We start from the raw sequence: 56,702 nt of genomic DNA, 5'->3' as shown, positions 1-56,702 counted from the left end.
GAATGTGTCCAAAGACGTCCAGAAAATTGCAGTTCGGGCCCTGAATCAGGTTCCTCTAGCGCGGAATGACGACGACAGCGGGAAGGAAACCCCTGTTCGTGGGCGTCCGAAGGTGTCCGAATGGTTTGCTCGCCGCGCAAAGGACGATACAGTAGCTGCGCGTGACAATCGGCTAGTGACCGGGGTCACGTAAACGCTGAGTACGTTCGTTGGCACGGCCGAACTCAGGGAGATCGGGCTCTGTTGACGCGGATCTCGATCACTGGCTCGGGACGGTACTGCCCGGTCCGAGCCAGAACCGACTTCCTCGACAGCTCCATCTTGGAACGGTTGGGGGAGGAGCTGATGGACCTGGTCGTTCTGACCAGGTCCATCAGCGTTTGCGCGCGAGCTGCGAGCCGCCAACGCCATGCCGGGACTGCGTGCTGACGCTCAAGCAAGAAAGCGATCAACTCGGCAAGTTGCTGCTTCGCGTTCCGGCGCAGGAGGTCTGTTGCTTCGCGTAAGGATTTCCTCCGCCCCCGAACTGGGCCAATTGCTCGATCGGCGACCACGGCGGCTGGACAGGTCTGACTGTCGCAATCCACACCGGCCCTGGAGGCACTCCGCTGCCCCAAGATCATCTGGCGATGTGTCCCTACGTTCACAACCACCTGAGACAGAACACCTAGGCTCATCCGCGTGGACCTCACGGCTGATCTCGATCTTGCGCTCCGCCTCGCCGACGCCGCCGACGCCATCACCTCGCGGCGCTTCCTCGCCAGGGACCTCAAGGTCGACCGCAAACCCGACCGCACCCCCGTCACCGACGCCGACCTGGCCGTCGAGGACGCCGTCCGCGAACTGCTCGCCGACGCCCGGCCCGGGGACGCGGTCGCGGGCGAGGAGCGCGGCGGCACGGCGGGGGCGGGCCGCGCGTGGGTGCTCGACCCCATCGACGGCACGAAGAACTTCCTGCGCGGAGTACCCGCTTGGGCGACGCTGATCGCCCTGGTCGTCGACGGCACCCCGGAGCTGGGCGTGGTGAGCGCCCCTGCTCTCGGCCGCCGGTGGTGGGCGGCGCGGGGCACGGGCGCGTGGACGACCGATCCCGACGGGTCCGAACGCCGGATCTCGGTGTCCGGGGTCGACGATATGGCCGACGCCTACCTGTCGACCACGCACCTCGGCTCCTGGGTGGAGTTCCACTCGCGCGAGGCCTACCTGCGTCTGGCCGACGCGTGCTGGGAGACCCGCGCGTTCGGCGACTTCTGGCAGCACTGCCTGGTCGCGGAGGGCGCGCTCGACCTGGCCGCCGAAGCGATCGTGAACCCGTGGGACGTCGCCTCGGTCCAGGTCCTGGTCGAGGAGGCCGGCGGGCGGTTCAGCGCGCTGGACGGCTCCGCCGACTACACCGCGGGGAGCGTGCTGACCTCGAACGCGCGCCTGCACGACCGCGCACTGGAGCTGCTGTCCCGGGCGGAGTGAAAAGAATTCGACTAAAACTCACTCGTGTCACTTTTTGCAGCGACACGTGAACCGCGTCACAACATCTCAACACGTGCGCATCCAGGCGAAGCATCGACTTTCCGGCAGACCTCAAGAAAAGACAAAGTCTTGCCGCCCCACTTCGTCACTCCTACATTTCCCGCCACGCCACGAATCACCGGGACATGAGGGGCGAACATGAAGAAGCGTATTTCGGCGGCGTTGGCCGCCGTTGCAACCCTTGCAACGCTCGGCACGGCCAACACGGCTTCAGCCAGTGCGAACGAGACGCAGCGCGGAGATTTCCCCTGTGGCTACTACTCCGACTGGGCAGGTTTCGCCTTCTACGGGCACTGCGGTTCTGGATGGGTCCAAATCAGGGTCGAGAAACTGATCCTGCCGAACGAGGTTCATTGCGTCGGCCCTGGCACCACAAGAATCGGATACGTCCCGCAGACGCGGTACGCCGTGTACCTCGGGAAGAGCTGCAAGAAGCCCGGGTCCTGAGTCCGATGCGAGCGGTCGCGGCGCCCGCCGCCACTCCGGTGGCGGCGGGCGGTGACACGGCTCAGACGGGGGTGACCCCGTGGCGGCGACGGGAGAAGTGGCGGTCCTTGCTGGCCGCGGCCCGGTAACGCCGGATCAGCTCCGCGCGCAGGTCCTCGGGCTGGGTGATGGTGTCGATCACCAGCTCGCTCGCCAGCCGCAGGATGTCGATGTCCTGCTCGTACTCGGCGCGCTTGGCCTGGACGAAGGCCGCGCGCTCCGCCTCGTCCTCGATGGCCGCGATCTTGTTGGCGTAGACCGCGTTCACCGCGGCCTCCGCGCCCATCACCGCGATCTTGGCGGTGGGCAGCGCGATCGTGGCGTCCGGCTCGAAGCCCGGCCCGGCCATCGCGTACAGACCGGCGCCGTAGGCCTTGCGCACCACCACGCACATCTTCGGCACGGTGGCCTCGGAGACGGCAGTGATCATCTTCGCGCCGTGCCGGATGATGCCCTGCTTCTCCACGGCGGTGCCGACCATGAAGCCCGGCACGTCGGAGAGGAACAGCAGCGGCACGTTGAAGGCGTCGCAGAGCTGGATGAACCGGCTGGCCTTGTCCGCGGAGTCGACGAAGAGCACGCCGCCCTTGAACATCGAGTTGTTCGCGACGATCCCGACGACGCGGCCGTCGAGCCTGCCGAAGCCGACCGTCAGCTCCTTCGCCCACAGCGCGTGGATCTCGAAGAACGAACCGTCGTCCAGCAGCGCCTTGACGTAGCGGCGCATGTCGAATGCCTGCCGCTCGCTCTCCGGGACGAGCTTGCGCAGGTCGCCCTTGCCCGGTCCCTCGGGCTCGGCCACCGGCGGCTCGCCCTGCCAGTTCGACGGCAGGTAGGACAGGTAGGAGCGCACCGTCCCCAGCGCCTCGTCCTCGGTCTTGGCCAGGAAGTGCCCGACGCCCGAGGTGGTGCAGTGCACGGCGGCGCCGCCCATCTCCTCCAGGGTGGTCTTCTCACCGGTGACCATCTCGACCATCCGGTCCGAGCCCAGGTACATCGAGGCGTTGCCCTCGACCATGATCACCACGTCGCAGAACGCGGGGATGTAGGCGCCGCCCGCCGCGCTCGGCCCGAACAGCGCGCAGACCTGCGGGATCGAGCCCGATGCGCGGACCTGGTTGTGGAAGATCTTGCCGGCGCCGCGGCGGCCCGGGAACAGGTCCACCTGGTCGGTGATCCGCGCTCCGGCCGAGTCCACCAGGTAGACCATGGGCACGCTGGTGGAGTACGCGACCTCGATGATCCGGATGATCTTCTCGACGGTGCGCGCGCCCCACGACCCCGCCTTGACCGTGGAGTCGTTGGCCATCAGGCAGACCGGCCGCCCGTCGATGGTCGCCGTCCCGGTGATCACGCCGTCCGCCGGGAGCCCGTCGGCCAGCGCGTTCGCGTACAGCCCGTCCTCGACGAAGCTGCCCTTGTCGACCAGGCGCTCGACCCGCTCGCGCGCGAAGAGCTTGCCCTTGGCGGCGTTGGCCTTGTGGTACTTCTCCGCCCCACCCGCGGCAACGCGGTCGTGCACCTCGGCGAGGTGGTCGACGGGAAGATCGGCCCCAGCGTCATTGATGGTCTGGCTCACATCCCGCAGATTAACGGCCTCGCTCAGACCACGGCGTATGACGCCCCTCACCATCCAGCGCGAGAAGGTGTAACACCACGTGCGTTTGCCTGCACGGTGCGCCGTACGCGCGGGCAACCGACGCTCGCTGCCTGCCGATGAACACCGGAGACGCACGTTCTCCGGGAGGCTGACCGCGTCTCAGGGGGAGATCGGCGACCGCGTCCGAGCAGCGGCCGCTGTCGTCCAGGCAGCTCGCTGACGCGTGCTCGACGCGTGCGAGCACGCCGCTGACGCGCGCGACGGCTTGGCGGTCGCGATGGGCGGCAGCAACCACGCGGAGGTGGTCGGCGAGCTGTCCGGCATCACGACCGCGATCGGCGCTGCCGCTGAGTTCGCCGGGACGCTCAGCGCGGCGCTGCACGACTTCGCCGACCGGATGGGGAGCGCGGCGCCCACACCCACGGTCATGCCCGCGGTCACGACGACGGCCGTGCCGCCGGGTCGCTGGAAGGGCAAGACCGCGAAGGAACACGTGCTCAACGGCGGCGAGGACATCGGCCGTGCGCCGAAGGGGAGAAAGCGGATGCCGATCCGGCTCGTGGACTCGGTGGAGGAGCTGTACGCCGGGTTCGCCGCGCTCAAGGTGGGAGCTGTGTCGCGGTCCGCCACTCAGTACGGCGGCGACTTCTACGAGTTCCCGGACGGGACCACGATCGCGTTCCGCACGCACAGCCGCAGTGGCGGGGAGAATGACCCGACGATGGACCTCGCGGTCCCGGGCGAGCAGACCACGACGTACAAGGCCAGGAAGACATTGCTCAAGATCCATCTGGACCACGAGGGACAGGACGGCCGATCGTGAACTACGACGACCTCAAGGAGTACGTCGCCGCGTCGTTCGAGTACGACTGGATGACTCTGCTCGACATCGTCGGGTACTTCCGGGAGAACGCCGAGGACGGCATCGACATCAACGATCTGCTCGTGCGGGCCGCCGCCGCTGCCGCGCAGTTGGTCCGCGACGGCGCGATGATCCCCGGCGGCATGCGGGACGGATTCCAGCCGTGGACCAGCACGCCGGAGGAGTCGGCCGCGCGGATCGAGGCCGAAGCCGCTGACATGGCCGCGCGAAACCATCGGCTCAACATCGGTGAGATCGCGTGGTTCACCGCGCCCGAGGACTTCCCCGAGCTGGTTCAGGGGCCGGTCCAGGGCTCGTAGCGCGGGAACTTCACGCGCAGGCCCTCCGCGATCGACGCGTGGACGGCGCGCGCCATCGCGGAGCCGATCCGCGAGCGCGGGCCGCCGTACTGCTCCGCGACGCCGTCGGTGGGGCACAGCAGCACGACCGCGTCGGTGACGGTTCCGGTGCCGGGAACATCGGCTTCGCGCAGCGCTTGGGCTTTGGCCTCCGCGACTGTGGCGACGGCGTTCACCAACGCCGCCTCGGACATCCGGGCGGGAAGCCAGCACACGACGTTGATGGTCCCCGGCGAAACGTCCACCGAAGACCCGCTCGCGGGGTCGAGCATTGACCCAGCGGAGGATTTCGCAGCGGCCCACGTGGGGTGCAGGCCGATGCCGGTGGTCACGGAAGCGACGACGCCGCTGTCGGAGTTCGTGACGGCGAGGCGGACGTCGACGGCGGTCAGCAAACCCGTGCCAGCGCCGGAAAGTCCTGACGCCGCAGCGAGTTCGGCGACGTGCGCGCCCGGGTCGGGGCGGTCGTAGTTCGTTCCGACGGTCGCGTTGACGACCCAGGAACGCTCACCGACACCTCCGCCGTGCACGCCGGAGGAGATCGCCAACCACGGACGATCGCCCTGCCACGTCAGCACCGGGTAGGACTCCACCCAGTGCAGCACCGGGAGCGGCGCGACCCACGGGTTCATCCCGTGAGCGCCTGGACCACCCGCGACGGGCTCGGGCGGCCGAGCTGCTGCGCCATCCACGCGCTGGTCCTGGCGAGCGCGTCGAGGTCGACGCCGTGCTCCACGCCCATGCCGTCCAGCGCCCACACCAGGTCCTCGGTGGCGAGGTTGCCGGTCGCCGACTCCGCGTAGGGGCAGCCGCCGAGCCCGCCGGCCGAGGAGTCCACTGTGGACACTCCGCAGCGCAGCGCGGTCAGCGTGTTGGCCAGCGCCTGGCCGTAGGTGTCGTGGAAGTGCACGGCGAGCCGGTCGATCTCGTCGAAGCCCGCGATCACGTCCTCGACCAGCCCGGGCGTCGCGACGCCGATGGTGTCGCCGAGGGAGATCTGCCAGCAGCCCATGTTCAGCAGCCGCTCGCCGACCCGGTGCACCTGCTCCGGCTCGACGTCGCCCTCCCACTGGTCGCCGAAGCACATCGAGATGTAGCCGCGCACGCGCAGTCCCTCGGCCAGCGCCCTGGTGACGACCGGCTCGAACATCTCGAACTGCTCGTCGAGGGTGCGGTTGAGATTGCGCTTGGCGAAGCTCTCGGTGGCGCTGGCGAAGATCGCGATGTGCCCGACACCCGAGTCGAGCGCGCGCTCAAGACCGCGCTCGTTGGGCACCAGCACCGGATAGTCGACGCCGGGGCGGCGGTCGAGGCCCGCGAGCAGCTCCTCGGCGTCGGCCAGCTGCGGCACCCACTTGGGGTGCACGAAACTGGTCGCCTCCAAGGTGGTCAGCCCGGCGTCGGCCAGGCGCCCCAGGAACTCCAGCTTGGTCGCGACCGGGACGATCGACTTCTCGTTCTGCAGCCCGTCTCGCGCGCCGACCTCCCAGATCGTCACGCGCTGCGGGTAGTAGGACTCCAGCGGAACGGACCTGGTCGGCAGGCCGACCTCACGCGCGCCCACTCAGCGGCCCTGCTTGCGCACGTAGTCGTCGTTCGGATCGTCGTTGGTCTCGCGGTAGAGCATCGTGCGGACGTACTCGACCCTGGGGATGTCGTCGAACTCCAGCGGCTCGTCGGATGCGGACTCGACGATCAGGGTGCCGCAGCCCAGCAGCCGGTCGGTCAGCCCGCGCACCGAGCGCACGCTGTTGATGCGCGACATCGGGATGTCGATCCCGGTCCGCTTCAGGACGCCCTCCTGGACCATCAGCCGGTGCGTGGTCACGACGAAGTGCGTGGTGCGCCAGCGCACGAACGGGGCGAGCACCAGCCAGATGAGCAGGATGCCGCCGACGACCGCGATCGCGATCTGGCCGATCATCGCCCACTCCGTCTGCTGCACGAGCGTGGCGAGGTAGATGCCCCCGCCGACGACGACGAGCAGGACGAACACCGGGAAGATCAGCATCTTCCAGTGCGGGTGCTTGTGCACCACGACCTGCTCGTCATCGGAAAGCAGATCGTCCGGGTAGGCCACGGGCTCCTCCTGGGGTGTGCGACGGCCACACGGTACCGGCCCGGGTGGCTCACTCGGGATGGGTGCCCGGGCGCAAATGGATGACGTCACCGGCGGAGATCGGTTGCGTCGAGCCGTCGGCCGCGCGCACGACCAGCCTGCCGTCGTCGTCGACGTCCTCGGCGACGCCGTGCAGGAAGCGGGTGCCGCCACCGCTGCCCGGCAGCTCGACGCGAACGCGCTGGCCCAGCGTGCCGCAGACCTGCCGGTACTCCTCGACCAGCCCGCTGCGCACCGGGTCACCGCCGTGCTCGCGCCAGCGCCGCTCCGCGATGTCCAGCTCCCGCAACAACTCCACGAGGATGCGATCGCGTTCCAGGCACTCCGCGCCCTGCAGGGCCAGCGAGGTCGGCGGGAGCCCGCCGGGGCCGACCGGAAGTTCATCCGCGCGTTGGTGGACGTTCACCCCGATGCCGAGCACCACCGCCGGTCCGCTTGCCCCGGTGACCGCCTCCGCCAGCACGCCGCAGCACTTCGCCCGATCGGGGCCGACCAGGAGGTCGTTGGGCCACTTCAGCACCGCGTCGACCCCGCAGAGGCCGCTGACCACGCGCTGGACCACGACTCCGCCGAGCACCATCAACCAGCCGAACCGGGCCACCGGCACCTCGGCCGGGCGCAGCAGCACGGACACGTGGATGCCCGCGCGCGCCGGTGAGAGCCATGACCGGGTGTTGCGGCCGCGTCCCGCCGTCTGCTCCTCGGCGATGAGCACGGTGCGGTCCGGCGCGCCCTCCCGCGCCGCCGCGGCGAGGTCGGTGTTGGTCGATCCGGTCCGCTCCAGCACCTCCAGCGAGGTGTACGGACCGTTCGGCGCCAGCAGCTCGGCGCGCAACGCGTCCGAGGGAAGGGCAGCGAGATCGGCTATCACACCTGGTCACGGTAGTCGCCGTGGTAGAGCGCCCGCGCCGGGGCCGATCGGTCCACTGTGGACACCCGTTCGGGTCAACCTTCGGCGAGCGGGTTTAACCGCCGTGGGAGACATTCTCCGGCGAGGCCCTCGCTGAGGAGAGGAATCCCGATGAGCGTCGACCAGATCGCGGGCTTGGGCGTGGACGCCGACCGCGCGTACGTCGTGGGCATGCTGTTCGCCTTCTGCCCGGCCCAGGTCGTGCACACCGTCGCCAGGCTCGGCGTCGCCGACGCGCTCGCTGACGGCGCTCGCACCACCTCGCAGCTCGCCACCGAACTCGACCTGCACGAACCATCGCTGAAGCGGCTGCTGCGCGGCGCCACCCAGGTCGGGCTCGTCAAGGAGACCGAGCCGGACGTCTACACGCTGACCGGCGCCGGGGAGGTGCTGCGCGAGGGCGTGACCGGCTCCGTGCGCAACCTCGCGCTCACCTTCGGCGGGGAGCCGACCTGGAAGTCGTGGGGCCGCATGGCCGACAGCGTGCGGACCGGGCGCTCCGGCATCGAGCTGGAGCACGGCCGCACCGCCTTCGAGTGGCTGGCCGAGAACCCCGAGGCTGAGGCCCACTTCAACGGCGCCATGGCCGAGACCACCTCGACGCAGAACCCCGCGATCGTCGCCGAGTGCGACCTCAGCGGCACGCGCACGCTCGTCGACGTCGGCGGCGGCAACGGCACCCTCATCGCGAGCCTGCTCGCCGCGAACCCGCACGTCAGCGGCACCCTCTACGACCTGCCCATGGGCTTGGCGGAGGCCGCGCCCGTGCTCGCCCCCGTCGCCGACCGCTGCCGCGCACTGCCCGGCGACTTCTTCGAGTCCGTTCCGGCTGGCCACGACACCTACGTGCTCAAGAGCGTCCTGCACGACTGGGACGACGCCAACGCCGCGCGCATCCTGCGCAGCTGCGCCAGGGCCATGCGCCCCGACAGCGAGCTGTTGATCATCGAGCAGGTCATGCCCTCCGGCACCACCGACTTCGCCGACGAGCCGTTCGTGGTGATGAGCGACCTCAACATGATGGTGTGCACCACCGGCAAGGAGCGCACCCGCGAGGAGTTCGCCGCGCTGCTCGCCGGTGCCGGGCTGCGCATCTCCTCGGTCGCCCGCTGCGCCTTCCCCATCTCGATGAGCGTGCTTCGAGCCGTGCCCGCCTGAGCGAGCTTCTGGGATGATGGGCGGTGCACGGCGGGAAGGAGGAGCCATGGACCCCGATGTCGACGTCACCGATGCCCCGCACCGCCGCGTCACCCTCGAAGAGGTCCGCGCCCACCGCGACGAGATCTACGAGATCGCCGCTCAGTTCGGCGTCAGCAACATCCGCGTCTTCGGCTCGGTCGCCAGGGGCGAGGCCGATGACGACAGCGACTTGGACCTGCTCGTGGAAATCGACGGCGGCTACTTCGCACTCACCGGCTTTGCCCTGGGAGTTGAAGAACTGCTCGGCGTGTTCACCCAGGTCGCCACTCCGAACGGGATCAAGGAGCGCATGCGCGAGCGCATCCTCAATGAGGCGGTGGCGGTGTGAAGCGCGACTCCGACGAACGCCTGCGGGACATCCTGGACGCAGCCGACGCGATCGCGCGCAACCTCCCGGGCTCACACGCGGCCTTGGAGCGCGACGAGGTTCGACAGGCCGCGCTGCTCAGGTGGATCGGTGTCATCGGCGAAGCCGCGAATCACGTGTCGACGGATGTTCATGCCGCCTATCCGGCTGTGCCGTGGCGAAGCATCGTCGGCATGCGAAACCGGACGGTGCACGCCTACTTCGAGGTTGATCTTGACGTCCTGTGGAAGGTCGCCAGCGAGGAACTTCCGCGCGTGCGGACGCAGATCGAGGCGATCCTGCGCGAGCGGCCTCAGCACTGAATCGCTCCAGATCGCGGTGATCGAAAGCTGATGGAGTGACGTGGGATACGCATCGGTAACCACCTCTGGCATCGGTGGATACGCTCACCGGTCATGAGCAGCGCCACCGAACCGATCGGCGTGGCACCGAGCGCGGAGCCGGACACGCACACCACCGCCGGCAAGCTCGCCGATCTGTACCGCCGCAACGACGAGGCCGTGCACGCCGGGTCCGCCCGCGCGGTGGAGAAGCAGCACGCCAAGGGCAAGATGACGGCCCGCGAGCGGATCGAGAAGCTTCTCGACCCCGGGTCCTTCGTCGAGCTGGACGAGCTGGCGCGGCACCGCTCGATCAACTTCGGCCAGGAGCGCAACCGGCCCTACGGCGACGGCGTCGTCACCGGCTACGGCACGGTGGACGGGCGCCCGGTGTGCGTGTTCAGCCAGGACGTGACGATCTTCGGCGGCTCGCTCGGCGAGGTGTACGGCGAGAAGATCGTCAAGGTGATGGACCTGGCGCTCAAGACCGGCAGGCCGATCGTGGGCATCAACGAAGGCGGTGGCGCGCGCATCCAGGAGGGCGTGGTCTCCCTCGGCCTCTACGGCGAGATCTTCCGCCGCAACACCCAGGCCTCCGGCGTGATCCCGCAGATCTCGCTGATCATGGGGCCGTGCGCGGGCGGGCACGTGTACTCCCCCGCGCTGACCGACTTCACCGTGATGGTCGACAAGACCTCGCACATGTTCATCACCGGCCCCGACGTGATCAAGACCGTCACCGGTGAGGACGTCGGCTTCGAGGACCTGGGCGGCGCGCGGACGCACAACACCAAGTCCGGCAACGCGCACTACATGGGCGCCGACGAGGACGACGCGATCGGCTACGTCAAGGCGCTGCTGAGCTACCTGCCGTCGAACAACCTCGCCGAGCCGCCGGTCTACGACGTGCCCGGCCTGACGGAGACCTCGATCGCGGAGGCGCTGACCGACGACGACCGGGAGCTGGACACGCTCATCCCGGACTCGGCGAACCAGCCCTACGACATGCACGAGGTCATCACCCGCGTGCTCGACGACGGCGAGTTCCTCGAGGTGCAGCCGTTGTTCGCGCCGAACATCCTGATCGGCTTCGGCCGCGTGGACGGGCAGAGCGTCGGTGTCGTGGCCAACCAGCCGACCCAGTTCGCGGGCTGTCTGGACATCGACGCCAGCGAGAAGGCCGCGCGCTTCGTGCGCACTTGCGACGCCTTCAACATCCCGGTGCTGACCTTCGTGGACGTGCCGGGCTTCCTCCCCGGCACCGACCAGGAGTGGAACGGCATCATCCGGCGCGGCGCGAAGCTGATCTACGCCTACGCCGAGGCCACGGTCCCGCTGGTCACGGTGATCACCCGCAAGGCCTACGGCGGCGCCTACGACGTGATGGGCTCCAAGCACCTCGGCGCGGACGTGAACCTCGCGTGGCCGACGGCGCAGATCGCGGTGATGGGCGCTTCTGGTGCGGCGAACATCGTGCACCGCAAGACGCTCGCGCATGCGGCGGAGCGCGGCGAGGACGTGGACGCCTTGCGCGCCAAGCTCCAGCAGGAGTACGAGGACACCCTGTGCAACCCGTACGTGGCCGCTGAGCGCGGGTACGTGGACTCGGTGATCCCGCCGTCCTACACGCGCGGATACGTCGCTCGCGCGCTGAACCTGTTGAAGGAGAAGCGCGAAACGCTTCCGCCCAAGAAGCACGGGAACATCCCGCTGTGACCGCCGGAGAACCGCTGCTGCGCGTGGTCCGGGGCGAGCCGACTGACGAGGAGCTGGCCGCCCTCGCGGCGGTCATCACCGCGGTGGCGAGCCAGTCCGCGCCCGAAACCGCGCCGAAACCGCGCTCGTTGTGGGCGGAACGGGGGTCGGTGCTGCGGCGCCCGCACCACCCCGGCCCCGGCGCGTGGCGGGCTTCAGGGCACCGTTTTTGAGCCGTCAGCGAGCTGTGAATAGCTGACGACGATCGGCCCCTGCCGCGTCACACTACGCATGAATAGCGTTGTGCCCGTTCATCATGCGGAGGTGCCTGTGCTCAACCGGATCGGCGTAGTGGTCGGACTGCTCGCCGTCATAGCCTCGACATTGGCGTCGCCTGCGACGGCGCGCCCCGTCGTCGGCGACGCGGCGCTCAGCCAACCCTTGCACGCACTCGCGGACGCGGTGCGCGAGACGGTGTGGGTGGACATCGGCCTGGACGGGGATCGGGACGGCGTACGCGACCGCGTCGCCGCGGACATCGTGCGCCCGCAGACCGCGACCAAGGTCCCGGTGATCATGGACGCGAGCCCGTACTACTCCTGTTGCGGGCGCGGCAACGAGTCCGAGCTCAAGACCTACGACCCCAGCGGCCGCCCCGTCGGCTTCCCGCTGTTCTACGACAACTACTTCGTGCCGCGCGGGTACTCGGTCGTGCTCGTTGACGTCGCCGGTACCAACAGGTCCGAGGGCTGCGTCGACGTCGGCGGCAAGTCGGACGTCACGTCGGCCAAGGCGGTCGTTGACTGGCTCAACGGCCGAGGAACGGGCTACGACAGCAAAACCGGTGGCAAGGCCGTCTCAGCGACGTGGTCGACGGGCGCGGTCGGCATGATCGGCAAGTCCTACGACGGCACGATCGCCAACGGCGTCGCGGCCACGGGCGTCGACGGTCTGCGGACCATCGTGCCGATCGGTGCGATCAGCTCCTGGTACGACTACTACCGCGGCGACGGCGTGCCTCTGCGGCGCGGCGGCCCCTCCGGGCTCGCGCGCACCGTGGAGAGCGGTGGGCGCCCCGACTGCGGGCACGCGAAGACCGCGCTGGACCAGGGCACCAAGGCCAACGGCGACTACACCCCGATGTGGGCCGAGCGCGACCACGTCAAGGACGCGAGCAAGGTGAGGGCGAGCGTCTTCGTCGTGCACGGACTCGGCGACATGAACGTCATGACCCTCCACTTCGGACAGTGGTGGGACGCGCTGGCGAAGGCCGGGGTGAAGCGCAAGATCTGGCTCAGCCAGACCGGGCACGTCGACCCCTTCGACTTCCGCAGGGCGGAGTGGGTGCGCACGCTGCACCGCTGGTTCGACCACACGCTCCTGGGCGCTGCCAACGGGATCGACACCGAGCCGATGGCCGATGTCGAGCGCGCACCGGACACCTGGAGCACCGACAAGGTCTGGCCGCCCACGAGCAAGCTCACCGCGGTTCGGCCGCAGTCCGGAACCACGGCGGGGCTCGGCAAGCTGGCCACAACCCCTGCCGCTGAAGGGAAAACCGAGCAGCTGACCGACAACGGCCGGACCGACGAGTACTCGTGGGCTTTGCAGCCCAACGCTTCCTCGCCTTCGCGCGTGCTGTTCACCACCGGCGCGCTGAGCAAGGAAGTGCGGCTCTCCGGCACCGGCTCGATCACCGTCACGGCCAGCTCTTCGACGCCGACCGCGCACCTGACCGCAGCGCTGGTCCACTACGGCCCCAACACGATCCGCGACTACCGGGGCACCGAAGAGGGCATCAGGACGCTCAGCACCGAGTCGTGCTGGGGCGAGAACCGCGACGGCGACAACGCTTGCTACAAGGACACCGAGACCGCGACGAAGCAGGTCGACCACGAGGTCCTCGCGCGGGGCTGGGCCGACCTCAGCAACCACTCCTCGCTCAGCAGCAGTGCGCCGTTGCAGCCGGGGAAGCGCTACACGATGACGTTCCGGCTCTCCGCGCTGGACCACGTGATCCCGGCGGGCCACCAGCTCGCGGTGATCATCGGCGGCACCGACAGCTCCTACATCACGGCTCCGGCGCAATTGCCCAAGATCACCGTCGACCTCAGCCGGACCGCCTTCAACCTCCCGCTCGTCGGCGGACTGCCCTCGGCGAACGAGAGCGCGAAGCTCGAAGCCCGATCCGGCCTGCCCGCCCCGACCGCGCTGCCCAACGGGGAGCGCTGAGCAGGTTCGTAGCGGTTGAAGACCGCTGGAGCGGGGCACGGCACGGCGGAGCGAGGCGGGGTGTGCGGACGGGGCGACTACGCTCGCGGGTCGTGCGATTCGTGCTTGCCTCAGCCTCTCCCGCCCGCCGTGCCGTTCTCGGCGCCGCCGGGATCGACCCGATCGTCCGCGTCTCCGGAGTGGACGAGGACGCCGTCACCGCGGCACTCGGCGACGCCACCCCGACCGACCTGGTGGTGGCGCTCGCCGAAGCCAAGGCGGACGCCGTCCTCGGCGCCGTCGCGGCGGAGTTCCCGGACAGCGTGGTCGTCGCCTGCGACTCGATGCTGCTGATGGACTTCGGCGACGGCCCGAAGGTGGTCGGCAAGCCGGGCTCCGTCGAGGTGGCGCGCGAGCGCTGGAAGCACATGGCGGGCGGCTCCGGCGACCTGCTGACCGGGCACGCGGTCGCGCTGTTCCGCGACGGCGAGCTGGTGGCGCGCGCCAAGGGCTCGGCGTCCACGACGGTCCGCTTCGCCGACATCACCGACGACGAGCTGGAGGCCTACCTGGCCACGCAGGAGCCGCTGGCGGTCGCGGGCGGCTTCACCCTGGACGGGCTCGGCGGCTGGTTCGTGGAGGGCGTGGACGGCGACCCGTCCAGCGTCATCGGCATCAGCCTTCCCCTCACCCGGAAGCTCCTTGCGCAGGTCGGAGTGGGTGTGGTCACACTTTGGCGGGACTAGGAAGCGCCGGGCGTCACTGATGGTTGGTTGAGGGCGCGATGAAGATTCCTCGGCTTCTCCTCACCAGGCGCCTGCACGTCGATCTGCGACGGCAGGCGAGTTCGCTCTGTCCGGGCTGACCCGCCCCGACACCCGAACCCACTCCCCTTGAGAAGCCGAGGAACCCCGCCGTGCTCAAGAAAATCCCCTTCTGGGTCCAGATCGTCGCCGGGCTCGTGCTCGGCATCGCGCTGGGCGTGCTCGCCAGGGTCGGTGAGCTGCCCTGGCTCGGCACCGCGCTGAGCACGATCGGCGGCACCTTCGTGCAGCTGCTCATGCTCGCCGTGGTGCCGCTGGTGTTCACCGCGATCGTGGTGAGCATCGCCAACCTCCGCTCCATCAGCGGCGGTCCGGGCACGGTCGCCAGGCTCACCGGCAAGACCCTGCTGTGGTTCGGCATCACCTCGCTGATCGCGGTGCTCGTCGGCATCGCGACCGGGCTGATCACCAACCCCGGCCAGGGCGTCGGCCTGACCCCGGACCCCAGCTACAAGCCGAAGTCGCAGGGCAGCTGGCTGGACTTCCTCAAGGGGATCATCCCCAGCAACCCGGTGGACGCGTTCACCTCCAACGGCAAGGTCCTGCAGATCGTCTTCCTGGCCGTGGTGATCGGCATCGCCGCGTACAAGGTCGGCGAGAAGGCCGAGCCGTTCGTGGCGTTCAACCGCTCGCTGCTGGAGGTCGTGCAGAAGGCGCTGTGGTGGGTCATCCGGCTCGCCCCGATCGGCACGCTCGGCCTGATCGGCAAGGCCGCGTCGCAGTACGGCTTCGACGTGCTCCGCCCGCTCGCCACGTTCACCATCGCCGTCTACGTCGCGTGCGCCGTGGTGCTCTTCGTGGTCTACCCGGTGCTGCTGCGCACGGTCGGCAAGGTCAGCCCGGCGAAGTTCTTCGCCAACGCCTGGCCCGCGATCCAGCTGGCGTTCGTGTCGCGCTCCTCGATCGGCACGCTCCCGCTGACGCAGCGCACCACGATCGACAACCTCGGCGTGCCCAAGGAGTACGCGAGCTTCGCGGTGCCCTTCGGCGCGAGCACGAAGATGGACGGCTGCGCGGCGGTCTACCCGGCCATCGCGGCGATCTTCGTCTCGCAGGTGTTCGGCGTTCCGCTGTCGCTGTGGGACTACGTGCTGATCGCGTTCGTGTCCGTGGTCGGCTCGGCCGCGACCGCGGGGCTCACCGGCGCGACGGTGATGCTCACGCTGACCCTGTCCACCGTGGGTCTGCCGCTGGCCGGTGTCGGCCTGCTGCTCGCGATCGACCCGATCCTGGACATGATGCGCACCGCGACGAACGTGGCGGGCCAGATGGTCGTCCCGGTCCTGGTGGCGCGCAGCGAGGGCACGTTGGACGACGAGGTCTACAACGCCAAGCGCTCCGACAAGGCGCTCATCCCCGCCTGACCGGTCGTTCCCCTCAGCACTTGCGCAGCGCGGACTTCGCGGGCGCGAGCGCTGAGGGGTAACCGGGCAGCCGGTCGATCTTGGTGACCGGCGCCGTGCAGCCCATCTGCTCGGTCTCGGTCGACCAGACTTCGAGGAAGTACGAGTCGCAGTAGCTCGCCCCGCTGCCGCACGAGCTCTGCGCGGTCACCAGCTCGGCGACGCCGTTGCCGTCCACGTCGTGCAGGTTCATCAGGCCCGCCGTGGCCACGTAGGCCGACTGCGCCCGCTCCCACGCCTCAGGACCGCGCACGAACAGCTCGCCGGTGACGGTGTCCCCCGCCTCGCCGGAGACCAGGCAGACCGCGAGACGGCCCAGCACGCAGCTCAGCGACTGCGGGGTCAACCGCGCCGCGTACTGGCCGATGGTGACCTCGAAGATGCTGTGCGTGTTGTCCCTGCCGACGCGGATGCGCCCGTTGCCGCCGTTCTTGTCGGTCAGCAGCTCCACCTGGTCGCCCTCGACGCGCTGCGTGGCGAGCACCTTGCACGGGCCGGTGTTGCAGTAGAGCTGGCCCTGGGGCGCGGGCGCCGTGGTCGACGTGGGCGGGGCGCCGGACGGAGTGCCACCGTCGAGGGCGTTGGGGAGGGAGGCGACGGTGACGAGGGCGGCGACAGTGACCACCGCGCTGGCCCACATGGTCACGACGACCGACTTCGGCGCGGACGACACCTCTCGCACACCCCCTTCGTCTGAATGGTTACCGGGCGGGAACGGCAACTGCAACGACGTCTGCGCGACACGTGAGGTTGCTCTCCAGTAGCCCCCCTCACCTGGACCCTAGACTCGCCGACGCGCGAGTCTGTTGACCGACGCGTCGTCACGAGGAGGTGCGGTGTCAGTGAGCAGCGACACGCAGGGCAGGGCCATCACCAAGGTGCTCGTAGCCAACCGCGGCGAGATCGCGGTGCGGGTGATCAGGGCCTGCCGGGACGCGGGACTGGCCAGCGTGGCCGTCTACGCCGACCCCGACCGCGACGCTCCCTTCGCCAGGCTCGCCGATGAGGCGTTCGCGCTGGGCGGCAGCACCGCCGCCGAGTCCTACCTCAGCGTGGACAAGCTGCTCGACGTCGCCAAGCGCGCGGGCGCCGACGCGGTGCACCCGGGCTACGGCTTCCTCTCGGAGAACGCCGACTTCGCCCAGGCCGTGATCGACGCGGGCCTGACCTGGATCGGGCCGACCCCGCAGGCGATCCGCGACCTCGGCGACAAGGTCACCGCGCGGCACATCGCGATGCGCGCGGGTGCCCCACTGGTCCCCGGCACCAAGGAGCCGGTCAACGGCCCCGAGGAGATCACCGCCTTCGCCTCCGAGCACGGGCTGCCGATCGCGATCAAGGCGGCGTTCGGCGGCGGCGGTCGCGGCCTCAAGGTCGCCCGCACCATGGAGGAGATCCCGGAGCTGTTCGACAGCGCGGTCCGCGAGGCCGTCGCCGCTTTCGGCAGGGGCGAGTGCTTCGTCGAGCGCTACCTGGACAAGCCGCGCCACGTCGAGGCCCAGGTGCTCGCCGACCAGCACGGCACCGTGATCGTGGTGGGCACGCGCGACTGCTCGTTGCAGCGCAGGCACCAGAAGCTGGTCGAGGAGGCCCCGGCGCCGTTCCTCAGCGAGGAGCAGCACCGCAGCATCCACGAGGCCGCCCGCGCGATCTGCGCCGAGGCGGGCTACCACGGCGCGGGCACGGTGGAGTTCCTCGTCGGCCTCGACGGCACGATCTCCTTCCTGGAGGTCAACACGCGGCTCCAGGTCGAGCACCCGGTCAGCGAGGAGACCACCGGCATCGACCTCGTGCGCGAGCAGTTCCGCATCGCCGCCGGGGAGAAGCTGCGCTTCACCGAGGACCCGGCGCCGCGCGGGCACTCCATCGAGTTCCGGATCAACGGCGAGGACGCGGGCCGCAACTTCCTGCCCGCGCCCGGCACGGTCACCACGTTCGTCGCACCCGCCGGCCCCGGTGTCCGCGTCGACGCGGGCGTGGAGTCCGGCAGCGTGATCGGCGGGCAGTTCGACTCGTTGCTGGCCAAGCTGATCGTCACCGGCGAGACCCGCGAGCAGGCCATCGAGCGGGCCCGCCGCGCGCTGGAGGAGATGGTCGTCGAGGGCATGGCGACCGTGCTCCCGTTCCACCGCGCGATCCTGCGCGACGCGGCGTTCACCGAGAACTTCACCGTGCACACCAGGTGGATCGAGACGGAGTTCGACAACCAGATCGAGCCGTTCGGCGGCGCGGCCCCGGCCGAGGACGTCGACGTGCCCCGGCAGAGCGTCGTGGTCGAGGTCGGCGGCCGTCGCCTGGAGGTCACCCTGCCCGGTGACCTGGCGATCGGTGGCGGCAACGGTGGCGGTGCCGAGGTGAAGGCCGCGCCGCGCAAGCGTTCTGGCGGCAAGGCAGCGGCCGCCGCCTCCGGTGACGCGGTCGCCGCGCCGATGCAGGGCACCATCGTCAAGGTCGCCGTCGAGGACGGTCAGCACGTGGAGGCGGGCGACCTGCTCGTGGTGCTGGAGGCCATGAAGATGGAGAACCCGGTCACCGCGCACAAGGCGGGCACCGTCACGGGACTCACCGCCGCCCCCGGCGACGCCGTCGGGCAGGGTGTCGTGCTGTGCGAGGTGAAGGACTGAGCGGGCGTCCCAGCCTGCTGCTGCTCGACCTGGACGGGGTGCTGCGGGACTTCGGTCCTGCGGCGTCCGTCGAGGACGACCACGACCTGCCGAGGGACAGCCTGGCCGCCGCGGCCTTCGCGGCCGACGTGCTGGGCCCCGCGATCGAGGGCCGGATCGACGCCGAGCGGTGGTGGGCGGCCGCACGCGACCGGCTCGTCGCTGATCACTCCACTGTGGACAGTGAGCGGGCCGGTGCCGCGATGCGCGCGTTCATGCGGCCCGGCGAGGTCGTTCCCGAGGCGCTGGAGCTGGTCCGCCGGGTCCGCGCGGGCGGCTGCCGGGTGGCGCTGCTGACCAACGCGACGAGCCGCCTCGATGCCGATCTCCGGCTGCTCGGCCTGGACCGCGAGGTGGACGCGGTGGTCTCGTCGGCGCGCATCGGCAGGGCCAAGCCGGACCCCGAGGCGTTCCGCCGGGCGCTGCGCGTGCTCCAGCACTCGCCGTCGGCCACGCTGTTCTGCGACGACACGGCGGAGAACGTCGAGGCGGCCGCCGCGCTCGGCATCGACGCCGCGCACGTGCCGACGACCGCCGCGCTGCGGGAAGCGCTCAGCTCCCGCGACCTGCTCGACACCGGATCACACGAAGGGGAGTCCACAGTGGACGAAGAGTCTCCGTTGCTGGTGGTGCTGCACGAGAAGGACGAGGCGGAGGACGTCGCCGACCAGCTGCTGCGCGAGGGCTGGGCGCCGTGCACGGTGCACAAGCAGCTGCTGGCGGGCGAGGACGACGCCGAGGACGCGGACTGGGTCGTCCTGGTCGAGACCACCCCGGAGGGCCTGCCCGCGGTCTGCTCGAAGGACGCACTGGAGGACCTGGCCGACCTCCGCGACGGCTTCGTCACCGACGCGGGCTGACCACCCGGACGAGGGGCACTGGCCGATCGGCCGAGGGGCGGCGGGTCCGGTGCTGGCTAGCGTCGTGCGCATGACGCAGCCGCTGGACCCGCAGACCCGCATCGGTGACACCGAGCGGGCGGAAGCGCAACGGATGCTCGGCGAACACCTGGAGGCCGGCCGCCTGAGCTCGGAGGAGTACGGGGAGCGCGCCGCGCTCGCCGGGACCGCGAGGTTCGCCGCCGACCTGCTGCCGCTGTTCGCCGACCTCCCCGGTCACCACCGCAGCCCGGCCCCGATCTCCTTCATCCCGCCGCAGCAGCAGCCGCAGCGGATGGCGAGCGCTCAGCTCAGCCCGCCGATCCAGGCGCTGATGATCTCCGCGGTCGTGTTCATGGTCGGCTGTGTCGGCGCGTTCGGGCTGACGGTGATCTCCGGGCTGTCCTCGCGCGGGCTGTTCCAGCTCGTCGCGGTCGCCGGAGTGCTGTCCACGATGCTCTTCGTCGCGCTCGGCCTGGTGCGCATGCTGCGGCCGGGTCCCTCCCGCCCCTACGATCAGCAGGGTGGGTGACTCTTCCTCCCCGGACATCCGGATCGGCGACGTCGAGCGCGCGGACGCGCAACGGCTGCTCAACGAGCACCTGACCGCGGGCAGGCTGACCCCGGAGGAATACGGGGACCGCGCCACCCAGGCCGCGGGCGCCCGCACCCAGGGGGACCTGATCCGGCTCTTCACCGACCTGCCGGCTCCGCACCCCGCGTTCGGCGTGCCGAGGGCGGTGGACGTGCACACCCCGCCGCCCCCGCCGGCGTCCTACGCGCCGAGGATCGAGCACCCGCTGCCCGCCAAGCGCGGCCCCAGCACGTGGATGATCGCGGCGGTCACCGTGCCGATCATCGTGCTCGGCGTCGTGGTCACCATCCTCGGGACGTTCGGGTCGAGCTCGTTCCTGATCGGCCTGCTCGTGGTCGGCGTCGTGCTGATGCTGTTGTTCGGCGGAGGCTGACCGGCGGCCCGCGAGCGCGCCTACCATTCATTCTTGTGAGCGAACCCGATCCCTCCCTGCTCCGCGTCGGTGACACGGAACGGGAAGCCGCCGTCCAGGCCCTCGGCAAGCACTTCACCGCCGGGCGGCTGGACGTCGACGAGTACGGCGAGCGCACGGCGAAGGTCACCACCGCACGCACCCAGGGCGAGCTGCTGGCCGTCTTCGCCGACCTGCCGGAGCCGCACCCCGATCTCAGCGGGCTCGTCCCCCGCTCCGCCACCGCGCCCGCCGTTGTCGAGGACGCCGGTGACGAGCTGGACGTGCCGGACCAGTCGAAGGCGCAGCGGATCACCGCGGGCGTCATGGCGGTGTCCTGGGTCGCGGTCGTCCCGCTGTTCTTCCTGCTCGGTACGTGGATGGTCTTCCTGGCTCCGCTCGCGCTGTCGCTGTTCCTCGGCGCGGTGTGGGGGCCGCACTGGAACAACCCGGAGGAGCGCGCGAAGCAGCGGCGCAAGCACCTCAAGCGGCAGCTCAAGCACCGAGAGATGCACGACGAGATGCGGCGTGAGGTCCACGAGCACCACCGCGAAGTGCGCGATCTGCACAGAGAACGACGGCGCGAGCTGCGACGCTCCGACGACGAGGACTGAGCCCGTGGAGCCGATCGAGATCAACGCGGGCAACCACTACCTGCGGGCGCTGCGCGCCGATGACCGGCTGGACGACCGGCCCGCGCTGGTGAGCGCGTTCGCCGACGAGGCGATGCGCCGCTGGATCTACCACTACAGCGTGCCCGACCTCGAAGCCGCCGGGCGCTACGTCGCGCTGCGCACCAGGGAGTGGGCCGATGACGAGCGCTGCTCGTGGGCGGTCGCGGAACCGACGACGGGCGAACTGCTCGGCGAGGTCGGGCTGAAGAACCTCGACCTGGACGCGGGCACCGCCGAGGTGGCGTGCTGGACGCACCCGCGGGTCAGGGGCCGGGGCATCATGACCGAGGCGATTGGCGCCGCGACGCGCTTCGGCTTCGGGGCGCTGGAGCTCAAGGAGATCCGCTACGCCCACGCCGAGGGCAACACGGCCTCCGCCCGGGTCGCGCACAAGTGCGGCTTCACCCTGCTCGGCCAGCTCCCCGGGCAGACCGAGGTCGACGGCCAGCCCGCGCCGCTGGTGGTCTGGCGACTGCGCCTGTAGGGCGTCGCTACCGTACGCCGCATGCGCGCGCTCGGAGTTCTCATCGCGGTCCTGCTCGTCGCGGGGTGCTCGGCGGCTCCCGGCGAGGGCGCGAAGCCGAAGCGGACCCGGGTGGACGAGCCGCTGCCGACGACGGCGCCGATCTCGCTGCCGCCGCGTCCGCGCGAGGTCAAGCTCGACCGCGCCGACCCGTGCAAGCTGCTGACCGCCGCGCAGCGCAAGGACCTCGGCATGGACCGCCCGCCCCAGTCGGGCACGAACCCGAACATGGGCGATGCCAAGGTCTGCGACTTCCGCGACAGCACCCGCGCGCTCTCCGTGCGCATCGGTCTCGTGGTCATTCAGGGCGTCGAGGTGTGGCTGGACGAGACCGCGCAGGCCGACGTGACCCAGACCCAGATCGGCGAGTTCCCCGCGGTCGTGGTGCGCACCGCCGCGCAGACCGGCTTCTGCAACGTCGACGTGGACGTCGCCGCCGGGCAGTTCCTGGACGTCCAGTTCGGCAACGCGGGCAGCGCTCACCCACCGTCGCTGGAGCAAATGTGCTCCCGCGCTCAGGAGGTTGCCCAAGCCGCCATGCGCACCCTGATCAGCGCAAAGTGAGTGACACGGTGCGGTGAGCGACTAGCCCGGTCCGGCGGTCGTCACAGGAACCGTTCCACGTGATCACGGACAGTCGCTACAGTGACCCCGGCAAGACGTCCGCGCGCGCTAGGGATCGGGAGTGCACCGTGCCGTTCTCCAACGCCCCGAAGGGCGACCTGTCGCGCCAGCTGGCCGACTCCGAGGCGATCTCCGGTGGCTCCGCCGGGCAGCGGATGAAGGTCGAGAAGTCCGCCATCCCGACCATGCGCAAGGCGTTCCAGCGCGCGCTGGACCGGCTCACCCCCGAGGTCGGCCAGGCCCGCTCCGACCTGCGCATCCGCCCGTGGGCCGGTGACCCCGTCAGCGCCGAGGCCGCCGAGCGGTTCAACGACCGCTCAGTGGACAGCGGTGAGGCCGCGCTGGGCGCGCTGGAGGGCTACCAGCAGCAGCTGAACAACGCCGTCAGCGCGCTGGAGCAGATCGAACGCGGCTACCGGCGCATGGAGAGCGGCAACCGGGACCTGATGGACGGCAAGCAGTCCGGCTGCTGACCCCGACTTCCGCGCTCGCAGGAGGCGAAGAGATGAACGCCGACCACCGCTGGCTGGGCTACTCGCACGAGGAGCTGTACTCGCAGCTGCACAGCGGGCCGGGCCCCGCCGCGTCGGCGACCTCGATCCGGCGCTGGTCGGAGATGTCGAAGGCGCTCGACGACATCGATTCCGACATCAAGACCGCGCTCGCCAGGGGCGGCTCGTCCTGGGAGGGCAAGGCCGCCGACGCCGCGCAGGGCAGGCTCAACCCGCTCGTGCAGTGGGCGCGCGATGCCAAGGCGGGCGCCGAGGTCATGCGCCTGTCCGCCGAGCGGCAGGCCGAGCACATCGGCAAGGCGCGCGCCGACATGCCGCAGCCGGTCAAGGTCAGCGCCGAGGAGCCCGGCGCGCTCATCACCGGGCTGGTGCACCTCTTCGGCGGGCAGACCGACTACGAGGTCCAGGAGGCCGCGCGCTCGGCCGCGCACAACCAGGCCGTCGAGGTCATGTCCGCCTACCAGACCAAGACGACCAGCAACGTCAGCACGCTCGGGCAGTTCACCCAGCCGCCGCAGCTGACCGTCGAGCCGATGAACCCGCGCGTCGAGGGCGCTCCCGTGCACGGGCACGGTCGACCGGTCACGCAGCCGAAGGGCGGCACGCTGCCCACCCAGCGCACTCCGGGCAGCCGTGGCGGCACCGCCCAGCCCACGCGTCCGGTCACCGGCTCACAGGCCGCGAAGCAGATCACGCCCGGCCCGCGCGTGGTGGCGCCGACCGCCACGCACGCCAGCCCGCCGCCAGCCGTGCGCCCCGCCGCCGCGCTGCCCTCCGTCCCGTCTCCGTCCCCCGCCGCGCCGTCGACGCCGCTGGGCGTGGTCACGCAGACCTCCGCCGTCTCGCTGCCCACGCCGCAAGCTCCACCGCCCAGCACCTTCAGCGTGATCGGCGTCGAGCAGGTGCAGTCCGGCACCGCGTTGGCCGGTGTTTCCGCCCGGCGCGAGGAAGACCGCGAGCACCGGCGCGCCGACTACCTGGTCGAGACCGACGACGTCTTCGGTGACTCCTTCCTCGTCGCCCCACCGGTGATCGGCGAGTCGTGACCCTCTTCGGCGAGGCCCCTTCCAGGGAGGTCGTGCTCTCCCCGGTGGAGTTCGACGTCCTCTGGAGCCACCTGGGCCTGCCGGAGATGCCGTTGGTGATCAGGGTTCCCTCGCCGGGAAAGACGCACCAGGAGCGCGCGGAGCTGGAGCACGCCGTGTGGGACGGCATCGGCGCGCGCGGCCTCGGCAGGCCGATCCAGTTGGACGCCGAGCTGGAGCGGATGCTGGAGGTGCTGGCGCTGCCCGACCGCGAGGTCGACGGCCGGGTGTGGCTCGGGCGCAGCGTCCGCGTGCTCGCAGCCGCCCGCGACGGCGACGGAGTGCTTGCGGTGCTTGAAGGTTCTCACTTGCGGCTGCGCCAGATCGCGGACTTCGGGCTCCCCCGCACGGCGTTGTCCGTGCTGCCAACGCTGCCCGCCGGGACCGGGCGGTCGATCACGCTGCCCAGTTCCGACCTGGACGCGGCGGCCGCCCAAGCGGGCAACTCCGTGGAATCACTCGAAGCCGCGCTGCGCCAGTACGGGGTCCGCGCCGAGGACGCCAACGCACTGTCCACTGTGGTCGGTGACGTCGGTGATCGCGGCCAGTTCGGTGTCGCCGCAAGGGATTCACACGGCAAGCGGCACCGCGCTGACCGGGTGATCGGCTTCTTCGACACCCCGGCGGGCCGCTACCTCCAGACGCGCAGCGCCTCGCCGAGCGGCGTTCCGTGGAGCACGATCTCGCCCGCCGACGTCCGCAGGCTCACCCAGCACCTGGACGAACTGCTCGCCGAACTGACAGATCCCGATCTGTAGCAAGAGAAAGGGGCGCCCCTGGCGGGAGGCGCCCCCTCATCGTCACATCACTTCGAGGTCGGTTCCAGCATCTGCTGGCGAGCCTCGGGTGCGGCCGTGCGCTTGGCGTCGGCGGCCTGATCATCGGGCTGCGTCTGGGAATCCCGCTCGGCCTCGACCCGCGCGGTGTAGACCTCCACCTCGCGCTTGATCGTCTTGTCGTTCCAGCCGAGCACGCCCGCCATCAGCTCGGCCACCTTCTCGGCGCACTCCACACCGCGGTGCGGGTACTCGATGGAGATCCTGGTGCGCCTGGTGAGCACGTCCTCCAGGTGCAGCGCGCCCTCGTGGCTGGCCGCGTAGACCACCTCGATCTGGAGGTAGTCCGGAGCGCCGGGCACGGGCCGCAGCAGCTCGGGCTTGCCGTCGGCCTCGGCCAGCACCTCGTGCACCAGCGAGCCGTAGCGGTCCAGCAGGTGCCGCACGCGGTACGGGTGCAGGCCGTGCTTCGTGGCGAGCTGGTCGGCCTGGTTCACCAGCGCGTGGTAGCCGTCCGCTCCGACCAGCGGCACCTTGTCGGTGATCGACGGCGCGATCCGGCCGGGCAGGTCCACCGCCGCGGCGTTGATCGCGTCTGCTGCCATCACGCGGTAGGTCGTGTACTTGCCGCCCGCGATGGCCACCAGGCCCGGGGACACGCGCGCGACCGCGTGTTCGCGGGAGAGCTTGGAGGTGTCGTCGCTCTCGCCGGAGAGCAGTGGCCGCAGACCCGCGTAGACGCCCTCGATGTCGTCCTTGGTCAGCGGCGTCGCGAGCACCGTGTTGACCTGGTCGAGGATGTAGTCGATGTCCTGCTTGGTCGCGGACGGGTGCGCGAGGTCCAGGTTCCAGTCGGTGTCAGTGGTGCCGACGATCCAGTGGTTGCGCCACGGGATCACGAACAGCACGGACTTCGCGGTGCGCAGGATCATTCCGCTCTCGGAGACGATCCGGTCGCGCGGGACCACGATGTGCACGCCCTTGCTCGCCCGCACGCGGAAGCGCCCGCGGCTGCCGGAGAGCTTCTGGATCGCATCCGTCCACACGCCGGTGCAGTTGATGACCGCGTGCGCCTGGACCTCGGTCTCCTCACCGGTCTCCACGTCGCGCACGCGCACGCCGCAGACCCGGTCGGACTCGCGCAGCATCCCGATCACCTGCGTGGACGTCCGCACGACCGCGCCGTAGTGCGCCGCGGTGCGCGCCACCGTCATGGTGTGGCGCGCGTCGTCGGCCTGCGCGTCGAAGTAGCGGATGCCGCCGATGAGCGCGTCCCGCTTCAACGCGGGCACCATGCGCAGCGCGCCGGCCCGCGTGAGGTGCTTCTGGCCGGGCACCGAACGCGCGCCGCCCATCGTGTCGTAGAGCATCAGACCTGCTGCGGTGTAAGGCCGCTCCCAGAGCCGGTGCGTCAGCGGGTAGAGGAAGCTGACCGGCTTCACCAGGTGCGGCGCCAGGCGGGTGAGCATCAGCTCCCGTTCCCGCAGCGCCTCTCGGACGAGGCCGAACTCCAGTTGCTCCAGATAGCGCAATCCGCCATGGAAAAGCTTGCTGGAGCGGCTGGAGGTCCCCGAAGCGAGGTCGCGCGCCTCGACGAGGGCGACCCGCAGGCCGCGCGTCGCCGCGTCCAGCGCCGCTCCGGCGCCGGTCACACCACCGCCGATCACCACGACGTCGAACTGCTCGGAACCGAGCTGCTGCCAGCTCCGTTCCCGGTCGGCGGGGCCGAGCTCGGCCGCACCCACCGAAGGTGTCGTCCTGCCGGTCGAACCTCGTGCTTCCCGCTTCGCCACGCGGCATCGCCTCCCTGAGCCCGGCTGGCGTATTGGACCAGCAATCACGCTACTCGGCAGTCCGATCGGACGAACACCCATGTCATCGGGGTAACGGAATCACTCGGTTCAGAAAGAAGGCGTGGACACGAACTCTCCTCCGGAAGTACGGTCCGCCGAGTTCGAGGATGCGCCGCCGCACCCTGACGTGGGTCGCGCTGTCGCATGTGGACCCAAGCACGACAGCGGAGGGGCTGCGATGACTGGCGGAGAGATCTTCGTCTGGGAACTGATCGGGACGGCGATCCTGATCCTGCTGGGTGCCGGAGTGGTGGCCAACGTCACCCTGAAGGACTCCCTCGGCAACAACGGCGGCTGGCTGCTGATCAACTTCGGCTGGGGCTTCGCGGTCTTCGCGGGCGCGAGCATCGCCGCCCCCAGCGGCGCGCACCTCAACCCGGCGGTGACCCTCGGCCTCGCCGTCGCGGAGAAGGTCGAGTGGGGCCAGGTCCCGATCTACGTCGCCGGGCAGATGGTCGGCGCGTTCCTGGGCGCGGTCCTGTGCTGGCTCACCTACAAGCTCCAGTTCGACAACCACGACGCGCCGGAGAACACCCTCGGCATCTTCTCCACCGGCCCGACCGTGGACAACAAGCCGTGGAACGTGGTCACCGAGGTCATCGGCACCTTCGTGCTGGTGCTGTGGATTCTGCTCAGCCCTGGCGCCAAGACCGTCGACGGCGTGCTGTCGCTGGGCAACTCCGCGCTCGGCTACGCGGCCGTGGCCTTCCTGGTGATCGGTATCGGCAACTCACTCGGCGGGCCCACCGGTTACGCGATCAACCCGGCCCGCGACCTCGGCCCGCGCCTCGCCTACGCCGTGCTGCCGATCAAGGGCAAGGGCGCGGCGAACTGGGGCTACTCCTGGGTCCCCGTCGTCGGCCCGCTGATCGGTGGCGCACTGGCCGGTCTGCTCGCAGTGGCGCTGGTCTGATCCGACCCGCCCGTTCCCGCCAGTCAACGCAGAAAGGCGACAGCGCAATGACGCAGTACGTGGCAGCGATCGACCAGGGCACAACCTCCACCCGCTGCATGATCTTCAACCACTCCGGCCGGGTCGTGTCCTCCGACCAGGTCGAGCACGAGCAGATCTTCCCGAAGGCCGGGTGGGTCGAGCACAACGCCGAGGAGATCTGGGAGAACACCCGCCGGGTCGCCGCGGGCGCGCTCGCCAAGGCCGACCTCACCACGGCCGACGTCGTCGCGGTCGGCATCACCAACCAGCGCGAGACCGCCGTGGTGTGGGACCGCGCCACCGGCAAGCCGGTCTACAACGCGATCGTCTGGCAGGACACCAGGACCGACAAGATCTGCGACCGCCTCGCCGGGCTCGGCGGCGGGCAGGAGCGCTACCGCGACAAGACCGGTCTGCCGCTGGCCACCTACTTCTCCGGCCCGAAGATCGCCTGGATCCTGGAGAACGTCGAGGGCGCGCGGGCCAAGGCCGAGGCGGGCGATCTGCTCTTCGGCAACATGGACACCTGGGTGCTGTGGAACATGACCGGCGGGGTCGACGGCGGCGTGCACGTCACCGACCCGACCAACGCCTCGCGCACCCTGCTGATGGACCTGGACACGCTGTCCTGGGACGCCGAGATCGCCAAGGACATGGACATCCCGCTGTCCATGCTGCCGGAGATCCGCTCCTCCTCCGAGGAGTACGGCAAGGTGCGCGAGCGCGGTGCGCTGGCCGGGATTCCGATCGCGGGCATCCTCGGCGACCAGCAGGCCGCCACCTTCGGCCAGGCCTGCCTGTCCCCCGGCGAGGCCAAGAACACCTACGGCACAGGCAACTTCGTGCTGCTCAACACCGGCACCGAGAAGGTGCTCAGCGAGAACGGCCTGCTCACCACGGTCTGCTACAAGATCGGGGACAGCGCCCCGGTGTACGCGCTGGAGGGCTCGATCGCCGTCACCGGTTCACTGGTGCAGTGGCTGCGCGACAACCTCGGCCTGATCAGCTCCGCCGCCGAGGTGGAGGAGTTCGCCAAGACCGTCGAGGACAACGGCGGCGCCTACATCGTGCCCGCGTTCTCCGGGTTGTTCGCGCCGTACTGGCGCTCCGACGCCCGCGGCGCGCTCGTCGGCCTGACCCGCTACGTGAACAAGGGCCACATCGCCCGCGCGGTCCTGGAGGCGACGGCCTTCCAGTCGCGCGAGGTGATCGAGGCGATGAACGCCGACTCCGGTGTCCCGCTGACCTCGCTCAAGGTCGACGGCGGCATGGTGGTCAACGAGACGCTCATGCAGTTCCAGGCCGACATCCTCGGCGTCCCGGTGATCCGCCCGGTGGTCAACGAGACCACGGCGCTCGGCGCGGCCTACGCGGCGGGCCTCGCGGTCGGTTTCTGGGCGTCCGAGGACGACATCCGGGCGAACTGGGCCCAGGACAAGCAGTGGGAGCCGGCCATGGACGACAAGGTCCGCGACCGGGAGTACCGCAACTGGAAGAAGGCCGTCACCAAGACCTTCGACTGGACCTCCGAAGACGACTGAGCGGACTGAACACGCGAAAGGGGCGCCCTCACGGGGGCGCCCCTTTTCCTTGCCCTGCTTCAGTTGTCGCCCTGCGAGCGGCTGCGGTAGGTGGCCACGACCACCCCGCCGCAGAGCCCGAGCGCGAGCACGCCGAACAGCACGGCGGTGATCAGTTCCCCCGCGACCGAGGCCGAGGGGACGAGGAGGAAGACGGCGATCGCGGACACGACAAGGCCCGCGAGCGCGGTACGAACGCGCACGAAGTACTCCCGGAAATGTGATGACGAAGCGAATCCGGCCCCCTGCCGAACCCGTGCACTCACAAGACGCGAACACTCCGCCGGTCGTTGCCGACTGTGACCCATCACCAAGCGCGGCAACCGAACCGGCCGCCGCGACGTGGAATGTGGTTGTTGCGCCTAGTCCAGGTCGTCGTGCCGCATCAGGCGACGCCCGGCTTCGGTGATCGTCCCGGACAGCGACGGGTACACCGAGAACGTGAACGCCAGGTGCTCGACGGTCAGCTGGTTCTGCACCGCGAGCGCGATCGGCAGGATCAGCTCGCTGGCCGTCGGCCCGACCACGACGCCGCCGATCACCACACCGGTCTGCGGGCGGCAGAAGAGCTTCACGAAACCGCGGCGCAGACCCTCCATCTTCGCCCTGGCGTTGGTGGCCAGCGGGAGCATGATCGTGCGCGCGGGCACCTTGCCGGAGTCGATCGCCTCCTGGCTGATGCCCACCGTGGCGATCTCGGGGTGGGTGAACACGTTGGCGGCGACGGTCTTGAGCTTGATCGGCTGCACGCCCTCGCCCAGCGCGTGCCACATCGCGATGCGGCCCTGCATGGCCGCGACCGAGGCGAGCATCATCAGCCCGGTGCAGTCACCGGCCGCGTAGACGCCGGAGACGTTGGTGCGCGAGACGCGGTCGACCGGGATGAACCCGCCCTTGCCCAGCTCGACGCCGACGCTCTCCAGGCCGATGTCGCCGGTGTTGGGCACCGAGCCGACCGTCATCAGCGCGTGGCTGCCCTCGACCATCCGCCCGTCGGCCAGGTAGACCTGCACGCCGTCCTTGGTCCGCTCGACCCGGTCGGCGCGGGCATACTTGATCATCGCGGTGCCACGCTCGGTGAACACGTCCTCCAGCACGGCGGCGGCGTCGGCGTCCTCGTGCGGCAGCACGCGGTCCCGGCTGGAGACCACGGTGACCTTCACGCCCATCTCGGTGTAGGCCGAGGCGAACTCCGCGCCGGTGACACCCGAGCCGATCACGATCAGGTGCTCGGGCAGTTCCGGCAGGTCGTAGATCTGGCGCCAGGTGAGGATGCGCTCGCCGTCGGGCTTCGCACCGGGCAACACGCGCGGGCTGGCACCGGTGGCGATCAGCACCACGTCCGCGAGCAGCACCTCGGAGTTGCCGTTGAGCATCTCCACCGCGATCCGGTGCTGCGCGAGCCCGGGAGCGTCGTCGCAGAAGCGGGCCCGGCCGGAGAGGATGCGCACGCCCTCGCGCTGCAACCGCGCCCGCACGTCCGCGGACTGCGCCAGCGCCAGGCCGCGCACCCGGCCGTTGACGACCGGCAGCTCGACGCCGACCTCGGAGTCGTCGCTGCGAATGCCCAGCTCGTCGGCGGCGCGGAAGGCCGCGCGGGCCCCGGAGGAGGCGATGAAGGTCTTCGAGGGCACGCAGTCGTAGAGCACGCACGAACCGCCGACACCCTCGTCCTCGACGACGGTCACGTCGGCCCCGTGCGGCGCGGCGACCAGCGCCGCCTCGTACCCGGCAGGTCCGCCGCCCATGATCACGATGCGGGTCACGGAAGAATCCTCCTAGAGCAACTGGCACTCCTACGCCGAGCGCGTCAACCGTACGCGCTACCCGAACGGTGCGAGCCGGGTGTCCGAGATGCCCGACGGGTCCCATCCGTTGATCGAGGTCGCTACTCTGTCTCTCGTGCCGCTCTACGCCGCGTACGGCTCCAACATGGAACCGGACCAGATGAAACAGCGAGCCCCGTACTCGCCGATGTCGGGGACCGGCTGGCTCGTCGGCTGGCGACTGACCTTCGGCGGTGAGGACCTGGGCTGGGAGGGCGCGCTCTCCACCATTGTCGAGGAACCCGCGTCGCAGGTCTTCGTCGTCCTCTACGACGTCAGCCCGGAGGACGAGGCCCGCCTCGACCGCTGGGAGGGCAAGGAGCTGGGCCTCTACAAGAAGATCCGGCTCCGGGTGCAGACCCTGGAGGGGTCGACGCTGGCCTGGCTGTACGTCCTCGACGCCTACGAGGGCGGTCTGCCGTCGGCCCGCTACCTCGGCGTGGTCGCGGACGCGGCCGAGGCCGCCGGTGCGCCCGACGACTACGTCAACGACCTGCGCACCCGCCCGTGCTCGGGGCTCGGCCCCACCTGATCGCAGCCCTTGCGGCGGAACACGGCCCGCAACCGGGTCGTGAGCGCCGTCGGGTCGCGCAGATCGGCCGGTCCGGCCCACACGCCGGTCCAGCCCAGTTCGGTGAGCCGCCGGTCCTGTCCGGTGTCCTGGGCGAGTTCTCGCGCGACCTCTGGCGGATGTCGTCCGGGATCTCGGTAGCCCAGGGCTATTCCCAGCTCCGGCCAGGCCAACGGGACTCGGGGCCCGCCGGGGACGTCGTGCCGCACCTCCGGCGCCGGCAGACCGGCATCGACCACGAGCAACCGCAACGCGCTCTCCTCAGCGGTCTCGGCGCGTTCGGTGATCAACTCGACCATGGCCAGCGCGCCCGCCACCCCGCGCCGGTCCACCCGCTTGTCGAGCCGCTCCCGCAGGTGCTTCTGGAAGGCCGGTCGCAGGTCCTCCGGCAGCGTGCGCATCAGCTGGTCGGCGCAGGCGAGCGCGGTGGGCCTGGGACCGGTGCACAGCAGCTCGGCGAAGACGATCTCCGGCGCGAGCACCGGTAGGTCGTCGAGTTCCACCACGTCCTCCGGCCCGAACGCGGCGTGCTTGACCAGCAGTCCGGGTCTGCTCCGGGGCAGTCGCGCGGTGGGGACGGTGACGTGCACCCGGCGTGTGTCCGCCGCTGAGCAGCCGTACATCGCCGCCGCGGTGAACCCCGAGAGCACGGCTCCGGGGCCGATGGCGATCAGAGCGGCGCTGGCCATCGTCTTGGGATCGCCCATGCGTTCACGCGGGATGACGACTCCGCGCCAGGGCTGGACCAGCCTGCCGTAGCGCAGCGCGTGGCGGAGCTGGTGCTCCCCGAGGACGTTCAGCAGTGAGCTGTAGCTGTAGGCCCAGTGCCAGGGGTTCGGTCGTTTCGGCATGCATCGACCATGCGCCCTCCGAGAGCTCGCCGATGACGCGATCGGCCAGTCTGTGGACAAGTGGGGGCGATGTGGACAACTAGCCGCACCTGCTGGGAAAAGGGGCAGCCTGGCCGCCCCTTTTCCCAGCTAGATCACGCCAAAGCGGTGAGCGCGGTGTGCACCATCACCCGAACACCCGCGAGGAGCGCGCGCTCGTCGAGGTCGAAGGTCGGCTGGTGCAGGTCCCGCTGCGGACCGTGCCCGGGCCACACGCCGAGGCGGGCGAAGGAGCCTTCGACGTGCTCCAGGTACCAGCCGAAGTCCTCGCCGCCGGAGGACTGCTCGGTCCCGGCCAGCGCGTCCTCGCCGAGCGCGGAGAGCACGCCGGAGCGCAGCAGCCTGGTGCTCTCCCGCTCGTTGACCACGGGCGGCACACCGCGGCGGTGCTGGAGGTCGAAGCCGACGCCCAGCGGGGCGAGCATCGAGGTGATCAGCTCGCGGACCAGCGGCTCCAGCTCGGCCCAGGCGTCGCGGTTGCCGGTGCGCAGGGTGCCGCGCAGCACGCCCTCCTGCGGGATGGCGTTGGCCGCCTCGCCCGCCTGCACCGCGCCCCACACCAGGACGGTGCCCGAGCGCGGGTCGACGCGGCGGGAGAGCAGCGTGGGCAGCCCGGTGATCACCGTGCCCAGCGCGTGCACCAGGTCCGCGGTCAGGTGCGGCCGTGAGGTGTGCCCGCCGGGCGAGGTCAGCCGCAGCTCGATCAGGTCGCTGGCCGAGGTGATCGCGCCGACCCTGGTGCCGACCCTGCCGACCTCCAGGCGCGGGTCGCAGTGCAGGCCGAAGATCCGCTCCACCCCGTCGAGCCCACCGGCGGCGAGCACGTCCAGCGCTCCGCCGGGCATGACCTCCTCGGCGGGCTGGAAGATCAGCCGGATGCGGCCGGGCAGTCCGGGCGCGTGCGCCAGCGCGAGTGCGGCCCCCAGCAGCACCGTGGTGTGCGCGTCGTGCCCGCACGCGTGCATGACTCCGTCCACAGTGGACGAGAACGGGTTGCCGGTGCGCTCGGTCAGCGGCAGCGCGTCGATGTCGGCGCGCAGTGCCACGCAGCGAGGGCCGGAGCCGATGTCGCAGATGAGCCCGGTGCCGACGGGCAGGACGCGGGGCTTGAGCCCGACGGACTCCAGCCGGTCGGCGAGGAACTCCGTGGTGGCGTGCTCGCGCCGGGAGAGTTCGGGGTGGGCGTGGATGTGCCTGCGCCAGCTGACCACGTCCTGGGCGTGGCGCTGCATCCAGGCGTCCAGCCAGGCCGGTCCGCGTCCGGCGCCGAGGTCCTCCACAGCGGACATGGTCGCGCCGGACGGAGTGATCAGCACGTCGGACTGGCCGTGAAGGCCTGGGCCACCCCGGGGGTAGTCGGGACGGGAGTCGAGGACGGTCACGCGAAACCTCCTGCTGCCGCCGCTGCTGCGGCGACCCGACCGGGGAGACGGTCCGCGACCCCGGCGAGCAGGCGGGCGCGCTGCTCGGCGTCGGTCGCGGCGGCGACGGCGGTCCACGCGAGCGCGAGTGCGCCGTCGAGCACCGCGCGGTCGGCGGAAGCCGACGCGCAGGCCGCAGCGAACTCGGGCTGGTGGTTGACCGCGTCTCCACAGTCGATGGCGATGGTGGGGTGAATACCGGGCAACGCACGGGTGATGTTGCCCATGTCAGTGCTCCAGAGCTGTCGTTTCCGTTCTGCTTCCAGGTCAACGGGTACCCGGCCCAGTTCGGAAATCGACCTTCGATATGCCGAGGCCAACCACCGGTCGGGGTTCAGCTCGGCGTAGATGGCTGAGATGTGGGTGACCTCATGAGTGCAGCCCGTTGCGACGGAACCCGCCTGGAAACAGTCCCTGATCCGCTTTTCCAGCCTGTTCAGGGAGTCGAGGTCCAGCGCACGGAGGTAGAAGACCGCGGCGGTGTCCGCCGGGACGATGTTGGGGGCCGCGCCGCCGTGGGTGACGATGCCGTGCACCATCTGGCCGGGTTCCAGGTGCTGGCGCAGCAGGCCGATGGCCACCTGCGCCACGGTGATCGCGTCGGCGGCGTTCAGACCCAGGTGCGGGGCCGCGGCGGCGTGCGAGGTCCGGCCGGTGTAGCGCACCTCGATGTCGGCGATGGCCAGCGACGAGCAGGCGACGGTCTCCTCCGGCGAGGGGTGGACCATCATCGCGAGCGCGACGTCGTCGAAGACCCCGGCCTCCAGCAGCGCGACCTTGCCGCCGCCGACCTCTTCGGCAGGGGTGCCGACGAGCTTCACGGTGATGCCGAGCTGGTCCGCGACCTCGGCGAGCGCCAGCGCGGCTCCGGCCGAGGACGCGGCGATGATGTTGTGGCCGCAGGCGTGGCCGATCTCGGGGAGCGCGTCGTACTCGGCGCAGAGGCCGACGACCAGTTCACCGGAGCCGTAGGTCGCGGTGAACGCCGTCTCCAGGCCGCCCGCGCCGTGCTCGACGGCGAAGCCCTCGCGCTGCAGGACGTCAGCGACCCTGGCGGCCGCCCTGCGCTCCTGGTAGGCCAGTTCGGGGTCGGCGTGGATGGCGTGGGAGAGCTCGACGAGCGCGTCCGCGTGTCGCTCCAGGGCGGAGCGGCACTGGGACTTGGTGTCGGTGCTCATGTGCATCCATCCTGCACCATGCACTCTTCATAGGTGATCAAGAAGTGGCCTGGCGCGGTTGCCGGTCGCCACGCTGCGCCGAGTGGAGCAGATGACTTCGGTCTGACCGAATCCGGATAACCGGTCACGGCATAGCGCTTCCCAGCGCCATGACCCGCCTATGGTCGACGAAGTCGGAACGATTTCCAAGCCGGTTTACATCGTGGGAAAAACAGTACTGGCGTACTGCGAAGAACGGTTACCGACGAGTCGCCCGAGCAATAACGCGCAATTGCCGCGCTCGCGCTTGCACGATTGTGTGACCCTGGACCGGATCAGGCCTTCTGCGCGCGCTTGCGAATGCGGCGGCCGATCACCACGGTGCCCAGCAGCACGACCGCGATGATGCCGATGGTCACGCGGTTGCGGTCCTCCGGCGACGCGGGCTGCTGCTCGGCGGGCGGGGCCGAGGTCGTCGGCTGCTGCGCCACCGCGGCCCCGGGGAGCGCGGAGGAGACCGGGGCGACGGCGAGCAGCGCCAACACCCCGAGCAGGGTGATCACAATCGCTCGGCTCGCTGCCCGCATGACTGCCTCCTCCGGCACGTGACGACGTTTCGAGTCTGCCCTCCTCACCCGCCCGAGGTCATCCGAGTCAGCGATCTTTATGTCCTTTGTTACTTTTCGTCACTGCCTCATCGGATGCCGAACAGGTGCTCCAGGGCGAGCTGGTCCAGCCGCTCGTACCCCATGCCCCGAGTACCCGCCGCGTCCGCGTCGAACTCCTCCGCGCGCAGGTCGGCGAGGGTCTCCCCGGGCAGCAACGTCGGCACGGCCAGCTGGGCGACGCGCGAGGCGGACAGCGCCTCCGCCACCTCCGGATCGGCCCGGAACCCTCGCGCCCGCTCAGCGAAGATCAGGTAGTTCCGCATGCAGGCGGCGGCCGAGGCCCACACGCCGTCCTCGTCCTCGGTGCGCGCGGGCTTGAAGTCGAAGTGCCGCGGCCCCTCGTAGCCCGCGTGCTCCAGCAGGTCGACCAGGAAGAAGGCCGTCTTCACGTCGCCGTTGCCGAAGCGCAGGTCCTGGTCGAAGCGCGGCCCGTTCTGGCCGTTGAGGTCGATGTGGAACAGCTTGCCCTGCCAGAGCGCCTGCGCCACCCCGTGCACCATCGACAGCCCGGCCATCTGCTCGTGCCCGACCTCCGGGTTCACGCCGACCATGTCGGGGTGCGCCAGCTGGCCGATGAAGCCCAGCGCGTGGCCGATCGTGGGCAGCAGGATGTCTCCGCGCGGCTCGTTCGGCTTGGGCTCCAAAGCGAACCGGATGGCGTAGCCCTTCTCGTTGACATACGCGCAGAGCAGGTCCAGTGCTTCGGCGTAGCGCGCCAACGCGTCACGCACGTCCTTGGCCGCAGGCGACTCCGCGCCCTCCCTGCCGCCCCACAGCACGTAGGTGGTGGCTCCCAGCTCCGCCGCGAGGTCGATGTTGCGCAGCACCTTGCGCAGCGCGAACCTCCGCACGTCGCGGTCGTTCGCGGTGAAGGCGCCGTCCTTGAAGACGGGGTGCGTGAACAGGTTCGTGGTGACCATCGGTGCCACGAGGCCCGTGGAGTCCAACGCCTTGCGGAACGCTTGGACGCGCTGGTTCCGCTCGCGTTCATCAGCGCCGAACGGCACCAGGTCGTCGTCGTGGAAGGTGACTCCCCATGCGCCCAGTTCCGCCAGTTTCTCCACCGCGTGCACCGCGTCCATGGCGGGTCTCGTGGCGGTGCCGAACGGGTCGTTGCCGGGCCAGCCCACCGTCCACAGGCCGAAGCTGAACTTGTGCTCGGGGCGCGGGGTGTAGTCGGTCACGCGATGCCTCCAAGGTGTGGGACTTCGGTCGGAGCGATCGAGGGGTCGGCGAGGACCCGGTCCAGGGCGGCATGCGCTCCTCCGCGAACCGCAGCGGTGAACCCCAGGTCGGACAGCAGGAGGCGGCAGGAGTCGGTCGCCATGACCCGCTCGGAGAGTTCCCTTCGAGCAGGCTCGGCAAGCCAATCCCCGAGCAGCGCGAAATAACCGCCCAGCACGACGGCAGTGGGGTTGAGGACGTTGACCAGGATCGAGGCGCCAACGCCGAGGGCGGAGCCGATCTCAGCCAGCGCCGCGCGAGTCCTCACGTCACCGGCGGCGGCCCTGGAGGCGATCACGCGCAACCGCTGTTCAAGATCGTGGGCGGAGTCGCGGACCTCGTCGCCCGGGTCAGCCACCGCTCGCATCAGCGCGGCCAGGCCGACCTGCGTCTCCCAACACCCTTTACGACCGCAGCCGCACTCCGCGGGGTCGGGGTTGAGCGGCATGTGCCCGACCTCGCCCGTGAACCCAGTGGCGCCTCTGACCAGCCGCCCGTCCGCGATCACGCCGCCACCCACGCCGACCTCGCCCGTGAGGTAGAGGAGGTCGCTCGCTCCAGCCGCCACCCCGACCGCGTGCTCGGCGAGGGCGGAGAGGTTGGCGTCGTTGTCCACGGAGATCGCTTCCGGCTCCAGATCGAGACGGCTCGCGAGTCGCTCCGCCACTGCGGCTTCGCGCCAGCGCAGGTTCGGCGCGTGCTGGACGACACCGTTCTCCACGTCGACGAGCCCCGGCACCGCGACCGTGACCCCCGTGACCCAGTTGCCCGCCTCGCGCATCGCGACGATGGCCTCGGCCGCGAGGTTCGCCAGGAGGTCGATCGCCGCGACCTGCCCCAGCTCCACGACGTCCAGCGGCAGCCGCTTCGAGAAGAGCACCTGGTCGGTGAGGTCGAGCACGGCGACCGCCGCGTAGTTGACGTTGATCTCCAGCCCGACCCCGCACACCGCGTGCTGCCGCAGTTCGACGAGCTGGCTCGGCCGCCCCACCGCGCCCGCCACGATCTCGCCGAACTGGGCGAGCCGCCGCTGTTCGAGCTCGGCGACCAGGCTCGACGTCGTGGCCTTGTTCAGCCCCGTCCGCCGAGCGAGCGAGGCCCGCGACTGCGGCCCGTCAGCGCGCAGCGAGCGGACCACCCGGGACAGGTTGAGCCGACGCAGACCGGTCTGGTCAACGGGTCGTTCGGCCTGGCCTCGCACTGTCGCCTCATTTCGTTTGTTGGATCGACAAACTAAGTCGCTCGCCCTCCCGGGTCAACCGGGTCCGGGGGTGGAACGCGAGCCGCGAACCGCCGTCCCGCTTGTTCATTGCTGCGGGACGACGGTTCGGCGCAGGTCAGTGGCCGTAGACCTGCTCGCGGGCAGCGCCGTAGGCCGCGCGCAGCTCCGCGCCGATGTCGAGTGAGCCCGGCTCGCAGGCTGCGGACCGGATGGCCCACGTCGGCGGCTCAGCGGCCCCTGACAGTGCCCACGCGGCCTGCCGCGCCGCGCCCAACGCGACGTACTCGCCGGGCTCCGGCACCTCGACGGGCAGACCGAACAGCAGCGGCGCCACCGCTCGGACCGCGGCTGACCGCGCCGCGCCGCCCACGAGGAGCACCCGGCGAGCCTCAACGCCCTGCCGCCGGAGGGCGTCCATGCCGTCGACGAGGCCGCTGAGCATGCCCTCGACCGCGGCCCTCGCCAGGTTCTCCGGCGTCATGTTGGAGCGCCGGAGCCCGATGAGGGTGCCGCTGGCGTCAGGCAGCTGCGGCGTGCGCTCCCCGTCCAGGTACGGCAGCAGCACCAAGCCGCCCGCCCCTGGCTCCGCCCTCAGCGCGAGCTCGTCGAGCCCGGCCAGGTCGACCCCCAGCATCGCTGCGGTCGCGGTGAGCACCCGGGCGGCGTTGAGCGTGCAGACCAGCGGCAGGAACCGGCCGGTGGCGTCGCAGAACCCCGCGACGGCTCCGGTGGGCTCCGCGGTCGGCCGCTCCGCCACCGCGAACACGGTGCCCGAGGTGCCCAGGGACACGACGACATCGCCGGGGCCGGCCCCCAACCCCAGGGCCGCTCCCATGTTGTCGCCGGTCCCCGCGCCGAGCAGGGCCCCGTCCGCGGTCCGCCCCGCCGCCTCCGCCGGGCCGAGCACCCGGGGCAGCTCAGGTGTCCGGCCGTCGAGAGCGGCGGCGAGCAGGTCGGGCAACCACTCGCCGGTCGCGGGCGAGAAGTACCCGGTGCCCGAGGCGTCACCGCGATCGGTCGCCGTCTCCGATCCCGGTGCCGCCAGCCGCCACGTGATCCAGTCGTGCGGCAGCAGGACCCTGCTCGTGCGGTCCGCGTTGGCGGGCTCGTGCTCGGCGAGCCACGCCAGCTTGCTCACCGTGAAGCTCGCGACGGGGACCGATCCGGTGCGCTCCGCCCAGCGCGTGGGCCCGCCGAACTCGTCCGTCAGCCGACGGGCCTGCGGCGCTGAGCGGTTGTCGTTCCACAGCAGCGCGGGGCGGACGACCTCACCCGAGGAGTCCAGGGTGACCATCCCGTGCTGCTGGCCTGCGACCGCGAGGGCCGCGACCGGCTCGGACAGACCGGCCGTGGCCTCCGCGACCGCCTGCCGGGTGGCCCGCAACCACGCGTCGGGATGGACTTCCGTGTCGTCGGGGTGCGCGGCGCGGCCTTCGGCGAGCACCTGGCCGGAGGCGGCGTCGACGGCGATGGCCTTCGACGACTGGGTCGAGGAGTCGATCCCGATAACCACGGTCATGACGTCGGATCATGCGTCACCACCGTGGACCGGTGGAAGGGGCGGGCCCCTGGCAGTGCGTGGGCTTGACCAGGTTCACCTCCTTTCCGCTGCCCTGTCGTGGTTCTCGTCGGTGCTCCTCGTCCAGGTTGCTTCGGGTCGAGGTGGGAATCCAGCGGGGGATCGCGATCTGTGGACAGGGGTGCCGTTGTGGACAACTCAGGCGTTGCCGGTGCTTTTCACGGTCTGGTTGTCGGGGGCTTCTGGGATAATTCGAAGTGGGGGGTCCCCACGTTTTCGGCCTCGGAACGACTTCAGCGGGCCGTGGGCGGCGGTCACGATGTGTGATCGAGCGCGGGCGACTTGTCGCACAACCCGGTGACGGCGCCCGAGTTGTGGAGAATGGGGTTCGTGCCACCGGCCGATGAGGACAAGAGCACCGACACCCAGGGGTCGAGCGAGCGGTTGATCGCCGAGCGGTACCGGCTCACGCGGGTGCTCGGGCGTGGCGCCATGGGCACGGTGTGGGCTGCCTACGACGAGATGCTGCGCAGACAGGTCGCCGTCAAGGAGGTCCGCCTTCCTCCGGGGATGCCCCCGGACGAGGCCGACGCCATGCGCGAGCGGACCCTGCGGGAGGCGCGGGCCATCGCCGTGCTCTCTCACCCGAACGTGGTCACCCTTTTCGATGTCGTCCGGCATGACGGCGAGCCGTTCGTGGTGATGGAACTCCTGCCCTCGCGCAGCCTGGCGCAGCTGGTCCGCAAGCACGGCCCGTTGAACGTCGCGCAGACCGCAGAGGTCGGCAACGCGCTCGCCGCGGCGCTGGCCGCCGCGCACGAGGCCGGGGTCACCCACCGCGACGTCAAGCCGGGGAACGTGCTGGTCGGGGCGGACGGCAGGGTCAAGCTGACCGACTTCGGCATCGCGCGCAGCGTGTCCGACTCGACCCTGACCAGCGCGGGACTGCTGCTGGGAACTCCCGCCTACATCGCGCCCGAGGTGGCCTCCGGTGACCCGGCCTCGCCGAGCGCGGACCTGTGGGGGCTCGGCGCGACCCTGTTCGCCGCGATGGAGGGCACGCCTCCCTACGACGTCGAGGACGATCCGCTCGAAACCGTCACGCAGGTCGTGCACGGCGAGATCCCGCCGCCGAGCGACGAGGGCGTTCTCGGCGAGGTGATCCGCGGGTTGATGGTCAAGAGTCCGGCCGACCGGATGTCGTTGACCGAGGTGCGCAGGCGGTTGCACCCCCTGCTGCCGGAGCCCGGCACGCGCCTGTTCCCGCACGACGAGGCAGAGCAGTCCTTCGCGCCGAATCCGATCGTGGAGCAGGCGCGGCGGCGCGGCTCGGAGCGGCAGCGCGCGGTCGAGGAGTCGATGGCCAAGGAACTGGCCGCCGATCCCGGGCCGCTGCCGTTCATGTTGACCAACTCCCCGCCACCCCTGCCGCCGAAGCGCGGTGCGCGGCTGCTGACGATCGTCGGGGCCGTCGTGCTCTTCGTGATGTCGGCGAGCGGCGGGTTCGCGCTGGCCAGGACAGTCGCGGGGCAGCAGGTCTTCCCGGAGTTCCGTACGCAGCGGCCCCCGGAGATCACCTCGGTCCAGTCGGCCCCGCTCGCCGCGTTCCAGCAGCGCAACGACGTGGCCCAGCTCGCCAAGGGCGATCCCGGCGGCGGATTCAGCATCAACGTCCCGAAGAACTGGACGGACTTCCAGGAGCAGCGGCCCAGCTCCTCGATGTCGAGCACGCTGATCAGGTTCGTCTCGACCGACGGGCGCAACGAGGTCGCGGTGGAGCGCTTCGCGAGCTTCTACCCGCACAACAAGATGGCGCGCTACGTCGACCAGCTCGCCTCGATCTCCAAGAACGACGGGGGCAGCTTCAACCTCCTCGTCCAGCAGCCCGCAGCCGCGCAGAACTCCTACGAGCGCTCGCAGGAGCTGATCTACCGCACGATCTCGCCGAAGAGCGGCAAGTCCAACAGCAGGGGCCGTCCGACCGGGGCCGAGGTGGCGCGCACGACGTACGCGCTGCTGCTGCCCAACGCCAAGGACCTGTGGGTGCTCAGGGTGACCGTGCCGACCGACTCCGAGGAGTGGGGCAAGACCGACCTCTACGACCGGATCGCGCCCACGTTCGCCATCGCCAGCTGACGCGGGCCGTTAAGCTCCCCGGACGTGAGCATCGAGACCCGCGCGACCGCCGCCACCAGCGACGCGGACGCCCTCAGCCCGGCCGTCGACCCCGAAGGCGCCGCCACCGCGGCCGCAGCGGCGCTGGCCCAGCGCACCGGAACCGACCGGCACGACATCGCCGTCATCCTCGGCTCGGGCTGGCGCCCGGCCGCCGACGTGATCGGCGAGCTCGTCTCCGAGGTCCCCATGGGCGAGCTGCCCGGGTTCGCCGCGCCGAGCGTGGTCGGCCACGGCGGCACCATCCGGTCCGTCCGGGTCGGCGAGAAGCGCGTGCTGGTGATGCTCGGCCGCACCCACTACTACGAGGGCAAGGGCATCCCGCAGACCGTGCACGGGGTCCGCACCGCGACCGCCGCCGGCTGCACCACCGTGGTGCTGACCAACGCCGCGGGCGGCCTGCGCCAGGGCATGGAGGTCGGCCAGCCCGTGCTGATCAGCGACCACCTCAACCTGACCGCGGCGTCCCCGCTGGTCGGAGCCAGGTTCGTGGACCTGACCGATCTCTACTCCAGCCGCCTGCGCGCTGTGGCTAGGGAGATCGACGCGAGCCTGGAGGAGGGCGTCTACGCGGGTCTGCCGGGGCCGCACTTCGAGACGCCCGCCGAGATCCGGATGCTGCGCACGATGGGCGCCGACCTGGTCGGCATGTCCACCGTGCTGGAGGCCATCGCCGCGCGCGCCGCCGGTGCCGAGGTCTTCGGCCTGTCCCTGGTCACCAACCTGGCCGCGGGCATCACCGGTGAGCCGCTGAACCACGAAGAGGTGCTGGAGGCCGGGCGCGAGGCGGCGAGCCGCATGGGCACGCTGCTGCACGAGCTGGTGAGCCGGGCGTGACGCTGTCCCCGGAGCTGCGGGACCGCGCGTTCCGCTGGATCGCCGACGACCTCGACGCCGCTGACCGCGAGGAGATGCAGCGGCTGCTCGGCAAGGCGATGGTCGGCGAGCAGCAGGCGATCGACGAGCTGACCGACCGGATGCGCGCGCCGTTGAGCTTCGGCACCGCCGGGCTGCGCGGCCCCGTGCGTCCCGGTCCGAACGGCATGAACCGCGCCGTCGTGGTGCGCACGACGGCCGGGCTCGGCGAGTGGCTCGCGGCCTCGGGGAAGGCCGGCGGCGTCGTCGTGGTCGGACGCGACGCGCGGCACGGTTCGGAGGAGTTCCACCGCGACGTGGCCGGCGTGCTCGCGGCGGCGGGGTTCGACGTGCGCGTCCTGCCCCGGCCGCTGCCGACGCCGGTGCTCGCCTTCGCCGTGCGGAAGCTGAACGCGGTGGCCGGGGTCCAGGTCACCGCCTCGCACAATCCCCCTGCTGACAACGGGTACAAGGTCTACCTGGACGCGGGCTCGCAGATCGTGCCGCCCGCCGACCGGGAGATCGAGGCCGCCATCGCCAAGGTCGGCGCGGCGGTCGTCGTTCCGACCGCGCAGGGCTGGACGACGCTCGGCGACGACGTTGTTCAGTCCTATGTGGACAGAGCGGCGAGCTTGCCGAGGAGCCCGGAGCGCACGCTGCGGATCGCCGCGACGACCTTGCACGGCGTCGGCGCGGAGACCCTGCGGAAAGTGTTGGCGCACGCGGGTTTCACCGACGTGCACCTGGTCGCCGAACAGGAGCGGCCGGACCCGGACTTCCCCACGGTGAGCTTCCCGAACCCGGAGGAGCCCGGAGCGGCGGACCTGCTGCTGGAGCTGGCGTCCACTGTGGACGCTGACCTGGCCGTGGCGCTGGACCCGGACGCGGACCGGTGCGCGCTCGGCGTCCGGGAGCGCGACGGTTCCTGGCGCATGCTGCGCGGGGACGAGACCGGAGCGCTGCTCGGCGAGCGCGTGCTGTCCACTTTGGACAGAACTGTGCATCCGGACCCGTTGGTGGCGGCCACGATCGTCTCCTCGGAGCTGCTGAGCTCAGTGGCGGCGAAGCACAACGCCCGCTACGACGCGACGCTGACCGGCTTCAAGTGGCTGGTGCGCGCGGGCGACGGGAATGGCACAGGGCTGGTGTACGCCTACGAAGAGGCGATCGGTCACTGCGTCGACCCGGATGTGGTGCGGGACAAGGACGGCATCAGCGCGGCGGTGCTCGCGTGCGACTTGGCCGCGTCGTTGAAGGCGTCCGGGCGCTCGCTGCTCGACGCGCTGGACGACCTGGCCGTCGACCACGGCCTGCACCTGACCGACCAGGTCTCCCTGCGGGTGGAGGACCTCGGCGTGATCGGCCGGACGATGGCTCGCCTGCGCGCCGAACCGCCTTCGGAGCTGGCCGGGATCGCCGTCACGGTCTCGGATCTGCGGCCGAAGGCGGACGTCCTGACGATGCGGGGCCCTGGGCTGCGCGTCCTGGTCCGTCCGTCCGGGACCGAGCCGAAGGTCAAGGCGTACTTGGAGATCGTCGAGCCGGTCGCCGACGCGGCCGAGCTCGGTGATGCCCGCGAGCGCGGCCGGAAGCGGCTCTCGGCGCTGCGCGAGGAGATCTCCGCGCTGCTGGGCTGAAGCACGAGGTCGCGCGGGCTCGACGAGAGCTCGCGCGACCTCGAGAGCTCAGCCGTTGAGCAGGCCCATCATGTTCTCGGCGTAGCGCGTGCCCGCGACCTTGTCGGGCGGAACAGCCGAAGCGATCTGCGCCAGCTCGTCCGCGCTCAGCTCGATCTCGACGGAGGCGGCGTTCTCCTCCAGGTACTTGCGGCGCTTGGTGCCCGGGATCGGCACCACGTCCTCGCCCTGGTTCTGCACCCACGCCAGCGCGAGCTGACCGGGCGTGACACCGCGAGCGGACGCGAGTGCGCGCACCGCGTCGACGATCGCCGCGTTCTTGGCCAGGTTCTCCTCGCTGAAGCGGGGCTGCCCGGCGACGCGGAAGTCACCGCTGCCGAAGTCGCTGGCCTTGGTGAACCGGCCGGTGAGGAAACCACGGCCGAGCGGCGAGTACGGAACAATCCCGATGCCCAGCTCGCGGCAGGCCGGAAGAACCTCGGCCTCGATGTCGCGCGTCCACAACGACCACTCCGACTGCACGGCCGAGATCGGGTGCACGGCGTGCGCGCGCCGGATCGTGGCCGCGCTCGCCTCGGAGAGGCCGAGGTAGCGGACCTTGCCCTCGGCGACCAGCTCCGCCATCGCGCCGACGGTCTCCTCGATCGGCGTCTTGGGGTCCACTCGGTGTTGGTAGTACAGGTCGATGTGGTCCACGCCGAGCCGCTTCAGCGACGCCTCGACCGACTGCCGGACGTAGGCGGCGTCACCGCGCACACCGCGCTCGTGCGGGTCGGCGGTGCGGACGATGCCGAACTTGGTGGCCAGCACGACCTGGTCGCGCCGGTCCGCGATGGCGCGGCCGACCAGCTCCTCGTTGCGGTGCGGGCCGTAGATGTCAGCGGTGTCCAGGAATCGCACGCCGAGCTCGATGGCGCGGTGGATGGTCGCGATCGACTCACGGTCGTCGGTCTCGCCGTAGAACTCGCTCATCCCCATGCAGCCGAGGCCCTGTGCGGACACCTCAAGCGCGCCGAGCGTGCGGGTGGGCAGCTTGGTCATGCCGTCGCCTCCTGGGCGAGCGGGGTCAGCTCAGCGACCCTGCGCTCGACCATCTCGTAGTTGTCGATCTTGTAGTCCAGCGTGCTCAGGCACATCTGCAGCTCGGCGATGCGTTCGCGCACGGCGGTCCGCTGCTCCAGCAGGATCTCCTTGCGCGAGGTCGCGCTGGAGGTGCCGAAGTGCCGCAGCCTGGCGTACTCGCACATCAGGCGGATCGGCATCCCCGTCATCCGCAGGCAGGACAGGAAACCCACCCAGCCGAGGTCTTCCTCGGAGTAGCTGCGCCTGCCGCCCGAGTCGCGGACCGGTGGCTCGATCAGCCCGATGCGCTCGTAGTAGCGGAGGGTGTCCATGGACAGCCCTGTGCGTTCTGCCGCTTCGGCGATCGAGTAGCTCACGAGAACGAAGGTAGAAGTTGGAGCGCGCTCCAGGTCAAGCTCATTCGGCGGAAATCAGCCCAGCTCACCCTTTGTCACGGCCCAGCCCTCGAAGCGCGCGGCGACGTCGGCGACCTCGAACTCACCCCTGCCGACCTCGCGGACGATCTTCAGCGCGTCGTCCTCGTCGGCGTCGATCCACCAGCCGTTGATGTCGCAGAGGGTGACGGCGGCCACCCACGCCAACCGCCAGTTGCCCTCGACGAGGGGGCGGGTGCAGACGATGGAGTCCAGCATCGCGGCGGCCTTCAGCCAGAGCGTCCCGTACGCCTCGACGCCGAGCACGGCCGCCCTCGGGCGGTGCGCCGCCGCGTCGAGCAGACCGACGTCGCGCACGACGAGGTCACCGCCGGTCACGGCGGTTGCCAGCACCAGCAGGTCACTGGCGTCCAGGTAGGAGATCACTCGGCCTTTTTCCCGTGTTCGACGTTGCTGTCTGACGATATCGGGGGTCACTGACAGTGGACGCGGGATCGGCCATTCGGGCTGCCGTGCATCGAGGACTTGAATCCAGAGACGATCTAGGCGTTTTCTCAAGCGCGGCAACGTAAACTGACCTGTTGGCCAGTGGCGCGGACCTTGCGATCAGGTGGGGCCGAGCCGATCGAGCAGAGCGCCGTAGCGCGGCATCACGCGGGCCAGGACCTCGGTCAGCTGGCGCTCCTTGTTCAGCCGGGACCACCGGTCGGCGAGGGCGAGGCGGACCACGTCCTGCTTCGATCGCCCTTCGGCAGCGGCGAGCTCGTCGAGTTGCCGATTCTCGTCCTCGCTCAACCGCAGCGTCATCGCCATGCGCGGGATGGTACCGCCGTGGTATCACTGATCACCAGGTCACGCGGCGCACCGAAGTTTTAAAACAGTGTTCCTATATTCTGCCGGAGTGCCACGACCCAAGGTTCACGACGACGCGCTCCGCGCCCGCCTGCTCGACCGCGCGGCGGAGACCCTGTCGACGGACGGCCCCGACGGGCTCAGCCTGCGCAAGCTCGCCGCCGACGTCGGGACCTCCACCACCGCCGTGTACTCGCTCTTCGGCGGCAAGCCCGCACTGCTGCGCGAGCTCTACCTGGAGGCGTTCCGCAGGTTCGGCGAGCGACTGTCCACCGTGCAGCGCTCGGGGGACCCCGTCGAGGACCTGGTCCAGCTCGGCATCGCCTACCGCGAGAGCGCGCGGGCCGACCCGCACCTCTACTCGATCATGTTCTCCACCATGGTCCCCGGCTTCGAACCGGACACCGAGGCCACCCAGCGCGCGGTGAGCACGTTGCAGCCGCTGCTGGACATGGTGCGGGCCGGGATCGACTCCGGGCACTTCACCGGCTACCGCGCCGAGGAGATCGCGCTGGCGTCGTGGGCGCTGGTGCACGGGCTGGTGTCGCTGGAGTCCAGGGACCACATGCCGCCGGGGATCGACGTCACCGCCAACTTCGAGACCGTGCTGCGGGCCCAGGCGCGCGGCTGGTGCTCGGCGCCGGAATAGCGGAGGGGCTCGGGATACCCCGCCGCCAACGGTTCCCCGAGCCCCACCAGGACTGTCCACTGAGGACAGCCCGCCTTAGCGCACCCTCATCGCAGCCCGTTGTCGAGCGCGGCCATCAGGGTGCCGTCGTCGCCGTCGAGCGACCAGATCATGGCTCCGCCGAGCCCTTTCGCCTTGACGTACTCCATCTTCTTGCCGATCACCCACGCGTCGTCGAAGGACCACCACTGCCCGTTCGCGAACGCGTAGGCCGCGACGGCCTGCTCGTCGTGGTGCACGGTCGGGAACTGGGCCTTGAGGTTCTTGTAGGCCCGCGTTCCCGCCTCCGCGGCGAAGTCGCCGGGAGCGGCGCCGTTGGCGGCCTGCCACTCCCCCTTCTTGCCGCCGTCGCTGACCTGCTGCCAGCCGCGACCGTAGAAGGGCACGCCCAGCACGAGCTTCTTCGGATCGATGCCCGCGTCCGTGTAGATCTTCAACGCCACGTCGACGCTGAACTTCGTGGTGTACGGGTCGTCGACGTCGGTGTGCAGGTTCGCGTGGTGCCCGGTGCGGTTGGGCTCCCACGAGTTGTCACTGCCCGCGCCGTGGAAGTCGTAACCCTGGAAGTTGACCAGGTCGAGGCTGTTCGCCACCCTGGCCATCTCCCAGCCCGCCGAGGCCAGCGCGGGCGCCGCCGGGGTGAACGCGGTCAGCAGGTACTTCTTGCCCGAGGTGGCGCCGAGCGCGTCGAGCTGGCGGCGGAACTCCTCGACCAGCAGCGAGTTGTTGACCTTGTCATCGGGCCCGAAGTGGTTGCCGGGATGGCCTTCCGCGCCCGGCCACTCCCAGTCGAGGTCGAAGCCGTCGAAGATGTTCGCCCCGGTTCCCGGCCCGCCCATGTCGTAGTGCTTCGGCAGGTTCCCCTTGATGTACATGTCGACGCAGGAGGAGACGAGTCTCTTGCGCGAGGTGTCGGTCTTCGCGGCGTCGGAGAAGAACTTCGAGTACGTCCAGCCGCCGAGCGAGAGCAGCACCTTCAGGTCGGGGTGCTTGGCCTTCAGCTTGCGCAGCTGGTTGAAGTTGCCCTTCAGCGGACCGGTCCCCGCCCAACCGCCGTCCCCGACGCCGTCCACGCTCTGCGCGGCGTCGAAGGGCCAGACGTAGTCGGCGGTGGAGTCGCCCGCGCCGGTTCCCTGGTCGGGGTCGGCGGGGTTGGAGCTCGTCGGCTTGGTGACCGCGAAGCACGTCAGGTCCGTCGGGTGGATGTTGGCGAAGGAGTAGTTGAGGTGCGTCAGCTTCGCCGCCGCGCCCGAGGTGTCCAGGTTCTTGATGAAGAACTTCCGCTCGTAGATGCCCCACTGCGGGAAGTACCCGACGCGGACGCGCCCTTCGGCGCCCGGCTTCGCGGTCCGGCCGGACACGGAAGTGCTTTGCGCGGAAGCGTTTCCGGCTCGGTCCTTGGCGCGGACGGTGAACGCGTAGTCGGTCTCGGGGGTCAGTCCGCTCGCGGTGAACGTCGTGTCCGGCGTGCTCCCCACGGACGTCCCGCCCCTGAAGACCTCGTAGCCCGTCACGGCCACGTTGTCCGTGGAGGCGTTCCAGCGCAAGGAGATCGTGGTGGCGCTCGCGCCGGAGACGGCGAGGCCGCCGGGCGCGCTGGGCGCCTCGGTGTCCGGTGCGCCGCCCTCGCAGGGCTGGCCGTCGAGGCGGCAGTTGGCCGGGCCGCCGTTGCCGATCCCGTTGAAGCCGAAGGAAACCGAGGCCCCGACGCCCACGGCGCCGTTGTACTCGCGGTTGGTGAAGGAGTAGCGGTCACCGGCACGAGTGAGCAGGGTGTCCCAGTACGCGCCGACGCTCGTTCCGGCGGGCAGGTCGAACTCGACCTTCCACCCGCTCAGCGCCGTAGCGCCGCCGTTGGTGATCGTGACCAGGCCGGTGAAACCACCGTCCCAGTTGGAGGTCTTGGTGAACGTCGCCGTGGGGGTCGTCGCCGCCTGTGCGGGGGCTGCGACGAGGCCGAGCACGACGACGGCGCCCGCGCAGAGCGCGAGCAACGGCTGCCATCGCTTGCGGTACATGATCGATCGCTCCAGGGGTGCAGGGCGGCGGAGCGGAATCTGTTCGCGGATGTGTACAGCAGACGATGTGGTCCAGACCACAACTCGTCAAGGTCTAGACCACTGTGCTCACTCGAACGGCGCAGCCTTGACCCGTGCGACGCGGTGGCGCTATATGTTTTTCAAGTAGCGAGGGGGCGCGCGATGACCGGGATCGACCTGGGGGCGGGATCAGACCGCGCCGTACTGGCGGTCCCCCGCGTCGCCGAGCCCGGGAACGATGAACCCGGAGTCGTTGAGCCGCTCGTCCACGCTCGCGGTGACCACGCGCACCGGCAGCTTGGCCTGCTCCAGGGTGCGAATCCCCTCGGGCGCGGCCAGGGTGCACACGGCGGTGACGTCGGTGGCGCCGCGATCGGTGAGGAGCGTGATCGTGTGCACCATCGAGCCGCCGGTGGCGAGCATCGGGTCGAGCACCAGCACCGGACGACCGGCGAGGTTCTCCGGCAGCGACACCATGTACGGCGTCGGCTGCAGGGTCTCCTCGTCGCGCGCCAGGCCGACGAAGCCCATCTGCGCGTCCGGGATCAGCTTGTGCGCCTGGTCGGCCATGCCGAGGCCCGCGCGCAGCACCGGGACCAGCAGCGGCGGGTTCGCGAGGCGGAAACCCGTCGTCCTGGCCACCGGCGTGTGGATGCGCTCCTCCGCGAGGGGAGCGTCCCGCATGGCCTCGTAGATCAGCATGACGGTCAGCTCGTGCAGCGCGGCGCGGAAGGCCGCGCTGTCGGTGCGGGCGTCACGCATGGTGGTGAGCCGGGCCTTGGCCAGCGGGTGTTCGACGACGAGCACGTCCATGACCACAGACGTTAGCCGGAGAAGGGGTGCGGATGTACGACGTGATCTACCGCGAGGCACGGCAGCGGATCACCGCGATCGCGCGGACGCTGGACGACGAGCAGCTGGGACGAGCTGTTGCCGCCTGTCCGGAATGGACCGTGCGGGCGCTGATCGCACACCTGTCCGGCGTCGCGCACGACGCCGCGACCGGGCGGCTCGACGGGGCACCGGGAACCGAGTGGACGGAGCGACACGTCGGCGAGCGGCTCAACCGGCCGGTCGAGCAGAACCTGGCGGAGTGGGAGGGCTTCAGCGAGAAGCTGGAGCAGGGCCTGCGCTCCAGGAAGGCGCAGCTCCAACTGGTGCACGACATCACCCAGCACGAGGCCGACCTGCGCACGGCGCTGGGCTTGGAGCGGCTGCCGGAGAAGGCTTGGCGGCCGATGCTGGAGCACATCGGCGGCGCGGTCGGCCACTACCACGAGCAGCCGTGGGCGCTGGTCGTGCGCTCGGACGGCTCCGAGTGGCGGATCGGCGACGGCGAGCCCGCGGCAACAGTGGAGGCGGAGCCCTTCGAGTTGTGGCGCGGGTTCTTCGGCAGGCGCAGCGCCGAGCAGATGCGCGCCTGGGCGTGGGACCGGACCCCGGAGGCGGAGCACCTGGACGCGGTCCTGGTGTTCCCGGCACGCTCGGATGCCTTGGTGGAGAACTAAATCGAGGGTCCACCGGTGGCGCGTCCGGTGGACCCTCGGGTCTAGCCCGGCCTGCCTCGGCACACCGGCTACTCCACAGTAACCGGCGGCGACGTGGGTCACCAACGACTTGATGAACACTTAAGAAAAGGAATCACCGAATGGCCTATTGGCGCCCGCACGGCCTGCCGTGGTCGCGCTCTCATGCCGGTCAGGCGGATGTGACCAGTGCCATCAGCGCGCGCCGCAGCCGCCGAGTTGTCCCCAGGCGCGCCCGGTGTGAGCTGGGCGGATGAGTTGTCCACAGGTCCGGCTGATCGGGCTGGACGCCCGGTGACCTGGCCCTAGACTCCTGGCCATGGCCGCACCGTCACCGCCGACGGCTGCCGAGTCCGCGGACACCCCCGCGAACCGCCAGCCGCCGCACATCCCGGGACTTCCCCCAGAGCTGGCAGACGCCACCAGGGACGACGCCGCGCTGCGTCGGTTCCTGCACGGACTGCCCGGCGTCGACCAGGTCGGGCTGGAGCAACGCGCCGCGACGCTCGCCACGCGCAGCATCAAGAAGGCGTCCAAGCTCTGGGCGATCGACACCGCCATCAGGATGGTCGACCTGACCACCCTCGAAGGCGCCGACACCGCGGGCAAGGTCAGCTCGCTGTGCGCGAAGGCCCGCCGTCCCGACCCCGAGCGCCCCGACGTGCCGCAGGTCGCCGCGATCTGCGTCTACCCGGACATGGTGGAGACAGCGGTGCGCGAGCTGAAGGGCGCCGACATCGGCGTCGCCAGCGTCGCGACGGCGTTCCCCTCCGGCCGCTCGTCACTGGCGATCAAGCTGGAGGACACCAGGATCGCCGTGGACGCGGGCGCGACCGAGATCGACATGGTGATCGACCGGGGCGCGTTCCTCTCCGGCCGCTACGGCCAGGTCTACGACGAGATCGTCGCGATCAAGGCAGCCTGCGGCGACGCGCACCTCAAGGTCATCCTGGAGACCGGCGAGCTGTCGACCTACGACAACGTGCGCCGCGCGTCCTGGCTGGCGCTGCTCGCCGGTGGTGACTTCATCAAGACCTCGACCGGCAAGGTCTCCCCCGCCGCGACCCTCCCGGTGACGCACCTGATGCTGCAGGCCGTCCACGACTGGAAGAACCAGACCGGGCAGCTGCGCGGGGTCAAGCCCGCCGGCGGCATCCGCGCCACCAAGGACGCGATGCGCTACCTCGTCGCCGTGCACGAGGTGGCCGGTCAGGAGTGGCTGGACCCGAAGCTGTTCCGCTTCGGCGCGTCCAGCCTGCTCAACGACCTGCTGATGCAGCGGCGGACCCAGCTTGAGGGCCACTACAGCGGCCCTGACTACGTGACGGTGGACTGAGATGACACAGATCTGGGAGTACTCCCCGGCACCGGAGTCGCGGGACATCGCCAACCTCAAGCCGAACTACCGGATGTTCGTCGACGGTCAGTTCGTCGAGGGCGAGGGCGAGCCGCTGAAGACGGTCAACCCCTCGACCGAGGAGGTGCTGGCCGAGGTCAGCACGGCCTCCAGCGCGGACGTCGACCGCGCCGTCAAGGCCGCCCGCCGCGCCTACGACAAGGTGTGGGGCCGGATGCCCGGCAGCGAGCGGGCCAAGTACCTGTTCCGCATCGCCCGGCTGATCCAGGAGCGCGGCCGCGAGCTCGCGGTGCTGGAGAGCCTGGACAACGGCAAGCCGATCAAGGAGTCGCGCGACGTCGACGTGCCGACGGCCGCGGCGCACTTCTTCTACCACGCGGGCTGGGCCGACAAGCTCGACTTCGCCGGCTACGGGCCGGACCCGAAGCCGCTCGGCGTCGCCGGGCAGGTCATCCCGTGGAACTTCCCGCTGCTGATGCTGGCGTGGAAGATCGCGCCCGCGCTGGCCTGCGGCAACACCGTGGTGCTCAAGCCGGCCGAGACCACGCCGCTGACCGCGCTGGTCTTCGCCGAGATCTGCCAGCAGGCCGGTCTGCCCGCCGGCGTGGTGAACATCCTGCCCGGCGCCGGTGACGTCGGCGCGGAGATCGTCAACCACGCGGGCACCGACAAGATCGCCTTCACCGGTTCGACCGAGGTCGGCAAGCTGATCCAGCGCTCGCTGGCCGGGACGGGCAAGAAGCTCACCCTGGAGCTGGGCGGCAAGGCGGCGAACATCGTCTTCGACGACGCGCCCGTGGACCAGGCCGTCGAGGGCATCGTCAACGGCATCTTCTTCAACCAGGGCCACGTCTGCTGCGCCGGTTCGCGGCTGCTGGTCCAGGAGTCCATCGCCGAGGAGGTGATGGAGAAGCTGCGCTACCGCGTCTCCACGCTGCGCATCGGTGACGCGCTGGACAAGAACACCGACATCGGCGCGATCAACTCCCAGGAGCAGCTGGCCCGCATCCGCGAGCTGACCGCCTCCGGCGAGGCCGAGGGCGCCGACCGCTGGACGAGCTCGTGCCCGTTGCCGGACAAGGGTTTCTTCTTCGCGCCGACGGTGTTCTCCAACGTGCACCAGGCGATGCGGATCGCCCGCGAGGAGATCTTCGGCCCGGTGCTGTCCGTGCTGACCTTCCGCACCCCGGACGAGGCCGTCGCCAAGGCCAACAACACCCCGTACGGGCTGTCCGCGGGCATCTGGACCGAAAAGGGTTCCAGAATCCTGTGGATGTCCCAGAAGCTGCGGGCCGGTGTGGTGTGGGCCAACACCTTCAACCGGTTCGACCCGACCGCCCCGTTCGGCGGCTACCAGGAGTCCGGTTTCGGTCGCGAGGGCGGCCGCGCGGGACTGGAGGCGTACCTCGATGTCTGACGGGCGTATTGGTGTGACCAAGACCTACAAGCTGTACGTGGGCGGGAAGTTCCCGCGCTCGGAGTCCGGGCGGGTCTACCCGGTCAACGACGCCAAGGGCACCTTCCTCGCCAACGCCGCGCACGCCTCGCGCAAGGACGCCAGGGACGCGGTCGCCGCGGCCCGCAAGGCGTTCTCCGGCTGGTCCGGCGCGACCGCGTACAACCGCGGCCAGGTGCTCTACCGCGTCGCGGAGATGCTCGAAGGCAGGCGCGAGCAGTTCGTCGCGGAGGTCTGCGCCGCGGAGAACGTGAACGCGAAGAAGGCGGAGTCCACTGTGGACGCCGCGATCGACAGGTGGGTCTGGTACGCGGGGTGGACCGACAAGGTCGCCTCCGTGCTCGGCGCCTCCAACCCGGTCGCGGGGCCGTACTTCTCGTTCTCCGTGCCCGAGCCCACCGGCGTCGTCGCGGTGCTCGCCCCGCAGACCTCCTCGCTGTTGGGCCTGGTCAGCGTGGTGGCTCCGGTGATCGCGACCGGCAACACCTGCGTCGTGGTGTCCAGCCACCACCGGCCGCTGCCCGCCGTGACGCTGTCGGAGGTCATGGCGACCTCCGATCTGCCCGGCGGCGTGGTGAACCTGCTCACCGGCAGCGCCGCTGAGCTCGGCCCCTGGCTGGCCTCGCACGCGGACGTGAACGCGCTCGACCTGTGCGGTGCTCCGGAGGTGATTCGCGCCGAGTTGGAGCGGACCGCCGCGGGCACCGTCAAGCGGGTGCTGCGCGCCACCGCCAAGGAGCCGGACTGGACGCGCAGGCCCGATATCACCAGGCTGCGCGCGTACCTGGAGCACAAGACGGTCTGGCACCCGATGGGAGTCTGATCCACCGCTTCGGCCACGATGTGCCCCACAGTCCGCGGACCGTGGGGCACATCGTCTTCGAAGGGGTTGTCCAAGGTGGAAGAACTCGACGCCGGCGGCATCGCCGAAGTGATCGCGGCGATGCTCAGCGGCTCGCACGGCCTGCGCACCGAGCGCACCGGCGCGGTGGTGGCGCTGGTCGACCTCGACCTGGAGATCGCCGTCGAGGAGGCCGAGCACGCCGCCGACGGCGCGTACGTGCGGCTGCCCTTGGGCGTGCGCTGCACGGCGTGGGAGGAGGGCTACGCCTGGGACCAGGCCGTCGGTGTGCGCACCGACGAGGCCCACCCGCTCGCCGACGCGCTCATGTACTGGGTGAACAACGTGCTCCCGGTGTTCATCGCCATCCAGCAGCCCGACCACCCGCTCGCCGAGGCCGTGTTCCACCGGCTCGGCGCGGACGGTGAGGGCCGTCCCACCGAGCTGTTCGCCGGTCCCGTCGACTGGCGCGATTTCGGCGGCATCGAGGGCGGCTTCGCCGACGTCGCCCGCGAACGCCCGCCGACCCTCGTCGTGGCCGAGCGCCTGATGAGCGAGGGCCAGCTGCCGAACCGGCCCGTGTGGTTCTACAGCCTCTGCGGCCGCACCTCCGGCGAGAACGACGACACCGTCGAGGTCGTGCTCAACAACAACGACGTCAGCGGCCACTTCGTCGACGTCGCCGAGCACCTGCCCTGGGGCACCGGCCACGGCACCGTGAAGTCCTGGGCGCTGCTCGTCCCCGCCGCCTGAGCTCACTCCACCCGCGTCAGCGCTGCCTCGGGATCGGTCACAGCTTCCAGATCAGCATGCCTGCCCTCGTGGTCGCGGGGCGGTAGCGGCCAGCCGCCGCGTCGGTCTCCAGGGCCTCGGCGGTGGAGCTGAGGAGCGCGGCGAGGCCCTGCCACTCGGGAGGGTGCGCCACGCCCCACTGGTGGCTGAAGGCGAACAGGCAGCCGTGCAGCGACCCGGGGCGCAGGTCGACGGCGAGGTCGTAGTTGCCGCCGTCCGTGCCGATCGGGACGAACGCGGGATGCCAGCCAGCACCCGGGCTGCCGGCGGTGTCGTCGGGCCGGGGGCCGGTCGTGTGCCGCCTGGTCCACTCCCGCCACGCGCTGACCGATCCGATCGGCCGGTACGGGATGTAGCCGTGCGGCAGGACGGGGTGCAGCCCACCGCCGCAGCTCGCCCACCACTCGTGCAACTCCTGGGGCAGAGCGCGCCCCAGTGCCCGCTCGGCGGAGCGCACGTCCGCGTCGGTGGCGGGTGGCAGCAGCTCCTTGGCGGTGGCTGGAGCCCGCACGGTGAGGATGCGGGTGATCCGGTTCCAGCTCCCGGGAACAGCTGTGCTCGAGCCCATGGGCGGATGCTGGCAGACACCCCTGACAATCCCGGGCGTCGCTCCCTCGCTCGCGTGAATCCTGCGCATTCCAGGACAGCGGGCGACGCGGTGCGGCAGCCTGGGTCGCATGGTGGAGCAGGGTTTCAAGGTCGATCCGGCGGCGCTGACGAAGTACACGACGGCGACGCCGGGGCTGGCCGACGAGCTCGGCAGGGTCGGCAGCGCGACGCTGGGGCCGATCACCTCCCTGCCCGGCGACGCCTTCGGCAAGATCGGTGCGGAGGTCGGTGTCAACCAGGCTTTCCACCAGGCGGCCAAGGCAACCGCGGACGGGGTGGCCGCTGCGGCGGCGGGGCTGACGGGGCTCGCGGGCTCGGTCGCTGGCGCGCTGAAGACCTACCAGCAGCAGGACGCCGAGCACGCCGCGCTGATGCGCCGCCAGGGCCAGGGGTGACGGCGTGACCGACGCCGCAGGCCTGATCGAGCCGCTCGTCCGACCGTTGCGCGAGCACTTGGCGAAGCTGGCCGGGGACACGGGGAGCGCGAGCAGGGCGGCGGAATCGCTGGGCTCGGCGAAGACGGCGATCGCCGACGTGAAGTCGCGGCACGGAGCGCAGGCGCGCACGGCCATGGGTGGTTGGTACGGCGACCGGGCCAACGCGTTCCAGGGCAGGGTGGCCACGCTCGACGGGGGCCTGGACCGGCTGTCGGGCAACTGCGCGAGCGCGCAGGGCACGGTCACCGGAGCGGTCGGCGCGGTCACCACGGGCCGCAAAGCGATCCAGGGGCTGCTGGACGAGTTCGTCGGCTGGGCGAAACCGGTGTTCGAAGCGGCGATCGCGGCGCAGAAGGGCGGCGACACCAACGCCGTGCGCGAGGCGACCGCGAGGGCCTTCGGCAGGTCGGCGCTCTACGTCGAGAAGTCGGCGACGGAGCTGAAGAAGGTCTCCGACCACCTGACCGAGGCGGCGGCGCGGTTGCGGGCGCTGCAACCGGCCGCCGCCTCGG

59 protein-coding genes and 1 pseudogene are annotated in these 56,702 nt (G+C 70.5%); 37 read left to right on the top strand and 23 right to left on the bottom strand.

Translation table 11 applies throughout. The annotated features are described in order from the left end of the window. The first annotated feature begins 681 nt into the window (after positions 1-681). Together hisN and CCN37_RS38985 are read left to right on the top strand one after the other, a co-directional pair. Positions 682-1,467, top strand: coding sequence for a histidinol-phosphatase (hisN, locus tag CCN37_RS13890; protein WP_086821167.1), 786 nt, complete (start codon positions 682-684; stop codon positions 1,465-1,467). A gap of 198 nt (positions 1,468-1,665) precedes the next feature. Next, positions 1,666-1,974, top strand: a complete 309-nt coding sequence (locus CCN37_RS38985; RefSeq protein ID WP_143261597.1) for a DUF6355 family natural product biosynthesis protein — start codon at positions 1,666-1,668, stop codon at positions 1,972-1,974. A gap of 61 nt (positions 1,975-2,035) precedes the next feature. Here CCN37_RS38985 and CCN37_RS13885 read toward each other — a convergent pair whose 3' ends face one another. Beyond that, on the bottom strand, positions 2,036-3,592 hold the full coding sequence (locus CCN37_RS13885; RefSeq protein ID WP_246843027.1) for an acyl-CoA carboxylase subunit beta: 1,557 nt from the start codon (positions 3,590-3,592) through the stop codon (positions 2,036-2,038). A gap of 244 nt (positions 3,593-3,836) precedes the next feature. On the opposite strand from CCN37_RS13885, the gene CCN37_RS13880 reads away from it, so the two are divergent. Then, complete coding sequence (locus CCN37_RS13880) at positions 3,837-4,436, top strand: hypothetical protein (RefSeq protein ID WP_086821165.1); 600 nt, start codon at positions 3,837-3,839, stop codon at positions 4,434-4,436. Continuing rightward, entirely contained in the window at positions 4,433-4,795 is a 363-nt protein-coding gene (locus CCN37_RS13875; protein ID WP_086821164.1) for a hypothetical protein, read from the top strand. The genes CCN37_RS13880 and CCN37_RS13875 overlap by 4 nt, the downstream gene beginning before the upstream one ends. On the opposite strand, the gene CCN37_RS13870 is transcribed toward CCN37_RS13875, so the two are convergent. From CCN37_RS13870 to CCN37_RS13855, 4 genes are read right to left on the bottom strand one after another with little or no spacing between them, the layout of a single operon-like run. Next, complete coding sequence (locus tag CCN37_RS13870; protein ID WP_086821163.1) at positions 4,771-5,466, bottom strand: adenosylcobinamide amidohydrolase; 696 nt, start codon at positions 5,464-5,466, stop codon at positions 4,771-4,773. The genes CCN37_RS13875 and CCN37_RS13870 overlap by 25 nt on opposite strands. Beyond that, positions 5,463-6,398: a hydroxymethylglutaryl-CoA lyase gene (locus CCN37_RS13865; RefSeq protein WP_086821162.1), complete on the bottom strand. Its 936-nt coding sequence runs from the start codon at positions 6,396-6,398 to the stop codon at positions 5,463-5,465. Before CCN37_RS13865 ends, CCN37_RS13870 begins: the two co-directional genes overlap by 4 nt. Then, positions 6,399-6,914 (bottom strand): PH domain-containing protein, encoded by a 516-nt coding sequence (locus CCN37_RS13860; RefSeq protein WP_210408010.1) that lies wholly within the window; start codon positions 6,912-6,914, stop codon positions 6,399-6,401. A gap of 49 nt (positions 6,915-6,963) precedes the next feature. Beyond that, the gene (locus CCN37_RS13855) at positions 6,964-7,824 is read right to left on the bottom strand and encodes a biotin--[acetyl-CoA-carboxylase] ligase (RefSeq protein WP_371504146.1); all 861 of its coding nucleotides are present in this window, start codon (positions 7,822-7,824) and stop codon (positions 6,964-6,966) included. 150 nt (positions 7,825-7,974) lie between these two features. Here CCN37_RS13855 and CCN37_RS13850 point away from each other — a divergent pair, with 150 nt between their 5' ends. The 9 genes from CCN37_RS13850 (at position 7,975) to CCN37_RS13815 (ending at position 15,844) form a co-directional block, all read left to right on the top strand. Beyond that, positions 7,975-9,021, top strand: a complete 1,047-nt coding sequence (locus tag CCN37_RS13850; protein ID WP_086821161.1) for a methyltransferase — start codon at positions 7,975-7,977, stop codon at positions 9,019-9,021. A 46-nt stretch (positions 9,022-9,067) separates the two neighbouring features. Next, positions 9,068-9,391 carry a nucleotidyltransferase family protein gene (locus CCN37_RS13845; RefSeq protein WP_168200659.1) on the top strand — a complete coding sequence of 108 codons (324 nt, stop codon included), beginning with the start codon at positions 9,068-9,070 and terminating at the stop codon, positions 9,389-9,391. Beyond that, positions 9,388-9,732: a DUF86 domain-containing protein gene (locus CCN37_RS13840; RefSeq protein ID WP_086821159.1), complete on the top strand. Its 345-nt coding sequence runs from the start codon at positions 9,388-9,390 to the stop codon at positions 9,730-9,732. Before CCN37_RS13845 ends, CCN37_RS13840 begins: the two co-directional genes overlap by 4 nt. Before the next feature lie 93 nt (positions 9,733-9,825). After that, the gene (locus tag CCN37_RS13835; RefSeq protein WP_086821158.1) at positions 9,826-11,466 is read left to right on the top strand and encodes an acyl-CoA carboxylase subunit beta; all 1,641 of its coding nucleotides are present in this window, start codon (positions 9,826-9,828) and stop codon (positions 11,464-11,466) included. Continuing rightward, entirely contained in the window at positions 11,463-11,678 is a 216-nt protein-coding gene (locus CCN37_RS13830) for an acyl-CoA carboxylase subunit epsilon (protein ID WP_086821157.1), read from the top strand. The genes CCN37_RS13835 and CCN37_RS13830 overlap by 4 nt, the downstream gene beginning before the upstream one ends. A gap of 91 nt (positions 11,679-11,769) precedes the next feature. Then, positions 11,770-13,677 (top strand): Xaa-Pro dipeptidyl-peptidase, encoded by a 1,908-nt coding sequence (locus tag CCN37_RS13825; protein ID WP_371504142.1) that lies wholly within the window; start codon positions 11,770-11,772, stop codon positions 13,675-13,677. 92 nt (positions 13,678-13,769) lie between these two features. Further along, entirely contained in the window at positions 13,770-14,402 is a 633-nt protein-coding gene (locus CCN37_RS13820; RefSeq protein ID WP_086821155.1) for a nucleoside triphosphate pyrophosphatase, read from the top strand. Positions 14,403-14,440: 38 nt separating this feature from the next. Continuing rightward, on the top strand, positions 14,441-14,521 hold the full coding sequence (locus CCN37_RS42340; protein ID WP_371504170.1) for a putative leader peptide: 81 nt from the start codon (positions 14,441-14,443) through the stop codon (positions 14,519-14,521). Positions 14,522-14,572: 51 nt separating this feature from the next. Further along, entirely contained in the window at positions 14,573-15,844 is a 1,272-nt protein-coding gene (locus tag CCN37_RS13815) for a dicarboxylate/amino acid:cation symporter (RefSeq protein WP_210408009.1), read from the top strand. Positions 15,845-15,857: 13 nt separating this feature from the next. On the opposite strand, the gene CCN37_RS13810 is transcribed toward CCN37_RS13815, so the two are convergent. Next, positions 15,858-16,565 carry a hypothetical protein gene (locus CCN37_RS13810; RefSeq protein WP_086821154.1) on the bottom strand — a complete coding sequence of 236 codons (708 nt, stop codon included), beginning with the start codon at positions 16,563-16,565 and terminating at the stop codon, positions 15,858-15,860. 154 nt (positions 16,566-16,719) lie between these two features. Between CCN37_RS13810 and CCN37_RS13805 the strand changes: the two genes are divergently transcribed. The 10 genes from CCN37_RS13805 (at position 16,720) to CCN37_RS13760 (ending at position 24,586) form a co-directional block, all read left to right on the top strand. Then, positions 16,720-18,507, top strand: a complete 1,788-nt coding sequence (locus CCN37_RS13805; protein WP_086821153.1) for an acetyl/propionyl/methylcrotonyl-CoA carboxylase subunit alpha — start codon at positions 16,720-16,722, stop codon at positions 18,505-18,507. Then, complete coding sequence (locus tag CCN37_RS41500; RefSeq protein WP_086821152.1) at positions 18,489-19,406, top strand: HAD family hydrolase; 918 nt, start codon at positions 18,489-18,491, stop codon at positions 19,404-19,406. Before CCN37_RS13805 ends, CCN37_RS41500 begins: the two co-directional genes overlap by 19 nt. 70 nt (positions 19,407-19,476) lie before the next feature. After that, entirely contained in the window at positions 19,477-19,956 is a 480-nt protein-coding gene (locus tag CCN37_RS13795; RefSeq protein ID WP_086821151.1) for a DUF1707 domain-containing protein, read from the top strand. Then, the gene (locus tag CCN37_RS13790; protein ID WP_086821150.1) at positions 19,949-20,392 is read left to right on the top strand and encodes a DUF1707 domain-containing protein; all 444 of its coding nucleotides are present in this window, start codon (positions 19,949-19,951) and stop codon (positions 20,390-20,392) included. Before CCN37_RS13795 ends, CCN37_RS13790 begins: the two co-directional genes overlap by 8 nt. Before the next feature lie 35 nt (positions 20,393-20,427). Next, entirely contained in the window at positions 20,428-21,024 is a 597-nt protein-coding gene (locus CCN37_RS13785; protein WP_086821149.1) for a DUF1707 domain-containing protein, read from the top strand. Positions 21,025-21,028: 4 nt separating this feature from the next. Next, positions 21,029-21,568: a GNAT family N-acetyltransferase gene (locus CCN37_RS13780; protein WP_086821148.1), complete on the top strand. Its 540-nt coding sequence runs from the start codon at positions 21,029-21,031 to the stop codon at positions 21,566-21,568. Between the two features lie 21 nt (positions 21,569-21,589). Next, a complete protein-coding gene (locus CCN37_RS13775) occupies positions 21,590-22,171 on the top strand; it encodes a DUF3558 domain-containing protein (RefSeq protein WP_086821147.1) in 582 nt (193 codons plus the stop codon). A 128-nt stretch (positions 22,172-22,299) separates the two neighbouring features. Next, on the top strand, positions 22,300-22,704 hold the full coding sequence (locus CCN37_RS13770; protein WP_246843026.1) for a transcriptional regulator: 405 nt from the start codon (positions 22,300-22,302) through the stop codon (positions 22,702-22,704). A 32-nt stretch (positions 22,705-22,736) separates the two neighbouring features. Then, the gene (locus CCN37_RS13765; protein ID WP_086821146.1) at positions 22,737-23,789 is read left to right on the top strand and encodes a PPE domain-containing protein; all 1,053 of its coding nucleotides are present in this window, start codon (positions 22,737-22,739) and stop codon (positions 23,787-23,789) included. Beyond that, a complete protein-coding gene (locus CCN37_RS13760; RefSeq protein ID WP_086821145.1) occupies positions 23,786-24,586 on the top strand; it encodes an ESX secretion-associated protein EspG in 801 nt (266 codons plus the stop codon). The genes CCN37_RS13765 and CCN37_RS13760 overlap by 4 nt, the downstream gene beginning before the upstream one ends. Positions 24,587-24,633: 47 nt before the next feature. Here CCN37_RS13760 and glpD read toward each other — a convergent pair whose 3' ends face one another. Beyond that, positions 24,634-26,349, bottom strand: a complete 1,716-nt coding sequence (glpD, locus tag CCN37_RS13755) for a glycerol-3-phosphate dehydrogenase (protein ID WP_246843039.1) — start codon at positions 26,347-26,349, stop codon at positions 24,634-24,636. A gap of 286 nt (positions 26,350-26,635) precedes the next feature. Here glpD and CCN37_RS13750 point away from each other — a divergent pair, with 286 nt between their 5' ends. Both CCN37_RS13750 and glpK read left to right on the top strand, forming a co-directional pair. Next, a complete protein-coding gene (locus CCN37_RS13750) occupies positions 26,636-27,370 on the top strand; it encodes an MIP/aquaporin family protein (RefSeq protein WP_086821143.1) in 735 nt (244 codons plus the stop codon). A 47-nt stretch (positions 27,371-27,417) separates the two neighbouring features. After that, positions 27,418-28,932 (top strand): glycerol kinase GlpK, encoded by a 1,515-nt coding sequence (gene glpK, locus CCN37_RS13745; RefSeq protein WP_086821142.1) that lies wholly within the window; start codon positions 27,418-27,420, stop codon positions 28,930-28,932. Between the two features lie 59 nt (positions 28,933-28,991). On the opposite strand, the gene CCN37_RS13740 is transcribed toward glpK, so the two are convergent. Continuing rightward, positions 28,992-29,174 carry a hypothetical protein gene (locus tag CCN37_RS13740; RefSeq protein WP_086821141.1) on the bottom strand — a complete coding sequence of 61 codons (183 nt, stop codon included), beginning with the start codon at positions 29,172-29,174 and terminating at the stop codon, positions 28,992-28,994. Positions 29,175-29,333: 159 nt separating this feature from the next. Further along, entirely contained in the window at positions 29,334-30,737 is a 1,404-nt protein-coding gene (locus tag CCN37_RS13735) for an NAD(P)H-quinone dehydrogenase (protein ID WP_086821140.1), read from the bottom strand. Between the two features lie 136 nt (positions 30,738-30,873). Here CCN37_RS13735 and CCN37_RS13730 point away from each other — a divergent pair, with 136 nt between their 5' ends. Next, positions 30,874-31,329 carry a gamma-glutamylcyclotransferase gene (locus tag CCN37_RS13730; RefSeq protein WP_086821237.1) on the top strand — a complete coding sequence of 152 codons (456 nt, stop codon included), beginning with the start codon at positions 30,874-30,876 and terminating at the stop codon, positions 31,327-31,329. Here CCN37_RS13730 and CCN37_RS13725 read toward each other — a convergent pair. The 7 genes from CCN37_RS13725 to xylB form a co-directional block, all read right to left on the bottom strand. Next, positions 31,278-32,219, bottom strand: a complete 942-nt coding sequence (locus tag CCN37_RS13725; protein WP_086821139.1) for a hypothetical protein — start codon at positions 32,217-32,219, stop codon at positions 31,278-31,280. The two genes, CCN37_RS13730 and CCN37_RS13725, sit on opposite strands and share 52 nt — an antisense overlap. Positions 32,220-32,353: 134 nt before the next feature. After that, on the bottom strand, positions 32,354-33,640 hold the full coding sequence (locus CCN37_RS13720) for an amidohydrolase (protein ID WP_086821138.1): 1,287 nt from the start codon (positions 33,638-33,640) through the stop codon (positions 32,354-32,356). Then, a complete protein-coding gene (locus CCN37_RS13715) occupies positions 33,637-34,857 on the bottom strand; it encodes a M20 family metallopeptidase (RefSeq protein ID WP_210408008.1) in 1,221 nt (406 codons plus the stop codon). Before CCN37_RS13715 ends, CCN37_RS13720 begins: the two co-directional genes overlap by 4 nt. 314 nt (positions 34,858-35,171) lie before the next feature. Beyond that, positions 35,172-35,423, bottom strand: a complete 252-nt coding sequence (locus tag CCN37_RS13710) for a hypothetical protein (protein WP_143261596.1) — start codon at positions 35,421-35,423, stop codon at positions 35,172-35,174. A 107-nt stretch (positions 35,424-35,530) separates the two neighbouring features. Further along, positions 35,531-36,688: a xylose isomerase gene (gene xylA, locus CCN37_RS13705; protein ID WP_086821135.1), complete on the bottom strand. Its 1,158-nt coding sequence runs from the start codon at positions 36,686-36,688 to the stop codon at positions 35,531-35,533. After that, on the bottom strand, positions 36,685-37,929 hold the full coding sequence (locus CCN37_RS13700) for an ROK family protein (RefSeq protein WP_210408007.1): 1,245 nt from the start codon (positions 37,927-37,929) through the stop codon (positions 36,685-36,687). The genes xylA and CCN37_RS13700 overlap by 4 nt, the downstream gene beginning before the upstream one ends. A gap of 136 nt (positions 37,930-38,065) precedes the next feature. Beyond that, positions 38,066-39,469, bottom strand: a complete 1,404-nt coding sequence (gene xylB, locus CCN37_RS13695; protein WP_086821134.1) for a xylulokinase — start codon at positions 39,467-39,469, stop codon at positions 38,066-38,068. Between the two features lie 390 nt (positions 39,470-39,859). On the opposite strand from xylB, the gene CCN37_RS13690 reads away from it, so the two are divergent. The 3 genes from CCN37_RS13690 (at position 39,860) to CCN37_RS13680 (ending at position 44,136) form a co-directional block, all read left to right on the top strand. Continuing rightward, on the top strand, positions 39,860-41,605 hold the full coding sequence (locus tag CCN37_RS13690; protein WP_256388042.1) for a serine/threonine-protein kinase: 1,746 nt from the start codon (positions 39,860-39,862) through the stop codon (positions 41,603-41,605). 123 nt (positions 41,606-41,728) lie between these two features. Next, positions 41,729-42,481, top strand: a complete 753-nt coding sequence (locus tag CCN37_RS13685) for a purine-nucleoside phosphorylase (RefSeq protein WP_246843037.1) — start codon at positions 41,729-41,731, stop codon at positions 42,479-42,481. Further along, a complete protein-coding gene (locus CCN37_RS13680; protein ID WP_246843025.1) occupies positions 42,478-44,136 on the top strand; it encodes a phospho-sugar mutase in 1,659 nt (552 codons plus the stop codon). Before CCN37_RS13685 ends, CCN37_RS13680 begins: the two co-directional genes overlap by 4 nt. Before the next feature lie 48 nt (positions 44,137-44,184). On the opposite strand, the gene CCN37_RS13675 is transcribed toward CCN37_RS13680, so the two are convergent. The 4 genes from CCN37_RS13675 to CCN37_RS13660 form a co-directional block, all read right to left on the bottom strand. Continuing rightward, entirely contained in the window at positions 44,185-45,177 is a 993-nt protein-coding gene (locus tag CCN37_RS13675; RefSeq protein ID WP_086821132.1) for an aldo/keto reductase, read from the bottom strand. After that, the gene (locus CCN37_RS13670; protein ID WP_086821131.1) at positions 45,174-45,575 is read right to left on the bottom strand and encodes a MerR family transcriptional regulator; all 402 of its coding nucleotides are present in this window, start codon (positions 45,573-45,575) and stop codon (positions 45,174-45,176) included. Before CCN37_RS13670 ends, CCN37_RS13675 begins: the two co-directional genes overlap by 4 nt. A gap of 54 nt (positions 45,576-45,629) precedes the next feature. Next, complete coding sequence (locus CCN37_RS13665; RefSeq protein ID WP_086821130.1) at positions 45,630-46,019, bottom strand: type II toxin-antitoxin system death-on-curing family toxin; 390 nt, start codon at positions 46,017-46,019, stop codon at positions 45,630-45,632. A gap of 180 nt (positions 46,020-46,199) precedes the next feature. Next, positions 46,200-46,406, bottom strand: coding sequence for a ribbon-helix-helix protein, CopG family (locus CCN37_RS13660; protein WP_086821129.1), 207 nt, complete (start codon positions 46,404-46,406; stop codon positions 46,200-46,202). 88 nt (positions 46,407-46,494) lie between these two features. On the opposite strand from CCN37_RS13660, the gene CCN37_RS13655 reads away from it, so the two are divergent. Beyond that, positions 46,495-47,094 (top strand): TetR/AcrR family transcriptional regulator, encoded by a 600-nt coding sequence (locus CCN37_RS13655; RefSeq protein ID WP_086821128.1) that lies wholly within the window; start codon positions 46,495-46,497, stop codon positions 47,092-47,094. Between the two features lie 86 nt (positions 47,095-47,180). Here CCN37_RS13655 and CCN37_RS13650 read toward each other — a convergent pair whose 3' ends face one another. After that, a complete protein-coding gene (locus CCN37_RS13650) occupies positions 47,181-49,151 on the bottom strand; it encodes a glycosyl hydrolase family 18 protein (RefSeq protein ID WP_086821127.1) in 1,971 nt (656 codons plus the stop codon). A 210-nt stretch (positions 49,152-49,361) separates the two neighbouring features. Then, the gene (upp, locus tag CCN37_RS13645) at positions 49,362-49,985 is read right to left on the bottom strand and encodes a uracil phosphoribosyltransferase (RefSeq protein WP_086821126.1); all 624 of its coding nucleotides are present in this window, start codon (positions 49,983-49,985) and stop codon (positions 49,362-49,364) included. A 32-nt stretch (positions 49,986-50,017) separates the two neighbouring features. Here upp and CCN37_RS13640 point away from each other — a divergent pair, with 32 nt between their 5' ends. The 5 genes from CCN37_RS13640 (at position 50,018) to CCN37_RS13620 (ending at position 55,105) form a co-directional block, all read left to right on the top strand. Next, positions 50,018-50,680: a maleylpyruvate isomerase family mycothiol-dependent enzyme gene (locus CCN37_RS13640; protein ID WP_086821125.1), complete on the top strand. Its 663-nt coding sequence runs from the start codon at positions 50,018-50,020 to the stop codon at positions 50,678-50,680. Positions 50,681-51,017: 337 nt separating this feature from the next. Then, on the top strand, positions 51,018-52,034 hold the full coding sequence (deoC, locus tag CCN37_RS13635; RefSeq protein ID WP_086821124.1) for a deoxyribose-phosphate aldolase: 1,017 nt from the start codon (positions 51,018-51,020) through the stop codon (positions 52,032-52,034). 1 nt (position 52,035) lies between these two features. Then, complete coding sequence (locus tag CCN37_RS13630; protein WP_086821123.1) at positions 52,036-53,472, top strand: aldehyde dehydrogenase family protein; 1,437 nt, start codon at positions 52,036-52,038, stop codon at positions 53,470-53,472. Beyond that, positions 53,465-54,334 carry an aldehyde dehydrogenase family protein gene (locus CCN37_RS13625; protein WP_086821122.1) on the top strand — a complete coding sequence of 290 codons (870 nt, stop codon included), beginning with the start codon at positions 53,465-53,467 and terminating at the stop codon, positions 54,332-54,334. The genes CCN37_RS13630 and CCN37_RS13625 overlap by 8 nt, the downstream gene beginning before the upstream one ends. 75 nt (positions 54,335-54,409) lie before the next feature. Further along, positions 54,410-55,105, top strand: a complete 696-nt coding sequence (locus CCN37_RS13620; RefSeq protein ID WP_143261595.1) for a hypothetical protein — start codon at positions 54,410-54,412, stop codon at positions 55,103-55,105. A gap of 37 nt (positions 55,106-55,142) precedes the next feature. Here the strand turns inward: CCN37_RS13620 and CCN37_RS13615 are convergent, their stop codons facing one another. Further along, positions 55,143-55,712, bottom strand: coding sequence for an SMI1/KNR4 family protein (locus tag CCN37_RS13615; protein ID WP_168200658.1), 570 nt, complete (start codon positions 55,710-55,712; stop codon positions 55,143-55,145). Between the two features lie 109 nt (positions 55,713-55,821). On the opposite strand from CCN37_RS13615, the gene CCN37_RS13610 reads away from it, so the two are divergent. Together CCN37_RS13610 and CCN37_RS13605 are read left to right on the top strand one after the other, a co-directional pair. Next, positions 55,822-56,148, top strand: coding sequence for a type VII secretion target (locus CCN37_RS13610; RefSeq protein ID WP_086821119.1), 327 nt, complete (start codon positions 55,822-55,824; stop codon positions 56,146-56,148). Between the two features lie 4 nt (positions 56,149-56,152). Continuing rightward, positions 56,153-56,702: pseudogene (locus CCN37_RS13605) on the top strand (NlpC/P60 family protein); the annotation flags it as partial.

The organism is Allokutzneria sp. NRRL B-24872, assembly GCF_002155965.1.
In the GTDB taxonomy this organism is placed as follows: domain Bacteria; phylum Actinomycetota; class Actinomycetes; order Mycobacteriales; family Pseudonocardiaceae; genus Allokutzneria.
This window is presented reverse-complemented; position numbering and strand designations above follow the sequence as displayed.

Bases quoted from the DNA above. Each gene is read 5' to 3' on its own strand.
- CCN37_RS13710 (WP_143261596.1), bottom strand. From the start codon at position 35,423: ATGCGGGCAGCGAGCCGAGCGATTGTGATCACCCTGCTCGGGGTGTTG.
- CCN37_RS42340 (WP_371504170.1), top strand. From the start codon at position 14,441: ATGAAGATTCCTCGGCTTCTCCTCACCAGGCGCCTGCACGTCGATCTG.
- deoC (WP_086821124.1), top strand. From the start codon at position 51,018: ATGGCCGCACCGTCACCGCCGACGGCTGCCGAGTCCGCGGACACCCCC.
- CCN37_RS13775 (WP_086821147.1), top strand. From the start codon at position 21,590: ATGCGCGCGCTCGGAGTTCTCATCGCGGTCCTGCTCGTCGCGGGGTGC.
- CCN37_RS13675 (WP_086821132.1), bottom strand. From the start codon at position 45,177: ATGACCAAGCTGCCCACCCGCACGCTCGGCGCGCTTGAGGTGTCCGCA.
- CCN37_RS13795 (WP_086821151.1), top strand. From the start codon at position 19,477: ATGACGCAGCCGCTGGACCCGCAGACCCGCATCGGTGACACCGAGCGG.
- CCN37_RS38985 (WP_143261597.1), top strand. From the start codon at position 1,666: ATGAAGAAGCGTATTTCGGCGGCGTTGGCCGCCGTTGCAACCCTTGCA.
- CCN37_RS13835 (WP_086821158.1), top strand. From the start codon at position 9,826: ATGAGCAGCGCCACCGAACCGATCGGCGTGGCACCGAGCGCGGAGCCG.
- CCN37_RS13630 (WP_086821123.1), top strand. From the start codon at position 52,036: ATGACACAGATCTGGGAGTACTCCCCGGCACCGGAGTCGCGGGACATC.
- xylB (WP_086821134.1), bottom strand. From the start codon at position 39,469: ATGACCGTGGTTATCGGGATCGACTCCTCGACCCAGTCGTCGAAGGCC.
- CCN37_RS13765 (WP_086821146.1), top strand. From the start codon at position 22,737: ATGAACGCCGACCACCGCTGGCTGGGCTACTCGCACGAGGAGCTGTAC.
- CCN37_RS13850 (WP_086821161.1), top strand. From the start codon at position 7,975: ATGAGCGTCGACCAGATCGCGGGCTTGGGCGTGGACGCCGACCGCGCG.
- CCN37_RS13870 (WP_086821163.1), bottom strand. From the start codon at position 5,466: ATGAACCCGTGGGTCGCGCCGCTCCCGGTGCTGCACTGGGTGGAGTCC.
- CCN37_RS13725 (WP_086821139.1), bottom strand. From the start codon at position 32,219: ATGCCGAAACGACCGAACCCCTGGCACTGGGCCTACAGCTACAGCTCA.
- glpK (WP_086821142.1), top strand. From the start codon at position 27,418: ATGACGCAGTACGTGGCAGCGATCGACCAGGGCACAACCTCCACCCGC.
- CCN37_RS13845 (WP_168200659.1), top strand. From the start codon at position 9,068: ATGGACCCCGATGTCGACGTCACCGATGCCCCGCACCGCCGCGTCACC.
- CCN37_RS13715 (WP_210408008.1), bottom strand. From the start codon at position 34,857: ATGAGCACCGACACCAAGTCCCAGTGCCGCTCCGCCCTGGAGCGACAC.
- CCN37_RS13650 (WP_086821127.1), bottom strand. From the start codon at position 49,151: ATGTACCGCAAGCGATGGCAGCCGTTGCTCGCGCTCTGCGCGGGCGCC.
- CCN37_RS13610 (WP_086821119.1), top strand. From the start codon at position 55,822: ATGGTGGAGCAGGGTTTCAAGGTCGATCCGGCGGCGCTGACGAAGTAC.
- CCN37_RS13660 (WP_086821129.1), bottom strand. From the start codon at position 46,406: ATGGCGATGACGCTGCGGTTGAGCGAGGACGAGAATCGGCAACTCGAC.
- CCN37_RS13615 (WP_168200658.1), bottom strand. From the start codon at position 55,712: ATGGGCTCGAGCACAGCTGTTCCCGGGAGCTGGAACCGGATCACCCGC.
- CCN37_RS13640 (WP_086821125.1), top strand. From the start codon at position 50,018: ATGTACGACGTGATCTACCGCGAGGCACGGCAGCGGATCACCGCGATC.
- upp (WP_086821126.1), bottom strand. From the start codon at position 49,985: ATGGACGTGCTCGTCGTCGAACACCCGCTGGCCAAGGCCCGGCTCACC.
- CCN37_RS13625 (WP_086821122.1), top strand. From the start codon at position 53,465: ATGTCTGACGGGCGTATTGGTGTGACCAAGACCTACAAGCTGTACGTG.
- CCN37_RS13750 (WP_086821143.1), top strand. From the start codon at position 26,636: ATGACTGGCGGAGAGATCTTCGTCTGGGAACTGATCGGGACGGCGATC.